The sequence below is a fragment of the Streptomyces sp. EDA2-14 genome (genome assembly GCF_054963755.1).
In genome coordinates this window covers 173,015-228,540 of sequence record NZ_JBUEGE010000008.1, presented here as the reverse complement: position 1 = coordinate 228,540, position 55,526 = coordinate 173,015, and the positions used below count along the sequence as shown (strand labels likewise).

At 70.7% G+C, this 55,526-nt stretch carries 56 protein-coding genes and 7 tRNA genes (1 of these 63 cut by a window edge); 46 read left to right on the top strand and 17 right to left on the bottom strand.

Annotated features, from left to right (window positions below; translation table 11 throughout):
- Positions 1-584: the 5' portion of a lysophospholipid acyltransferase family protein gene (locus tag ACY34M_RS21750; protein ID WP_462719528.1), read on the bottom strand. 106 nt of this gene lie to the left of the window's left edge; only the first 584 of its 690 coding nucleotides appear in the window; its start codon is at positions 582-584; its stop codon lies off the left edge, out of view.
- 320 nt (positions 585-904) lie between these two features.
- Here ACY34M_RS21750 and ACY34M_RS21745 point away from each other — a divergent pair, with 320 nt between their 5' ends.
- From ACY34M_RS21745 to ACY34M_RS21735, 3 genes are all read left to right on the top strand, one after another.
- Positions 905-2,056 carry a glycerophosphodiester phosphodiesterase gene (locus ACY34M_RS21745; RefSeq protein WP_462719712.1) on the top strand — a complete coding sequence of 384 codons (1,152 nt, stop codon included), beginning with the start codon at positions 905-907 and terminating at the stop codon, positions 2,054-2,056.
- A 74-nt stretch (positions 2,057-2,130) separates the two neighbouring features.
- Positions 2,131-2,667, top strand: a complete 537-nt coding sequence (locus ACY34M_RS21740; protein ID WP_462719713.1) for an RNA polymerase sigma factor — start codon at positions 2,131-2,133, stop codon at positions 2,665-2,667.
- Between the two features lie 39 nt (positions 2,668-2,706).
- Complete coding sequence (locus tag ACY34M_RS21735) at positions 2,707-3,225, top strand: GNAT family N-acetyltransferase (RefSeq protein WP_462719529.1); 519 nt, start codon at positions 2,707-2,709, stop codon at positions 3,223-3,225.
- 3 nt (positions 3,226-3,228) lie between these two features.
- Here the strand turns inward: ACY34M_RS21735 and ACY34M_RS21730 are convergent, their stop codons facing one another.
- Both ACY34M_RS21730 and ACY34M_RS21725 read right to left on the bottom strand, forming a co-directional pair.
- Positions 3,229-3,690, bottom strand: a complete 462-nt coding sequence (locus ACY34M_RS21730; protein WP_462719714.1) for a hypothetical protein — start codon at positions 3,688-3,690, stop codon at positions 3,229-3,231.
- Between the two features lie 7 nt (positions 3,691-3,697).
- Positions 3,698-4,057 (bottom strand): hypothetical protein, encoded by a 360-nt coding sequence (locus ACY34M_RS21725; protein ID WP_462719530.1) that lies wholly within the window; start codon positions 4,055-4,057, stop codon positions 3,698-3,700.
- A gap of 71 nt (positions 4,058-4,128) precedes the next feature.
- Here ACY34M_RS21725 and ACY34M_RS21720 point away from each other — a divergent pair, with 71 nt between their 5' ends.
- The 10 genes from ACY34M_RS21720 to ACY34M_RS21675 all read left to right on the top strand — a co-directional run bounded on the left by ACY34M_RS21720 (position 4,129) and on the right by ACY34M_RS21675 (position 17,317).
- On the top strand, positions 4,129-4,779 hold the full coding sequence (locus ACY34M_RS21720; RefSeq protein ID WP_462719531.1) for an HAD-IA family hydrolase: 651 nt from the start codon (positions 4,129-4,131) through the stop codon (positions 4,777-4,779).
- A 424-nt stretch (positions 4,780-5,203) separates the two neighbouring features.
- A complete protein-coding gene (locus tag ACY34M_RS21715; protein WP_462719532.1) occupies positions 5,204-6,244 on the top strand; it encodes a methionine ABC transporter ATP-binding protein in 1,041 nt (346 codons plus the stop codon).
- On the top strand, positions 6,241-6,993 hold the full coding sequence (locus ACY34M_RS21710; protein WP_462719533.1) for a methionine ABC transporter permease: 753 nt from the start codon (positions 6,241-6,243) through the stop codon (positions 6,991-6,993). The genes ACY34M_RS21715 and ACY34M_RS21710 overlap by 4 nt, the downstream gene beginning before the upstream one ends.
- Positions 6,994-7,049: 56 nt before the next feature.
- Complete coding sequence (locus ACY34M_RS21705) at positions 7,050-7,880, top strand: MetQ/NlpA family ABC transporter substrate-binding protein (RefSeq protein WP_462719534.1); 831 nt, start codon at positions 7,050-7,052, stop codon at positions 7,878-7,880.
- Positions 7,880-8,698 carry a MetQ/NlpA family ABC transporter substrate-binding protein gene (locus ACY34M_RS21700; RefSeq protein WP_462719535.1) on the top strand — a complete coding sequence of 273 codons (819 nt, stop codon included), beginning with the start codon at positions 7,880-7,882 and terminating at the stop codon, positions 8,696-8,698. Before ACY34M_RS21705 ends, ACY34M_RS21700 begins: the two co-directional genes overlap by 1 nt.
- A gap of 148 nt (positions 8,699-8,846) precedes the next feature.
- Positions 8,847-9,485 carry a GNAT family N-acetyltransferase gene (locus ACY34M_RS21695; RefSeq protein ID WP_462719536.1) on the top strand — a complete coding sequence of 213 codons (639 nt, stop codon included), beginning with the start codon at positions 8,847-8,849 and terminating at the stop codon, positions 9,483-9,485.
- A gap of 121 nt (positions 9,486-9,606) precedes the next feature.
- Entirely contained in the window at positions 9,607-10,821 is a 1,215-nt protein-coding gene (gene cbiE, locus ACY34M_RS21690) for a precorrin-6y C5,15-methyltransferase (decarboxylating) subunit CbiE (RefSeq protein ID WP_462719537.1), read from the top strand.
- A gap of 363 nt (positions 10,822-11,184) precedes the next feature.
- Entirely contained in the window at positions 11,185-15,042 is a 3,858-nt protein-coding gene (gene cobT / locus ACY34M_RS21685; protein ID WP_462719538.1) for a nicotinate-nucleotide--dimethylbenzimidazole phosphoribosyltransferase, read from the top strand.
- Positions 15,043-15,198: 156 nt separating this feature from the next.
- The gene (gene cobA / locus ACY34M_RS21680) at positions 15,199-16,425 is read left to right on the top strand and encodes a uroporphyrinogen-III C-methyltransferase (RefSeq protein ID WP_462719539.1); all 1,227 of its coding nucleotides are present in this window, start codon (positions 15,199-15,201) and stop codon (positions 16,423-16,425) included.
- A gap of 64 nt (positions 16,426-16,489) precedes the next feature.
- On the top strand, positions 16,490-17,317 hold the full coding sequence (locus tag ACY34M_RS21675; RefSeq protein WP_462719540.1) for a TrmH family RNA methyltransferase: 828 nt from the start codon (positions 16,490-16,492) through the stop codon (positions 17,315-17,317).
- Between the two features lie 3 nt (positions 17,318-17,320).
- On the opposite strand, the gene ACY34M_RS21670 is transcribed toward ACY34M_RS21675, so the two are convergent.
- Entirely contained in the window at positions 17,321-18,622 is a 1,302-nt protein-coding gene (locus tag ACY34M_RS21670) for a serine/threonine-protein kinase (RefSeq protein ID WP_462719715.1), read from the bottom strand.
- A gap of 199 nt (positions 18,623-18,821) precedes the next feature.
- Here ACY34M_RS21670 and ACY34M_RS21665 point away from each other — a divergent pair, with 199 nt between their 5' ends.
- The 4 genes from ACY34M_RS21665 to ACY34M_RS21650 all read left to right on the top strand — a co-directional run bounded on the left by ACY34M_RS21665 (position 18,822) and on the right by ACY34M_RS21650 (position 21,031).
- Entirely contained in the window at positions 18,822-19,100 is a 279-nt protein-coding gene (locus tag ACY34M_RS21665) for a hypothetical protein (RefSeq protein ID WP_462719541.1), read from the top strand.
- A 232-nt stretch (positions 19,101-19,332) separates the two neighbouring features.
- Positions 19,333-19,539: a hypothetical protein gene (locus ACY34M_RS21660; RefSeq protein ID WP_462719542.1), complete on the top strand. Its 207-nt coding sequence runs from the start codon at positions 19,333-19,335 to the stop codon at positions 19,537-19,539.
- Between the two features lie 187 nt (positions 19,540-19,726).
- Entirely contained in the window at positions 19,727-20,677 is a 951-nt protein-coding gene (locus ACY34M_RS21655) for a phosphotransferase family protein (protein ID WP_462719543.1), read from the top strand.
- Positions 20,678-20,746: 69 nt separating this feature from the next.
- Positions 20,747-21,031, top strand: coding sequence for a TFIIB-type zinc ribbon-containing protein (locus tag ACY34M_RS21650; RefSeq protein ID WP_399231110.1), 285 nt, complete (start codon positions 20,747-20,749; stop codon positions 21,029-21,031).
- A gap of 39 nt (positions 21,032-21,070) precedes the next feature.
- On the opposite strand, the gene ACY34M_RS21645 is transcribed toward ACY34M_RS21650, so the two are convergent.
- The 5 genes from ACY34M_RS21645 to ACY34M_RS21625 all read right to left on the bottom strand — a co-directional run bounded on the left by ACY34M_RS21645 (position 21,071) and on the right by ACY34M_RS21625 (position 21,516).
- A tRNA-Val gene (locus ACY34M_RS21645) sits at positions 21,071-21,145 on the bottom strand.
- Positions 21,146-21,163: 18 nt separating this feature from the next.
- A tRNA-Val gene (locus tag ACY34M_RS21640) sits at positions 21,164-21,235 on the bottom strand.
- Between the two features lie 24 nt (positions 21,236-21,259).
- Positions 21,260-21,331: transfer RNA gene (locus ACY34M_RS21635), tRNA-Val, on the bottom strand.
- A gap of 1 nt (position 21,332) precedes the next feature.
- Positions 21,333-21,406: transfer RNA gene (locus ACY34M_RS21630), tRNA-Cys, on the bottom strand.
- A gap of 37 nt (positions 21,407-21,443) precedes the next feature.
- Positions 21,444-21,516: transfer RNA gene (locus ACY34M_RS21625), tRNA-Gly, on the bottom strand.
- 155 nt (positions 21,517-21,671) lie between these two features.
- Between ACY34M_RS21625 and ACY34M_RS21620 the strand changes: the two genes are divergently transcribed.
- From ACY34M_RS21620 to ACY34M_RS21610, 3 genes are read left to right on the top strand one after another with little or no spacing between them, the layout of a single operon-like run.
- Positions 21,672-22,706, top strand: coding sequence for a chorismate-binding protein (locus ACY34M_RS21620; RefSeq protein ID WP_462719544.1), 1,035 nt, complete (start codon positions 21,672-21,674; stop codon positions 22,704-22,706).
- Between the two features lie 34 nt (positions 22,707-22,740).
- On the top strand, positions 22,741-23,562 hold the full coding sequence (locus tag ACY34M_RS21615; RefSeq protein ID WP_462719545.1) for an aminotransferase class IV: 822 nt from the start codon (positions 22,741-22,743) through the stop codon (positions 23,560-23,562).
- 43 nt (positions 23,563-23,605) lie between these two features.
- Entirely contained in the window at positions 23,606-24,430 is an 825-nt protein-coding gene (locus ACY34M_RS21610) for a GNAT family N-acetyltransferase (RefSeq protein ID WP_462719546.1), read from the top strand.
- Between the two features lie 3 nt (positions 24,431-24,433).
- On the opposite strand, the gene ACY34M_RS21605 is transcribed toward ACY34M_RS21610, so the two are convergent.
- Positions 24,434-24,943 (bottom strand): DsbA family protein, encoded by a 510-nt coding sequence (locus tag ACY34M_RS21605; protein ID WP_462719547.1) that lies wholly within the window; start codon positions 24,941-24,943, stop codon positions 24,434-24,436.
- 179 nt (positions 24,944-25,122) lie between these two features.
- Between ACY34M_RS21605 and ACY34M_RS21600 the strand changes: the two genes are divergently transcribed.
- Together ACY34M_RS21600 and ACY34M_RS21595 are read left to right on the top strand one after the other, a co-directional pair.
- A complete protein-coding gene (locus ACY34M_RS21600; protein WP_462719548.1) occupies positions 25,123-25,554 on the top strand; it encodes a hypothetical protein in 432 nt (143 codons plus the stop codon).
- A gap of 107 nt (positions 25,555-25,661) precedes the next feature.
- Positions 25,662-25,880: a hypothetical protein gene (locus ACY34M_RS21595; RefSeq protein ID WP_462719549.1), complete on the top strand. Its 219-nt coding sequence runs from the start codon at positions 25,662-25,664 to the stop codon at positions 25,878-25,880.
- Positions 25,881-25,910: 30 nt separating this feature from the next.
- Here the strand turns inward: ACY34M_RS21595 and ACY34M_RS21590 are convergent, their stop codons facing one another.
- Positions 25,911-26,468: a CGNR zinc finger domain-containing protein gene (locus ACY34M_RS21590; RefSeq protein ID WP_462719550.1), complete on the bottom strand. Its 558-nt coding sequence runs from the start codon at positions 26,466-26,468 to the stop codon at positions 25,911-25,913.
- A 245-nt stretch (positions 26,469-26,713) separates the two neighbouring features.
- Entirely contained in the window at positions 26,714-27,127 is a 414-nt protein-coding gene (locus ACY34M_RS21585) for an SsgA family sporulation/cell division regulator (RefSeq protein WP_004002642.1), read from the bottom strand.
- 190 nt (positions 27,128-27,317) lie between these two features.
- Between ACY34M_RS21585 and ACY34M_RS21580 the strand changes: the two genes are divergently transcribed.
- From ACY34M_RS21580 to ACY34M_RS21540, 9 genes are all read left to right on the top strand, one after another.
- Positions 27,318-27,836, top strand: a complete 519-nt coding sequence (locus ACY34M_RS21580) for a TIGR02611 family protein (protein ID WP_462719551.1) — start codon at positions 27,318-27,320, stop codon at positions 27,834-27,836.
- Positions 27,837-27,911: 75 nt separating this feature from the next.
- Positions 27,912-27,983, top strand: a tRNA-Val gene (locus ACY34M_RS21575).
- A gap of 195 nt (positions 27,984-28,178) precedes the next feature.
- Complete coding sequence (locus ACY34M_RS21570; protein ID WP_462719552.1) at positions 28,179-29,495, top strand: ABC transporter substrate-binding protein; 1,317 nt, start codon at positions 28,179-28,181, stop codon at positions 29,493-29,495.
- A gap of 31 nt (positions 29,496-29,526) precedes the next feature.
- Complete coding sequence (locus ACY34M_RS21565) at positions 29,527-30,483, top strand: carbohydrate ABC transporter permease (protein WP_462719553.1); 957 nt, start codon at positions 29,527-29,529, stop codon at positions 30,481-30,483.
- Positions 30,484-30,500: 17 nt separating this feature from the next.
- Positions 30,501-31,352: a carbohydrate ABC transporter permease gene (locus ACY34M_RS21560; RefSeq protein ID WP_462719716.1), complete on the top strand. Its 852-nt coding sequence runs from the start codon at positions 30,501-30,503 to the stop codon at positions 31,350-31,352.
- Positions 31,349-31,918, top strand: coding sequence for a hypothetical protein (locus tag ACY34M_RS21555; protein WP_462719554.1), 570 nt, complete (start codon positions 31,349-31,351; stop codon positions 31,916-31,918). The genes ACY34M_RS21560 and ACY34M_RS21555 overlap by 4 nt, the downstream gene beginning before the upstream one ends.
- Before the next feature lie 82 nt (positions 31,919-32,000).
- On the top strand, positions 32,001-34,745 hold the full coding sequence (locus ACY34M_RS21550; protein WP_462719555.1) for an exo-rhamnogalacturonan lyase family protein: 2,745 nt from the start codon (positions 32,001-32,003) through the stop codon (positions 34,743-34,745).
- A gap of 18 nt (positions 34,746-34,763) precedes the next feature.
- A complete protein-coding gene (locus ACY34M_RS21545; protein ID WP_462719556.1) occupies positions 34,764-35,219 on the top strand; it encodes an SRPBCC family protein in 456 nt (151 codons plus the stop codon).
- A 39-nt stretch (positions 35,220-35,258) separates the two neighbouring features.
- Positions 35,259-35,330, top strand: a tRNA-Val gene (locus ACY34M_RS21540).
- Positions 35,331-35,396: 66 nt separating this feature from the next.
- On the opposite strand, the gene ACY34M_RS21535 is transcribed toward ACY34M_RS21540, so the two are convergent.
- Positions 35,397-36,122: an exonuclease domain-containing protein gene (locus tag ACY34M_RS21535; protein WP_462719557.1), complete on the bottom strand. Its 726-nt coding sequence runs from the start codon at positions 36,120-36,122 to the stop codon at positions 35,397-35,399.
- A 260-nt stretch (positions 36,123-36,382) separates the two neighbouring features.
- Between ACY34M_RS21535 and ACY34M_RS21530 the strand changes: the two genes are divergently transcribed.
- On the top strand, positions 36,383-36,949 hold the full coding sequence (locus tag ACY34M_RS21530) for a DUF4365 domain-containing protein (protein ID WP_462719558.1): 567 nt from the start codon (positions 36,383-36,385) through the stop codon (positions 36,947-36,949).
- A gap of 36 nt (positions 36,950-36,985) precedes the next feature.
- Complete coding sequence (locus ACY34M_RS21525; protein WP_462719559.1) at positions 36,986-38,203, top strand: hypothetical protein; 1,218 nt, start codon at positions 36,986-36,988, stop codon at positions 38,201-38,203.
- 9 nt (positions 38,204-38,212) lie between these two features.
- Here the strand turns inward: ACY34M_RS21525 and ACY34M_RS21520 are convergent, their stop codons facing one another.
- Complete coding sequence (locus ACY34M_RS21520; RefSeq protein ID WP_462719560.1) at positions 38,213-38,776, bottom strand: DinB family protein; 564 nt, start codon at positions 38,774-38,776, stop codon at positions 38,213-38,215.
- A 156-nt stretch (positions 38,777-38,932) separates the two neighbouring features.
- Between ACY34M_RS21520 and thrS the strand changes: the two genes are divergently transcribed.
- Positions 38,933-40,912, top strand: a complete 1,980-nt coding sequence (gene thrS, locus ACY34M_RS21515; RefSeq protein ID WP_462719561.1) for a threonine--tRNA ligase — start codon at positions 38,933-38,935, stop codon at positions 40,910-40,912.
- 17 nt (positions 40,913-40,929) lie between these two features.
- Here the strand turns inward: thrS and ACY34M_RS21510 are convergent, their stop codons facing one another.
- Entirely contained in the window at positions 40,930-41,613 is a 684-nt protein-coding gene (locus tag ACY34M_RS21510) for a potassium channel family protein (RefSeq protein WP_462719562.1), read from the bottom strand.
- Between the two features lie 67 nt (positions 41,614-41,680).
- Between ACY34M_RS21510 and ACY34M_RS21505 the strand changes: the two genes are divergently transcribed.
- Positions 41,681-42,244 (top strand): HIT family protein, encoded by a 564-nt coding sequence (locus ACY34M_RS21505; protein WP_462719563.1) that lies wholly within the window; start codon positions 41,681-41,683, stop codon positions 42,242-42,244.
- A gap of 3 nt (positions 42,245-42,247) precedes the next feature.
- Here ACY34M_RS21505 and ACY34M_RS21500 read toward each other — a convergent pair whose 3' ends face one another.
- The gene (locus ACY34M_RS21500) at positions 42,248-43,996 is read right to left on the bottom strand and encodes a hypothetical protein (RefSeq protein ID WP_462719717.1); all 1,749 of its coding nucleotides are present in this window, start codon (positions 43,994-43,996) and stop codon (positions 42,248-42,250) included.
- A 186-nt stretch (positions 43,997-44,182) separates the two neighbouring features.
- On the bottom strand, positions 44,183-46,399 hold the full coding sequence (locus ACY34M_RS21495; RefSeq protein WP_462719564.1) for an elongation factor G-like protein EF-G2: 2,217 nt from the start codon (positions 46,397-46,399) through the stop codon (positions 44,183-44,185).
- A 194-nt stretch (positions 46,400-46,593) separates the two neighbouring features.
- Between ACY34M_RS21495 and pgsA the strand changes: the two genes are divergently transcribed.
- From pgsA to yajC, 11 genes are all read left to right on the top strand, one after another.
- Positions 46,594-47,310: a phosphatidylinositol phosphate synthase gene (gene pgsA, locus ACY34M_RS21490; RefSeq protein WP_462719718.1), complete on the top strand. Its 717-nt coding sequence runs from the start codon at positions 46,594-46,596 to the stop codon at positions 47,308-47,310.
- On the top strand, positions 47,307-48,221 hold the full coding sequence (locus ACY34M_RS21485; RefSeq protein ID WP_462719565.1) for a phosphatidylinositol mannoside acyltransferase: 915 nt from the start codon (positions 47,307-47,309) through the stop codon (positions 48,219-48,221). The genes pgsA and ACY34M_RS21485 overlap by 4 nt, the downstream gene beginning before the upstream one ends.
- Positions 48,218-49,378, top strand: coding sequence for a glycosyltransferase family 4 protein (locus tag ACY34M_RS21480; protein WP_462719566.1), 1,161 nt, complete (start codon positions 48,218-48,220; stop codon positions 49,376-49,378). Before ACY34M_RS21485 ends, ACY34M_RS21480 begins: the two co-directional genes overlap by 4 nt.
- A gap of 32 nt (positions 49,379-49,410) precedes the next feature.
- Positions 49,411-49,956 (top strand): LemA family protein, encoded by a 546-nt coding sequence (locus ACY34M_RS21475; protein WP_462719567.1) that lies wholly within the window; start codon positions 49,411-49,413, stop codon positions 49,954-49,956.
- Between the two features lie 136 nt (positions 49,957-50,092).
- Positions 50,093-50,998, top strand: a complete 906-nt coding sequence (pdxS, locus tag ACY34M_RS21470; RefSeq protein WP_462719568.1) for a pyridoxal 5'-phosphate synthase lyase subunit PdxS — start codon at positions 50,093-50,095, stop codon at positions 50,996-50,998.
- Entirely contained in the window at positions 50,998-51,603 is a 606-nt protein-coding gene (gene pdxT, locus ACY34M_RS21465) for a pyridoxal 5'-phosphate synthase glutaminase subunit PdxT (protein WP_462719569.1), read from the top strand. Before pdxS ends, pdxT begins: the two co-directional genes overlap by 1 nt.
- A gap of 76 nt (positions 51,604-51,679) precedes the next feature.
- Entirely contained in the window at positions 51,680-52,432 is a 753-nt protein-coding gene (locus ACY34M_RS21460) for a YebC/PmpR family DNA-binding transcriptional regulator (RefSeq protein WP_462719570.1), read from the top strand.
- A 105-nt stretch (positions 52,433-52,537) separates the two neighbouring features.
- Entirely contained in the window at positions 52,538-53,068 is a 531-nt protein-coding gene (gene ruvC, locus ACY34M_RS21455) for a crossover junction endodeoxyribonuclease RuvC (RefSeq protein WP_462719571.1), read from the top strand.
- Positions 53,065-53,676, top strand: a complete 612-nt coding sequence (gene ruvA / locus ACY34M_RS21450; RefSeq protein ID WP_462719572.1) for a Holliday junction branch migration protein RuvA — start codon at positions 53,065-53,067, stop codon at positions 53,674-53,676. Before ruvC ends, ruvA begins: the two co-directional genes overlap by 4 nt.
- 69 nt (positions 53,677-53,745) lie before the next feature.
- Positions 53,746-54,825, top strand: a complete 1,080-nt coding sequence (ruvB, locus tag ACY34M_RS21445) for a Holliday junction branch migration DNA helicase RuvB (protein ID WP_462719573.1) — start codon at positions 53,746-53,748, stop codon at positions 54,823-54,825.
- Positions 54,826-54,989: 164 nt separating this feature from the next.
- Positions 54,990-55,490: a preprotein translocase subunit YajC gene (yajC, locus tag ACY34M_RS21440; RefSeq protein ID WP_462719574.1), complete on the top strand. Its 501-nt coding sequence runs from the start codon at positions 54,990-54,992 to the stop codon at positions 55,488-55,490.
- The last annotated feature ends 36 nt before the right edge of the window (positions 55,491-55,526 follow it).

Sequence of the window (55,526 nt, the reverse complement as noted above, 5' to 3'; positions counted from 1 at the left end):
TCGCGCCCCATGCCGTCATAGCGCGAGAACTCCATCGGCTCGCCGAAGCGGACGGTCACCTTCCCGGGCCGCGGCATCCCCGCACCGCCGGGCTGCAGCTTGTCCGTGCCGATCATGGCGAAGGGGACGACGGGCGCACCCGTCATCAGGGTCAGTCGCGCGATACCGGTCCGGCCGCGGTACAGCCGGCCGTCGGGGGAACGCGTACCCTCCGGGTAGATCCCGAAGATGTTGCCCTCCTCCAGGATGCGCCGCCCGGTCATCAGCGCGGCCACACCGCCGTTCGCCCCGTCGCGGTCGACCGGGACCATGCCGACCCCGGTGAAGAACCACGCCATGAGGCGGCCCTTGAGGGACTTGCCGGTGACGTACTCGTCCTTGCCGATGAAGTAGACCTGCCGGTCACAGACGAGCGGCAGGATCATCGAGTCGATGAACGTCAGGTGGTTGCCCGCCAGAATGACGGGGCCGTTCCCCGGAATGTTCTCTGCGCCTTCCACACGTGGGCGGAACATCAGGCGCATGATCGGACCGAGCACTGCCTTGATGAGCGCGAAGCGGGACAACGAGCCCTCCGATGTCAAGGAATGGGTAAGGAACGTAACGACGATCTGTGCAGGTGAGGACGATACTCGCGGCCGGGTACCCGTTGCACATCGGGTTCACCGACTGGATACGAGGAGTTGACCGAAGTTTGCGCCTCGTTGATGTGCGGGCAACGCCCGGGCGCCACGCCGCATCACCTCGACGTTCCGCCCAGGGTCTCCCACTCGTCACTTTCTCACCCCTACGATCGACCTCGCTTTGACAGGTGCAAGGCAGTACTTGGTGGGAGGAGTGCTTCATGGGGAACAAGGGGAACGAGAAGTCACAGGCCACGCAGGGTGCACAGCAGCCCCGGGCCATGGGGGCGGTCGGCCGCCGTTCGCTGATAGGCGCCGCGGTTCTCGGTGCGAGCGCCACGGCACTGGGCGGAGCCGGCACCGCAAGAGCCGCCGACCGGGAAAGTGGCGCGATTAACACCGGCCGTGGCCTCGCGGGCCTCCCCGTGCCCACGGTCATCGCGCACCGCGGCACCAGCGGCTACCGGCCCGAGCACACCCTCGGCTCGTACCAACTGGCGCTCGACATGGGTGCGCACATCGTCGAGGCCGGCGACCTCTGCCCGACGAAGGACGGGCATCTCGTATGCCGTCACGAGCCGGAAATCGGGGGCACGACCAATGTGTCGGACCACCCCGAGTTCGCCGACCGCAAGAAGACCAAGAGCCTCGACGGCGTGGCCACCACCGGATGGTTCACGGAGGACTTCACGCTCGCCGAGCTGAAGACGCTGCGCGCCAAGGAGCGCATCCCCGGCACCCGCCAGCACAACACGATCTACGACGGCCGCTGGGAGATCCCCACCTTCGAGGAAGTGCTGCGCTGGCGCGCCCAGCAGAGCAAGAAGCTCGGCCGCGAGGTCTGGATCTACCCCGAGCTCAAGCACCCCACCTACTTCCGCAAGCAGAACCTCGCCCTGGAGGAGCGCCTCGCCAAGGTGCTGCGCGCCCACGGGCTGCACCGGAAGAACTCGCCCGTCATCATCCAGTCCTTCGAGCCGACGAGCATCCAGCGCATGAGCAAGCTGGTCGCCAACCCGCTGGCCGTGCTGCTGTCCACGGCGAAGTCGCGTCCGTACGACTTCGTGGACAGCGGCGACCCGCGCACCGTCGCCGACCTGATCACGCCCAAGGGGCTCGCGGAGATCGCGACGTACGCGGACGGCATCGGTCCGACCCTCGACCTGATCATCCCGAAGGACTCGTCGGGCAAGCTGCTGGCGCCCACGACCCTGGTCAAGGACGCGCACAAGGCGGGCCTCGTCCTGCACCCGTACACGATGCGCAACGAGAACACCTTCCTGCCGGCCGACTTCAAGAAGGGCACCGACCCGAACGCGTACGGCGACGCGTTCGGCGCCTTCAAGGCGTACTACGACACCGGTATCGACGGCATCTTCTCGGACAACTGCGACACGGCGCTGCTCGCCCGCGAGGACTTCGTCAACGGGTGACCCCGGCCCGCCGTTTGGAGTGAGACGTGGCCGCCCCGGCAACCGACCGCCGGGGCGGCCACGTCGCGCATGGCGTGACCCCAACGACGTACGACACCGTCATCGTGTCCCTGCGGCCCCTCCTCGCTGCCGAGGTCCGCGCCGAACTCGGGGGAGAGGAGGACGCACCCGTCGAGACCGGCGACCTCGAACAGGCCGTATGGGTGCGTCTCCTGGAACACCTCGACACCCAGGACCCGCCGGCCGACCCCGCCGGCTGGCTCCGCACGGCGGTCCGCGCCGAGGCCGGCCTCCAGCGGCGGACGGCGCTGCGCGAGCTGCCGTACGGCCTCGAACCCGCCGCCGATCCGGCGGCCGTCGACCCCGAACACCGCGCCATCGCCCGCGAACGGGACCGGGCGCTGCACGGCGCCGTACGCCGTTTGCCCGGTCGCTGTCCGCGTCTCATCGGCGCGCTGCTGTCACCGCAGGACCTCACGTACCGGGAAATCGCGGGCGAGTTGGGTATCTCACAGGGCAGCCTTGGGCCGGAACGTTCCAGATGTCTGGGATGCCTGCGCAGAATCCTGCCCGCCGAGGTTGCGCCGACGGCCCGCCGGGGAAAAGGGTGAAGGACAACCGGCGAACAGGTGAGCGGGAGGCATGCGCACATGGGCATGAGCGTGACCATCTCTGCGGCGACCGAAGCGGATGCCGAGCAGATTCTGAAGCTGCAGTACCTCTGCTACCAGAGCGAGGCGCAGCTCTACGGCGACTACTCGATCGAGCCGCTCACACAGTCCCTGGACTCCGTGAGGGCCGAACTCACCAGCGGCACCGTGCTCGTGGCACGCCTCGGCGACGAGGTGGTCGCGTCCGTGCGCGGCACCGTCGACGCCGACGGCACGGCGCACATCAACAAGCTGATCGTCCACCCGCGCATGCAGCGCCACGGCCTCGGCGGCCGACTGCTCACCGCCGTGGAGGCCGAGCTGGGTGCGGCGGGCAGCGCCAAGCGCTTCCAGCTGTTCACCGGTCACCGCAGCGACCACAACCTGCGCCTGTACCGCCAGCACGGCTACGAGCCCGTGTCCACGCAGCAGGTCGACGAGCGCCTCACGCTGGTGACGCTCGCGAAGGCCGCCGAGGTCACGGACGCTGCGGCGAACGCCTTCGCGGCGAGCGCCTGACGGTCAGCTCTCCGGCTGCTGCCGCTGCAGCACACCCTTGCGCAGCCAGTACATCGCGCTCAGCGGCAGCAGGATGGGGATGAACAGGTAGCCGACGCCGAAGTCCGACCACACGGTCGCGTCCGGGAACGCGGACGGCTCCACCAGCGTCCACGTACCGACGATCAGCACGCCCGCCAACTCCAGGCCGCAGCAGAGAAACGCGGCCCGCCGCGCCCTGTCCCCGCCGCGCACCAGCGAGTACGTGATGAAGGCGTACACGAGACCCGCCACCGCCGACAGCGAGTACGCCAGCGGCGCCTTGTCGAACTCGGTGGAGATCTGCACGGCCGACCGCGACACGGCGCCGACCACCATCACGCCGTACAGCCACACGAGCAGCAGGCCCGGACCGCCGATGAGACGGCGCCGCTTCTTCTCGGCCTTCGCGGCGGCCTTCGACGTGTCCTTCTGTTCAGCGGCCACAGCCACCTCAGCCTCCCCAGATGTCGAAGAGCCGTACTTCCAGCACGGCCAGCACCACGCCGCCCGCGGCGACCGTCACCGAACCCCAGCGGGTGCGCTCGGCGAGCGACATGAAGCCCGCCGCCGGCACGCAGGCGAACGCCCCGATCAGATACGCGACGAAGATCGTCGTGCCCTGCTCAGGCTTCTCGCCCCGCGCCAGCTGCACGATCCCGACCACCAGCTGCACCAGCGCCAGCACCGACACCACGGCCATCCCGATGAAGTGCCAGTCCTTCGTCGGCTGGTCGCGATACGCGGCGTAACCGCACCAGGCCGCGAGCGCGAGCGCGGCGAGACCCGTCACCAGGGTCAGGACATCAAGCATGGCCGTGAGCCTATTACGGGCCAAAAGACCCGATGCGCTCGACCCCGGGGTCACGTTTAGCCTTGGGAAACATGAAGATCACCGCTGACGCCCTGCTGTTCGACAACGACGGAACCCTGCTCTCGTCCATGGAGTCGGTGTACCGCTGCTGGACCCGCTGGGCCGAGGAGTACGGGATCACCGCCGAGGACTTCGCCGCGGTCGAGCTGCACGGCCGCCCCGCCGCCGAGATCGCCGCCGACCTGCTGCCCGCCGAGAAGGTGCCGGGCGCCGTCGCCCGGATCGAGGAGCTGGAGGTCGAGGACGTGCCCAACGGGGGCACGAAGGTGCTGCCGGGCACGCTCGACCTGATCACCTCGCTGCCCGACGGCGCCTGGGCCGTCGTCACCTCCGCCACCCGCCGCCTCGCCGAGGCCCGGCTCGCCGCCGTCGGGATCAGGACGCCGCTACTCATCGCCGCCGACGACATCACGCACGGCAAGCCGAACCCCGAGCCGTTCCTCCTCGCCGCCGGGAAGCTGGGCGTGGACCCGGCCCGCTGCGTCGTCTTCGAGGACGCCCCCGCCGGTCTCACCGCGGGCCGCGCGGGAGGCATGAAGACCGTGGCGTTGACCACAACGCACGAGGCGGACGAGCTCTCCGCGGACATCGTGGTGAAGGACCTCTCGGCGGTGTCCGCGCAGGTCACGGACGCCGGTGTGGAGATCTCCGCCGAGGCGTGACCGCGCATGGACGACCGGCCTCCGCTGTCCGCTATTCGGACGGCGGAGGCCGCTCGCGTCCTCACGTCTGCTTTACTTGCCGCATGACCACGACGAGCAGCCGCACCCTTGCGACCGAGGCGACCATGACGCCCGGTGCTGCTTGTATGTGTCGAATGTGCGCCTTCTGAGGGTCCCCGCCCGTCCTCGCGCCCCGAAGCGAGACCCGCGCACCCTGTTCCGTAGGGAGTGACTCCGCAGGGAGAAACAGTCCGCCTACGTGACCGGGTCTGCCCCCGCGCACAGCTTCTCCGTACCGGCTCGCCCCTCTCGGCGAGAGCTGTCGCGCCCGGAAACTTCGCACGTCCCCGGCAAGCAAGTTCCGAACGAATGCCCCGTGCCCGGCGCCACCCGTGCCGCGCACTCGACAGCTACGGAAACCCACGTGATCACCACCCAGGGCCTCACCAAGGTCTACCGCTCGCGCGGCCGCGAGGTCACCGCCCTCGACGGCGTCGATCTCCATGTGCGCGAAGGCGAGGTGTACGGCGTCATCGGCCAGTCCGGCGCCGGCAAGTCCTCGCTGATCCGCTGCGTGAACCTGCTGGAGCGTCCGACCTCCGGCACCGTGACCGTCGTAGGACAGGACCTCACCGCCCTCGTCGGCCGCGGCTCCCGCGCAGGCAAGGAACTGCGCGAGGCGCGCAGCCGCATCGGCATGGTCTTCCAGCACTTCAACCTGCTGTCCTCGCGCACCGTGCAGGACAACATCGAGCTGCCTCTCGAAATCCTCGGCAAGTCGGGGAAGGAACGTTCCACCAAGGCGCTGGAGCTCCTCGACCTCGTCGGCCTCGCCGACAAGGCCAAGTCCTACCCCGCCCAGCTCTCCGGCGGCCAGAAGCAGCGCGTCGGCATCGCCCGCGCGCTCGCCGGCGACCCGAAGGTGCTGCTCTCCGACGAGGCGACCAGCGCCCTCGACCCGGAGACCACCCGCTCGATCCTCCAGCTGCTGCGCGACCTCAACCGGCAGCTCGGTCTGACCGTGCTGCTCATCACGCACGAGATGGACGTCGTCAAGACCGTCTGCGACTCCGCCGCCCTCATGGAGCACGGGCAGATCGTCGAGTCCGGCACCGTCAGCGAGCTCCTCGCGACGCCCGGCTCCGAGCTGGCCTCCGCGCTCTTCCCGGTCGGCGGCGAGGCCTCCGGCGACGACCGCACCGTCATCGACGTCACCTTCCACGGCGAGTCGACGACCCAGCCGGTCATCTCGCAGCTCTCCCGCACCTACAACGTCGACATCTCGATCCTCGGCGCCGCGATGGACACCGTCGCGGGCAAGCAGGTCGGCCGCATGCGCATCGAACTGCCCGGCCGCTACGACGACAACGTCGTGCCGATCGGCTTCCTGCGCGAGCAGGGCCTCCAGGTCGACGTCCAGGGCGCCGAGCCCGCCGCTCTGCTGAAGGAAGGTGTCACCAAGTGACCTGGTCGGAGATGCAGCCGCTGCTGTCCCAGGCATGTTGGGACACCCTCTACATGGTCGGCTGGTCCACGCTGATCGCGATCGTCTTCGGACTGCCGCTCGGCGTCCTGCTCGTCCTCACGGACCGCGGCGGACTGCTGCAGAACACATTCGTGAACAAGGTCATCGGGCAGATCGTGAACATCGTCCGCTCGATGCCCTTCATCATCCTGATGGTCGCCCTCATGGGCTTCACGCGCGCGATCGTCGGCACCACCATCGGCCGCGAGGCCGCCATCGTGCCGCTCGCCATCGGCGCCATCCCGTTCTTCGCGCGGCTCGTCGAGACGTCCGTGCGCGAGGTCGACGGCGGCCTGGTCGAGGCCGTGCAGTCGATGGGCGGCAACACCTGGACCGTCGTGCGCAAGGTCCTCGTGCCGGAGTCGCTGCCCTCGCTGATCTCGGCGACCACCACCACGATCGTCGCGCTCATCGGCTACTCCGCCATGGCCGGCACGGTCGGCGCGGGCGGCCTCGGCGACATCGCGATCCGCTACGGCTACCAGCGCTTCGAGGCCAACCTGATGTGGATCACGGTGGCGATCCTCGCCGTCGTCATCTCGCTCATCCAGTTCGCGGGCGACAGCGGCGCCCGGGTCCTGCACCGCCGCGCGGGCAAGGGCGGCGACCCGGTCCGCTTCCGCGCGCTCCTCGGCTTCCTGCCCGGCGGCCCCGCCGCCACCGAAGCCGCCCCGGCCAAGACCCGCTGAATCCAGATTTCCCGTCCTGTCCGACGGGTTGCACCACCGATGGAAAGGCACTTTTCGTGCGTAACACCACCAAGATCACCGCAGCTGTCCTCGCCACCGGCGCCCTCACCCTGGGCCTGACGGCCTGTGGCTCCGACAAGGCCGACACCAAGGCCAAGGCCTCCGACCCGTTGGTCGTCGCCGCGACTCCCGTCCCGCACGCCGAGATCCTCAACTTCATCAAGAAGGACCTGGCGAAGAAGGAAGGCCTCAAGCTCGAGGTCAAGGAGTTCACCGACTACGTCACGCCGAACAACGCCACCGAGGACGGTTCGGTCGACGCCAACTACTTCCAGACGACGCCCTACCTGGAAGACTTCAACAAGAAGAACGGCACGCACCTCAAGTCGGTCGCCACCGTCCACCTGGAGCCGCTCGGCCTGTACTCGCAGAAGGCCAAGAAGCTCGACGGCCTCAAGAAGGGCGGCACCGTCGCCCTTCCGAACGACGCCGACAACGAGAGCCGCGCCCTGCGCTTCCTCGCCGCCAATGACCTGATCACCCTCAAGAAGGGCTCGGAGTCCGCCGCGACCCCGCAGGACATCGCGAAGAACCCGAAGGACCTCCAGTTCAAGGAGGTCGAGGCGGCGCAGACCCCGCGCTCCCTCAAAGACGTCGACGCCGCAGTGATCAACGGCAACTACGCCATCGGTGCCAACCTGAACCCCGCCAAGGACGCCCTCGCCCTGGAGTCCACGAAGAACAACGAGTACAACAACGTGCTCGCCATCAAGGACGGCAACCAGGACGACCCGCGCGTGAAGAAGCTCGCCAAGCTCCTGACCTCGCCCGAGGTGAAGAAGTTCATCGAGGACAAGTACAAGGGCTCGGTGCTCCCCTCCTTCTGATGCCGATTCCTTCGAAGTCCACGATTCCCGCCGCCGTGATCGCCGGGGCACTCGTCCTCGGCCTCACGGCCTGCGGCTCCGACAAGGCGGACGCGAGCGAGAAGCTGGTCGTCGGGGCCACCCCGACCCCGGCCGGCGAAGTCCTCACGTACGTACAGAAGAACCTCGCCAAGAAGGCCGGACTCGATCTGGAGATCAAGGAGTTCACGGACTACGTCCTGCCGAACACCGCGCTCCAGCAGGGCGAGCTCGACGCCAACCTGTTCCAGCACACGCCGTACCTGAAGGACTTCAACAAGTCCAAGGGCACGACACTCGCGCCGGTCACGCAGGTCTATCTGCCGCCGCTCGGCTTCTACTCCAAGAAGACGAAGGACGTCACCAAGCTGCGCCACGGGGCGACCGTCGCGCTGCCGAACGACATCACGAACGAGGGCAGGGCGCTCGAACTCCTCGCCTCGCAGGGCGTGATCGGGCTCAAGAAGGGCGCCGGCCTGAACGCGACGCCCAAGGATGTCGCGAAGAACCCCAAGGGCCTCACGTTCAAGGAGCTCGAAGCGGCTCAGCTGCCGCGCTCCCTGGACGACGTCGACGTGGCCGCCGTCAACAACAACTTCGCGATGGACGCGGGCCTCAACCCCAAGAAGGACGCCATCCTTCTGGAGTCCGTCAAGGACAACCCGTACAACAACATCCTCGCCGCCAAGAAGGGCAACGAGGACGACCCGCGGGTCAAGAAGCTGGCCGAGCTGCTGACTTCGCCCGAGGTGAAGAAGTTCATCGAGGACAAGTACAAGGGTTCGGTGCTCCCCGCCTGAGGGAACCGCTCGACGTCCCGGCACGGGGGCCGCTCCTGGCAACAGGGGCGGCCCCCGTGTGCAGTTACGTGCCTTCATGCTGCATGCTGGGCACTTCATAAGGCCGACGTGAAGGTAGAAGGCCAACGAAGGTTACGGAGAGCGGCGTATGACGAACACCTTCCCGGAGATCTCCATCAGCACGGAACGCCTGGTGCTGCGTCCGCTCGACGAGGACGACGTACCGGCGCTCGCGGAGATGATGAACGACGAGCTGGTCGCCGCCTGGACGTCGGTGCCGCAGCCGTTCACCGAGGAGGGCGCCCGCACCTGGATCTTCGAGGACGCGCCGAAGGAGCGGGAGTCCGGCGCCGGACTCACCCTCGCCGTCACCGAGTTCCTCACCCAGCGCCTCGTCGGCGTCATCCAGCTGAGCAAGACCAACTGGCACGTGCGGTCCACCGAGCTCTCGTACATCGTCGCCCCGTGGGCCCGCGGCGAGGGCTACGCGTCCGAGGCCGCGCTCGCCACGGCCCAGTGGCTCTTCCGCGACCAGCGCCTGGAGCGCATCGAGCTGCGCACCGCAGCGGACAACACCGCGTCCCAGCAGGTCGCCCAGAAGATCGGCTGCATCAGCGAGGGCGTCCTGCGGGGCGCCTGCATAGCGCGTACGCGCACCGAGGACGGCAGCCTCGTCGAGGCCCGTACGGACTTCATCGTGTGGAGTCTGCTGCCCGAGGACCTGGAGGGGGTCACCGAGCAACTGGCGGAGGCCGGGGGTTTCACCGCCTTCTCCGACTGGAACTGACCTCTCGGGCGACCGAAAGGCCGGGCAGGTACGCTCACGGTGCCCCGCTCCCGGCGGCGCCCCCGACCTCCGTGCCGCATGGGCACGTACGTACCCGAGCACACCCAGGAGACTGACGACGATGGCCGACCGGGTCACGGTGATCGGCTGGGACGGTTCGCCGCTGACGGCCGCGGCCCGCTCAGCACTCGGCGCGGCCACCCTCGTGGCGGGCGCCGCCCACCACCTGGCGCTGCCCGAGGTGCCCGAGCGCGCCGAGCGCGTCCGGCTCGGCAGTGTGGCCCTCGCCGCCCGCCGCATCGCGGGCCACCGCGGCACCGCCGTTGTCCTCGCGGACGGCGACCCCGGCTTCTTCGGCGTCGTACGCACCCTGCGCGCGCCCCAGTACGGCCTGGAGGTCGAGGTCGTGCCCGCCGTCTCCTCGGTCGCCCAGGCGTTCGCCCGTGCGGGCATGCCATGGGACGACGCGCAGGTGGTCGTCGCACACCGCCGCACCCTGCGACGCGCGGTGAACGTGTGCCGCGCCCACACCAAGGTCGCCGTCCTCACCTCACCGGGCGCGGGCCCCGCCGAACTGGGACTGCTCCTGGAGGGCGTCCACCGCACCTTCGTCATCTGCGAGGAACTCGGCACCGACCGCGAACAGGTCACCGTCGTCACCTCCGACAAGGCCGCCGACCACGCGTGGCGCGACCCCAATGTCGTGATCGTCATCGGCGGACCGGTCACCGGCGCCCCCGAGAACGGCAACTGGCTGGCCGGCGGCGACCCCGACGCGGGTCCGCGCGGCTGGGCGCTGCCCGCCGAGGAGTACGCGGGCCCGTTCGGCGAGGGCGAGACCGAACAGTTGCGCGCCGCCCAACTGGCCCGGCTCGGGCCGCGGGCCGGCGACCTCGTGTGGGACATCGGCTGCGGCAGCGGCGCGTTCACGACGGAGGCCGGACGGTTCGGCGCCGCCGTCATCGCCGTCGACCGCGACCCCGACGCCTGCGCCCGCACCGTCGCCGTCGCCCGTCGCTTCGGCGTCCAGGCCCAGATCGTGCACGGCACCGCCCCGCACGCCCTCGAAGACCTCCCCGAGCCCGATGTCGTACGCGTCGGGGGCGGGGGAGCGGCCGTCGTCTCGGCCGTCGCCGACCGGCGCCCCGCCCGCATCGTCACGCACGCCGCGACACGCGACGACGCCGAACTCATCGGCAGGGACCTGACGGAGCACGGATACGACGTCGAGTGCGCCCTCCTGCAATCCGTCGAGCTGGACACGCGTGCCTGGACGGAGAAGGAACGGACCGTGGGGTTCCTCCTCTCGGGGCGTCTCTCCGTACGCCACCCGTGACTCTGGCGGCGCGCCGCGCGCGGTAGGCTGACCGATCGTTGTACCGCACCGGGACGTTCGGCCCTTCGTACGCCAATGTCCCGAAAACGCACCACTTTTGAGGTGCGTGTGGTACGGCAGCGACCGGAGGATGCGCAACGTGGCGCAGTCCACAGAAGGCCATGGTCGAACTACGTTCCGTGGCCGGGGTCCGACCGGGACAATGCCTGTTGTCCGGCGGTTCGTGCCGCGCGGCGCGCGCGCTCGTTGTTGTTGACGGGCGGTCGACGCGCCGCTCCGGACAGCGAAGCAAAAGGGGCTCGCAGTTCCGGCGCACGGCCGGGCGCGGCCAGGAAGTTCTCATTCGATGGGCGAGGGGTAGGCATGACCGACACCGGTCAGGTTCCGGGCGAAGGGCTGCCGGAGAACGCAGGCACGGTGGAGCAGCCGGGCGTTCCCGCACCCGGCGCGTACACCTACCTCGATCCCGCCGACGCCATGGTCGAGGAGGACGAAGTCCTCCTGATGCCCGGCGCGCAGGGCGCCTGGGGCCAGCCGCAGGCGCAGCCCACGGACCCGAACCAGAGCCAGGGGCAGGGCCAGCAGTACGCCCAGGCCCAGGCCCAGCCGCGGCGACCGCTGCACATGGGCCCGGCCGTCCCGGACACCAACGGCAGCCCCGTCCGCTCGCTCGCCGACCGCGGCCCCGCGCAGCAGACGCCGACGCGCCAGTCGGGCCCGCCCACCACCGGCCCCGAGTACCTGGACATTCCGCCGCAGGGCGCCGCGCCGTGGCAGCCCGCACAGGCGCAGCAGCAGCCGTCGGCTCCCGCAGAAACGGTCGCTCCGCAGCACTCGCAGCCCGAAACGCCCGCGCACGCGCAGGAGTTCGCCCACGTCGGCGCGTACGCGGGCCAGGCCCCGTACAACTCGCACGATCAGGGCGGCCACGAGTACGCGCAGGGTTACGCCGCGCACGGCTACGCGGAGGCTCCCTCCGACCAGACGCTCGGCCAGTTCGTCCCGGTGGACGGCATCGTCCCCACGACCCCGCACCTGGCCCCGACCCCGCCTGAGGCGATGACGGTCCCGCCACTCCCGGAGGAGCAGACGGCGGCTCCGGCCGAGCCCGAGGCCCGGGGAGTTCCGGGCCAGCAGGGTGCGGTCGCGCAGGAGCCCGGCACCGGCCGGCAGCCTGTCGCCGCGCAGCAGGGCGAGGGCGACCCGCACGCTGCCGCCCCGCAGGAGCCTGGCGCCGATCAGCAGTACGTGGCCGAGCAGCAGACCGCTGACGGTCAGCAGGGTGTTGCCGCGCAGGCGGCCGGTACCGGTCACCAGGACGTGCCCGGCCACCAGGCCGCCCCCGGCCAGCAGCCCGCTCCCGACCAGTCGGGCGCCGCCGACCAGCAGCTTGTGGCCGACCAGCAGACCGCGAGCGACCCGCACGGTGTCGGCGTCCAGCAGGCCGCTGCTCAGCAGGGCACGACCGACCAGCACGCTGCCGCCGCGCAGCAGGCTGCGGGCGACCCGCACGGTGTCGGCGTTCAGCAGGCCGCTGCTCAGCAGGGCACGACCGACCAGCATGCTGCCGCCGCGCAGCAGGGCACGACCGACCAGCACGCTGCCGCCGCGCAGCAGGCCGCGGGCGATCCGCAAGGCGATGCCGTCCAGGAAGCCGCTGCCGACCCGCACGCTGCTGCCGGTCAGCACCCTGTCGCCGACCAGGCTGTCGCCGCGGACCAGCACGCCGTTGGTAACCCGCAGGCCACCGGTGACCAGCTGGTCGCCGCCGACCAGCAGCCCGTTGGTAACCAGCCCGCCCCTGACCAGGAGGGCGCGGCCGACCAGGCTGCCGCCGCCGATCAACACGCCGCAGGCGTCCAGCAGGCCACCGCTGGTCAGCAGCCCGCCGCCGACCAGCAGGCCGCCGCTGGTCAGCAGCCCGCTGCCGACCAGCCCGCTGCCGACCGGCCCGCTGTTGAACAGCAGGGCGCGGCCGACCAGGCTGCCGCCGCCGACAACCAGCAGCCCACCGGTGACCAGCAGGTCGTCGCAGGCCGGCAGCCCCTCGGCAGCCAGGAAGGCGCGGCCGACCAAGCCGCGCCCGACCAGCCCGCCGCCGGTCAGCAGGGCACGGTCGAGCAGCCCGCCGCCGCGCAGGTCCCCGTCGACGGTGCCGCCGCGGAGCAGGCCCTCACCGGCGACGCCGCGGAGCAGGCCGCCCAGCCGCTCCCCGGCGCCACGCAGCCCGCGGCCGCCGCCGCGGACCCGGCCGACACGGAGCTCTCCCCGCAGGGGACCCCCGCCGTCGACCCGGCGGATGCCGCCGCGAGCGTCCCCGCCCCGCGTGAGGGCGACTCCGGCGCGGTCCCGCTGCCCGAGGCCGCCGAGAAGCAGCCGGAGGCGGACACCGAGGAGCCCGCGGAGCAGACCGTCGCGCCCGCCGAGGTGACCGGCGAGCCCGAGCACCTGACGCCGGAGCCGGAGCCCGAGGCCGCCGCCGAGGTGCAGCCCGCCGCCCCCGCCTACGACGACACCGAGCGCGAGGCCGTGCTGCGCGTGATGCGCGAGCGCCGCGACATCCGCAACGGCTTCCGCTCCGACCCGATCCCGCACGAGGTGCTGCTGCGCGTCCTGGAGGCCGCCCACACGGCGCCGTCCGTGGGCCACTCGCAGCCCTGGGACTTCGTGGTCATCCGGTCCGCGGACACCCGCCGCGCGATGCACGAGCTGGCCATGCGGCAGAAGGACGCGTACGCGAAGTCCCTGCCCAAGGGCCGCGCGAAGCAGTTCAAGGAACTGAAGATCGAGGCCATCCTCGACACCCCGGTGAACATCGTCGTCACCGCCGACCCGACCCGCGGCGGCCGCCATACGCTGGGCCGTCACACGCAGCCGCAGATGGCCCCGTACTCCTCCGCGCTCGCGGTCGAGAACCTGTGGCTCGCGGCCCGCGCCGAGGGCCTCGGCGTCGGCTGGGTCAGCTTCTTCGACGAGCGCGAGATGGTCCGCTCCCTCGGCCTGCCCGAGCACCTCGAAGTCGTGGCCTACCTCTGCGTCGGCTACGTCGACGAGTTCCCGGAGGAGCCGGAGCTGATGCAGGCCGGCTGGTCCAAGCGCCGCCCGCTGTCGTGGGTCGTGCACGAGGAGACGTACGGCCGCCGCGCCCTGCCCGGCGAGGACCCGCACGACCTGCTCGCGGAGACCGTCTCCAACATCCGCCCGCTGGACGCCAAGGCGCTCGGCGAGGCGTGGGAGCGGCAGAAGCGGATGACGAAGCCGCCGGGCGCGCTCGGCATGCTGGAGATCATCTCCGCCCAGCTGTCCGGCCTGTCCCGCGTGTGCCCGCCGCCGATCCCGGAGCCCGCGGCCGTCGCGATCTTCGCTGGTGACCACGGTGTGCACGCCCAGGGCGTCACCCCGTGGCCGCAGGAGGTCACCGGCCAGATGGTCGCCAACTTCCTGGGCGGCGGCGCGGTCTGCAACGCGTTCGCGAGCCAGGTCGGCGCCGAGGTCTGCGTCGTCGACGTCGGCGTGGCGAGCGAGCTGCCCGCGACGCCCGGACTGTTGCCCCGCAAGGTCCGCGCCGGCACCGCCGACATGACGACCGGCCCCGCCCTGACCCGCGAAGAGGTCAAGGAGGCCATCGAGGTCGGCATCGAGACCGCCCGCGACCTCGTGGCGGCCGGCAACAAGGCGCTGCTCACCGGCGAGATGGGCATCGCGAACACCACCGCGTCCGCCGCCCTGATCTCCGTCTACACCGAGGCGGACCCCTCCGAGGTCACCGGCCGCGGCACCGGCATCAACGACGAGACGCACTCCCGCAAGGTCGAGGTCGTACGCCGCGCCCTCGACGTGCACCAGCCCGACCCGGCGGACCCGATCGGCGTCCTCGCGGCGGTCGGCGGTCTGGAGCACGCGGCCATGGTGGGCCTGCTCCTCGGCGGCGCCTCGCTGCGCACGCCGGTGATCCTCGACGGCGTCAGCGCCGGAGCCGCCGCCCTGGTGGCCCGCGCCATCGCCCCCGAGGTCCTCGCCGCCTGCATCGCAGGGCACCGCAGCGCCGAGCCCGGCCACGTCGCCGCGCTGAACAAGCTGGGCCTGCGCCCGCTCGTCGACCTGGACCTGCGCCTCGGCGAGGGCACGGGTGCCCTCCTGGCGCTCCCGATCGTGCAGAGCGCGGCGCGCGCGATGCACGAGGTGGCGACGTTCGACTCGGCGGGCGTGACCGAGAAGTAGCCCCACCCTGTCCCGTATCGCCGGAGGTGCTCTCCTTTGAGCTCCTCCGGCGATTGAGGAGTGGGGTCCGGGGGTGGAGCCCCCGGGTTCGGAAACCTCACCGTCATGCCCACGACGTACGCTCACAAAAAACACCCGCACGCCAGAGGACACCGCATGCCCGCCGCCGACCACCCCGCCTACCCCGTGGGCCTCCGCCTGACCGGCCGCCGAGTCGTCGTCCTGGGCGGCGGCCAGGTAGCCCAGCGCAGGCTCCCCGCCCTGATCGCCGCGGGCGCGGACATCACGCTGATCTCGCCCTCCGCGACCCCCTCGGTGGAGGCGATGGCGACCGCGGGCGAGCTGACCTGGAACAAGCGCCGCTACGAGCCGGGCGACCTCGCCGACACCTGGTACGCCCTGGTGGCCACCAGCGATCGTCAGACGAACGACGCGGCCTCGGCCGAAGCGGAGCGCACCCGCACCTGGTGCGTGCGCGCCGACGACGCCGACGAGGCGACCGCCTGGACCCCGGCGACGGGCCGCGCCGACGGTGTGACCGTCGCCGTCCTGACGACGGAGGCCGCGGACCGCGACCCGCGCCGCACCGCCGCCGTCCGCGACGCGATCGTCGAGGCCCTGCACGACGGAACCGTCACCGTCCAGCGCACCCACAAGGCCGGCGTCGCCCTCGTCGGCGGCGGCCCCGGCGACCCGGACCTGATCACCGTGCGCGGCCGCCGCCTCCTCGCCGAGGCCGACGTCGTGATCGCCGACCGCCTCGGCCCGCGCGACCTCCTCGACGAGCTTCCGCCGCACGTCGAGGTGATCGACGCCGCGAAGATCCCGTACGGCCGCCAGATGGTCCAGGAGGCCATCAACGACGCCCTGATCGAGCACGCCAAGCAGGGCAAGGCCGTGGTCCGCCTCAAGGGCGGCGACCCGTTCGTCTTCGGCCGCGGCATGGAGGAGGCCCAGGCGCTCGCCGCCGAGGGCATCCCGGTCACCGTCGTCCCCGGCATCTCCAGCTCGATCAGCGTCCCCGGCGCGGCCGGCATCCCGGTCACGCACCGCGGCGTCGCCCACGAGTTCACCGTCGTCAGCGGCCATGTCGCACCGGACGACGAGCGCTCCCTGGTCGACTGGGCGGCGATGGCGAAGCTGACCGGCACCCTCGTGATCCTCATGGGAGTCGACAAGATCGCAAAGATCGCCGAGGCCCTCGTCGCCCACGGCAAGTCTCCGGAGACCCCCGTCGCGCTCGTCCAGGAAGGCACCACGGCGGCCCAGCGCCGCGTCGACGCGACGCTCGCGACGGTCGGCGAGCGGGCCGTCTCCGAAGGGGTCAAGCCGCCGGCCGTGATCGTGATCGGCGACGTGGTGCGCGAAGGCCCGGAAAAGTAACCAGCGGTAACACAACTCGTGCGGGGCCGTTGGCACCACACCCGGAACAAGGCAGTATCGACCCGTGGCTGAACCCCAAGGTCTCATCACCATCGACGACCCCGACGACCCGCGCCTGTCCGACTACACGGGCCTGACCGACGTAGAACTGCGTCGCAAACGCGAACCGGCAGAGGGCTTGTTCATCGCCGAGGGCGAGAAGGTCATCCGGCGGGCCAAGCTCGCCGGGTACGAGATGCGCTCGATGCTGCTCTCCGCGAAGTGGGTCGACGTCATGCGCGACGTCATCGACGAGGTCCCGGCCCCGGTCTACGCGGTCGCCCCCGACCTGGCCGAACAGGTCACCGGCTACCACGTGCACCGCGGCGCCCTCGCGTCCATGCAGCGCAAGCCCCTGCCGACGGCCGACGAACTCCTCACCACCGCCCGCCGCGTGGTGATCATGGAGTCGGTCAACGACCACACCAACATCGGCGCGATCTTCCGCTCGGCGGCCGCGCTCGGCATCGACGCGGTCCTGCTCTCCCCGGACTGTGCCGACCCGCTCTACCGCCGCTCCGTAAAGGTCTCCATGGGCGCGGTCTTCTCCGTGCCGTACGCGCGCCTGGACGCCTGGCCGAAGTCCCTGGAGACGGTCCGCGACGCCGGTTTCGAACTCCTCGCGCTGACCCCGGCCGAGCAGGCCAAGTCCCTCGACGAGGTGGCCCCGCACCGGATGGACCGGGTGGCGCTGATGCTCGGCGCGGAGGGGGACGGCCTGTCGACCAAGGCCCTGATGGCGGCGGACGAATGGGTCCGCATCCCGATGGCCCACGGCGTCGACTCGCTCAACGTGGGCGCGGCCGCCGCCGTCGCGTTCTACGCGGTGGCCACGGGTCGCCCCGAACTCTGACGGTCAGCCTTCGGGCCGGGGCTCCGCAGGCGGCAGCGCCCGCGCGGACGACGTGGTCGTCCTCTGCACGTCGCTGTCGCCGAGGCCGCGCGTCGGCCCCTGGCAGCCCTGCGCCGCCGCGATGGCGAGCGCCACGAGCAGCGTCACGACGACGAACACGAACAGCCGCTGCCGCAGCAGCCGCGGATTCGCGGGCCGCAGCTTCTTGCCGCCGCCCGTGCCGTTCGTCCGCGGCGCGCCCCGCCCCGCGCCGCTGCGCGGACCCGACCTGCCGCCGGTCCCGGACCGGCTGTTCGTGTTCCGGGCGGGCGTCGACCCGTTGCTCCTGCCGTTGCTGGGGCGCGGCGCGGGCGTCCCCGGCTGCGTCCGCCGCTGGGTGCGCTGCCCCTCGTACGTGCCCTGGGTGTCGGCGAGGCGCCCCGTCGGCCGGTCCTGGTCGGCGCGCTGCGCGGGCGGGCGCGCCTCCGTGACGATGCCCTGCGCCTCACGGGCCGCGATCTCCTTGAGCCGCAGCGACAGTTGCAGCGTGCTGGGCCGCTCCTCCGGGTCCTTCGCGAGACACGCCCGCAGCAGCGGCGCCAGCGCGTCCGGCACCCCGGCCAGCTGCGCTTCCTCGTGCACGACCCGGTAGAGCATGACCTCGGAACTGCCGTGGCCGAACGGCGAGTCGCCCATGGCGGTGTACGCGAGCGTGGCCCCCAGGGCGAACACGTCGGTCGCGGGGGTCACGGCGGCGCCGCGCACCTGTTCGGGCGCGAGGAAACCGGGGGAGCCGACGGCGGTGCCCACATGGGTCAGCGTCGAGGCGCCGGTCGCCCACGCGATGCCGAAGTCGATGATCCGCGGCCCCTTCGGGGACAGCAGAATGTTGGACGGCTTGAGGTCGCGGTGCACGACCCCGGCCTCGTGGACGGCGACGAGCCCCTCGGACAGCGCGGCGCCCACCGCGGCCACGTCCGAAGCGGCCAGCGGGCCCTCCTCGGCCACCTTGTCGTGCAGCGAGGGACCCGGCACGTACTGCGTCGCGAACCACGGCCGCTCCGCCTCCAGGTCGGCGGCGACCAGCCGTGCGGTGCAGCCGCCACGGATCCGCCGGGCGGCGGACACCTCGCGCGCGAACCGCGACCTGAACTCCTGGTCCTCGGCCAGATCAGGCCTGATCACCTTGAGCGCGACCCGCTGGCCACGCCGGTCGGACCCGAGGTAGACCACGCCCATCCCGCCGGCCCCGAGGCGTCTGTGAAGCCTGAACGAGCCGACGACGCGCGGGTCCTCGCGCCTCAGGCGCATCATCGCCATGTCCATCCCCGCTGCTGCCCGGTCCGTCTGACGAGCCACAGCTTACGTTTTCGCGCACGGCGGCGCGCAAAGGCCGCGCCCTCGCGGCCGATTCGATTGTCAGTGCCCGGTGGGAAACTTGAAGGACGGTCAGGGAGCGCGGGGGCTGGGCGGCTTGCCGCGGGCCCGCGGGCCAACACGGCGGCGGTAGAGGGGGATTGGACCCATGAAGGGTGACCGGGTCGAGATAGTCGTGGATGCCGGGGACACGACGCGTACGTACGAGGTGGTGGCGAGCCGGGCGGGCCGGAGGGTGGAGACGGCGGTGCGCAGAGGGGTGGTGGAAGTGAGCGAAGTCACCCGATCCGGATCCGTCGTGCGCACCGCGCGCTTCATGGCCACCAGGGTCCTTGCCCTGGTAGAACACCCTGTCCCGCGCGAGGAGCCCGCCGAGCGGGAGGCCCGCGTCGGCCGTCCCCTCGGGGATGTCCCCGAGGCCGGATAGCCCTCAGGGCCCCCGTCTCCACCCAGGGGAGTACACCGGACGCAGGCGGTCATCCTCGGGGAGGCCCGGCAATCGGTACGAGGGCATGACGTCCTGAGCGCCCGCCACTCATAGATTTGAGGTCAAGCGGCGGGTACAGCACTCGTCCCCCGAGGTCAGGTGCCCGCCGCTTGCCAGGGACCCAAGAGATCCAGAGGACAGAAGAACTCAAGAATTCGACCGGGAGAGGACCATGGCGGACACGGCACCGCGGACGACAGCGTTCCGCACAGTGGCCCGCAGGGCGGGCCTTATCGGTGGCCCCGCGACCGGACGCCGGCACCCGCTGGTGGCCACGGCGATGGTCCTCCCGCTCGCAGCCCTGCTCGTCGTCGTGTTCGGCGGCTGGGACGCGATGGTCACACAGGCGTCGTCCGTGGGCGTGATGCTGGGGCGCTGAGCGGCGCTCCCAGGCCCGGAAGAGCGGTCCGGGCGGGGACATCCGGCCATGAAACCCCGTGGGGACGGGGGTGCGGCGGACGGCACAAATGCTGCGCGCAGCTGGGGAGCTGCGCGCAGCATTATTTTTGCCCACCCCATTCCTGCCCGCCGCCCGGCGGGGCAGGGGCCGGCCGTAGGCTGCGCCAGTGACCGCGCACATCCTTCCCGCGCTCCGGGCCGAGGCCAGGGGCGCGGCCCATCCATCGGGGATCGCCTGCGTCTGCGGTGCCACGACCCTCGCCGACCGCCCCGACGCCACGGTGGTCCGGCACGGCGACACCGTCGCCAAGGCGCACGCCGCCGACACCGACCCGGCCGAGCTGACCCTGCGCCTGGCCGCGGCCGCCCACCCGGCCCTCGCCGACGTACTGCTGCGCCCCCTGCGCCCGACGGCGGCGGCCCTGCACGACCGCCTGGTCACGCTCTGGCCGCACGGCACCCCCGTCGACCCCGATCATCCGGAGCACGCCCCCTGGGAAGCCGCGGGCGCCCTCCTTGCCCGGCTGCACAGCACCCCCGCGCACCTGCTGCCGCCCGGGCTCCCACCGATGCGCGGCCCGCTCAAGGCGGCCCGCGCCGTCGACCGCCTCCGGGCCTCCGCCCCCGGCCACCCGGCGGTCCGCCCGATCCTCGACGCCTGGCACGCCCTCCCGCCGTGGGCCCGCGCCGAGACCCCGTACACGCACGCGAGCGCCCTGTGCCACGGAGATCTGCACCTCGGCCAGCTGGTCCGGCACCCCGCCGACTCGGGCACGTGGACCCTGATCGACGTCGACGACCTCGGAATCGGCGACCCCGCCTGGGACTTGGCCCGCCCCGCCGCCTGGTTCGCCTGCGGGCTGCTGTCCGCCGAGGACTGGACCCGCTTCCTCACCGCGTACCAACGCACAGGTGGCGCAAAGGAGCTGGGCGTCCCCGACCCCTGGCCGGCCCTCGACGTCCCGGCACGCGCCCTGACGGTGCAGACCGCCGCGCTCGCCGTCGCGAAGGCCACCGAAGCGGGCCGCGGGATCGACGAGGTGGAGGAGGCCGTCGTCGCCGCCTGCGCCCGAATGGCTTCGACGCCGCCACAGTTGGCGGAGGGTTCGGCCAAGTAGGGTGCGGGGGACGAAAGCCGGGGAGTGTTCCGGCGAAAAAGCACCGAACGGCTAGGAGTTGAGTCGAGCATGCAGTGTCCGAAGTGTCATGCACCGATGCATACGTACAACCGCAATGGCGTCCAGATCGAGCAGTGCAGCGGTTGCCGCGGGATATTCCTCGACTACGGCGAGCTGGAGTCCCTGACCCGCCTCGAGTCGCAGTGGCAGCAGCAGGCCCCGCCGCCCCCGCCCGCCCCGCAGGGCTACCCGGCGCCCGCGGCCCCGGCGTGGGGAGCCCCGCACCACGGCGGTCACCACGGCCACCACGGTCACCACAACCGTGGCTTCGGCCGGATGCTGTTCTCCTCCTAATGAAGAAGCCCCCGGTCACGAGGACCGGGGGCTTCTTGCTGGTGCGCGATACTGGGATTGAACCAGTGACCTCTTCCGTGTCAGGGAAGCGCTCTCCCGCTGAGCTAATCGCGCGGGACCCACAGGGGGCAGTGGACGATACTGGGATTGAACCAGTGACCTCTTCCGTGTCAGGGAAGCGCTCTCCCGCTGAGCTAATCGTCCGGGATGGAAGCCTTGCGGCTTCAGTGCGCGATACTGGGATTGAACCAGTGACCTCTTCCGTGTCAGGGAAGCGCTCTCCCGCTGAGCTAATCGCGCTTGGAGGTGGAGACGGGATTTGAACCCGTGTAGACGGCTTTGCAGGCCGTTGCCTCGCCTCTCGGCCACTCCACCAGGAGCGTAGGGGTTCGGGAAGATCCCCCACATCCTGAGCGAACGACCGGGTTCGAACCGGCGACCTCAACCTTGGCAAGGTTGCGCTCTACCAACTGAGCTACGTTCGCGTGTCTTTCCGGTCGGCTTGCGCGTCCCGGCGACGTGTTGAACTCTAGCGGATTCCTGGGCCAGTACAAAAACGCGTTTGCGCAGCGTGCTGCGGTGCCACCGGCGAAGGTCCTGCTCAGGTGGGTCCATCGGCACCAGCCATAGACTCGAAGGTGTGCACGACCTCCCAGCTCTGGCCCGCTTCGGCGGGCTCGTCGCGACCGATCTGCGCGACGTCACCAGTGATCCCGCGGCCCTCGACTCCACCGGCTTCTGGGCCGTCTGTGCCGATTTCGAGGGCCGTCTCGTCTGCGCGCGCTTCGGTGACATCCGCGAGGAGCCGGTCCCGGCCCCGCGGCCCGGCGCCTGGCACGGGCCCGCGCCCGCGGACTGGACGTCGTCGCTCGACCACGCCGCGTACACGGAGGGCGTGCGACGCATCCGCGCGCACATCGCGACCGGCGAGGTCTACCAGGCCAACCTCTGCCGCGTGCTCTCCGCGCCCATCTCCCCCGACGCCGACGTGGACGCCCTCACCGCCCTCCTCGCGCGCGGGAACCCGGCGCCGTACGCCGGAACGATCCGGCTCCCCGGACACGGGGTGGAGGTCGCCACGGCGTCGCCCGAGCTGTTCCTGCGCAGGGACGGCCAGGTCGTCGAATCCGGGCCGATCAAGGGGACCGGGCGCACCGAGGCGGATCTCCTCGACAAGGACCACGCCGAGAACGTGATGATCGTGGACCTGGTCCGCAACGACCTGGGCGTCGTCTGCGCCACCGGCAGCGTGACCGTCCCCGAACTGTGCGTGGTCGAGAAGCATCCCGGCCTCGTCCATCTCGTCTCCACCGTGCGCGGCGAGCTGCCCGGGGCGGCCGGCTGGCCCGAGCTGCTCGATGCCGCGTTCCCGCCCGGCTCCGTCACCGGCGCCCCGAAGTCCAGCGCCCTGCGGATCATCGGCGAGCTGGAGACCGCGCCGCGCGGCCCGTACTGCGGCGGCATCGGCTGGGTGGATGCGGACCGGGGGAGCGGGGAACTCGCCGTGGGGATCCGCACCTTCTGGATCGACCGCGAGCCGCGGGGGGCGGTGCTGCGCTTCGGCACCGGCGCCGGGATCACCTGGGGCTCCGAGCCGGAGCGGGAGTGGCGGGAGACCGAGCTGAAGGCGGCGCGACTGTTGGCGGTAGCGTCGGGAACGTACACGGACTCCTAGGAAACGGGGTCCGGGCAAGTTGGAGGGAACGCACGTGAAGATCTGGCTCGACGGCCGGCTGCAGGACACCAAGGCGGCGCGCGTCTCCGTCTTCGACCACGGGCTCACCGTGGGCGACGGAATCTTCGAGACGGTGAAGGCCGTCGAGGGGAAGCCGTTCGCGCTCACCCGCCACCTCGACCGGCTCGCCCGCTCGGCCCGCGGACTCGGACTGCCCGAGCCCGACCTCGACGAGGTGCGCCGCGCCTGCGCCGCCGTCCTCGAAGCGAACCCGATGGCCCTCGGCCGCCTGCGCATCACCTACACCGGCGGCCTCTCGCCGCTCGGCTCCGACCGCGGCGACCACGGCGCCACCCTCGTCGTCGCCCTCGGCGAGACCAAGCGGCGCCCCGACACCACCGCCGTGATCACCGTCCCGTGGACCCGCAACGAGCGCGGCGCCCTCGCGGGCCTGAAGACCACCTCGTACGCGGAGAACGTCGTCGCCCTGGCCCGCGCCCACGAACACGGCGCGTCCGAAGCCCTGTTCGCGAACACGGTGGGACAGCTGTGCGAGGGCACGGGTTCCAACGTCTTCGTCGTCCTGGACGGCGAGATCCACACCCCGCCGCTCACGGCGGGCCCGCTCGCCGGCATCACGCGCGCCCTCGCCGTCGAATGGACCGGTGCCAAGGAGACCGACCTGCCGCTGTCCGTCCTGACGGAGGCCGACGAGGTGTTCCTGACGTCGACACTGCGCGACATCCAGGCCGTGCACCGCGTCGACGACCGGGACCTGACCGACGCGCCGGGCCCCGTCACCGCGAAGGCGATGCGCGTGTGGGACGAGCGGGCAGCAGACCGGCTGGACCCGTAAATCCGTTGTCACGTCGGGGGCGCGCGCGGGTACAACACCCGTGATGACCACCACCCTGCGGCCGACCGAGCCGCTCCAGCGCACCCCCGACGGCTCGCGCTCGCGTCACTTCGCGGTGTGCGTGAACAGCCGCCCCGTAGGCACCCTGCACCTCGCCACGCACCCCGTCTTCGGCCCGTCCGTCGCCCAGATACTGGAGCTGCGCGTCGACGAGAAGGACCGGGGGCGCGGCCGCGGCACCGTCGCCGCGCTCGCCGCGGAGGAGGTCGCCCGCTCCTGGAACTGCCGCCGCGTCGAGGTGGGCGTCCCCGCGGACGAGCAGGGCCTGCGCCGCCTCGCGAGCGCCCTCGGCTACGTGGAGCGCAACAGGAACATGGCGAAGACCCTGCCCGACCGGCCGCCCGCCCTCCCCGACGGCGCCACGGGCCGGCGCATGACGGAGGCCGAGTACGGGCCGTGGCTCGCGCACACCAAGGCGACGTACGCGCGCACCTGGGTCGAGCGCGGCGCCACGGAGGAGGAGGCGCGCCAGAAGGCGGAGCACGACCACACCGCGCTGCTCCCGGAGGGCGTCGCCACCCCGGACGTCCTGCTCAGCGTGTTGGAGCACGAAGGCGAGCGGGTCGGAACGCTCTGGGTGGCGCAGCGCCCCGAGGGCGCGTTCGTCTTCGACGTCGAGGTGTCGTCCGACCACCGGGGGCGCGGACACGGGCGCTCGCTGATGCTGCTCGCCGAGGCCGACTCGATCGCCGCGGGCGCCACCCGGATCGGCCTCAACGTCTTCGCGCGCAACGCGACCGCGCTGTGCCTGTACGACTCACTCGGCTACGAGCCGACCACGTACTACCTCTACAAGCAGCTGCTCTGAGCGTTACGCCTGTTCCTGCTCGGCGAGCAGCCGGTCCGCGATCTCCTCGATCCGCTCGCGCAGCCCTTCCTGGCTCTTGCCGCCGTGCAGCAGCTCCCCGCCGATCTCGTACGTGGGCGTGCCGGTCACGCCGATGACCTTGCCCTCGGCCTGGTCGGCGTCGACGATCAGGATGTGCCGGCCGTCGACGAGCGCGGTGTCGAACTCCTCGGCGTCCAGGCCGAGTTCCCCCGCCACCTCGACGAGGAACGTCTCGCCCTTGCGGTCGAACTCCTCGACGCGCCCGAGCGCGGCCTCCACGTACGGCCACCCCTTGCCCTGCGCGAACGCCTCCTCGGCGGCCTGCGCACCGGCGAAGGAGTGCTTGTGCTTCTCGAGCGGGAAGTGCCGCAGGCGCAGCTCGACGCGGTCGCCGTAGCGCTCCCGCAGCGCGCGGAGATCGTCCAGGGCCGAGCGGCAGTCGGGGCACTGCAGCTCGCACCACACGTCAAGGATGGGGTTCGGGGCGTTCATGGGAGCCAGTCTCCCAGGACCGGCCGCCGGGCCCCAACCTGGACCTGCGGAGGAGCGGCGACCCCGAGATGTCCCCCAGATGTGGCCGAGGCGGGCCCGGGGCGTGGCCCCCGGACCCCCGGCCGGTGCAGGATGGGAGGGGGGAAGCGCCCCACTCTGTCCGAGCTCGGGAGGACCGGATGATCGCCGAGACCGTGTGTTCCGCCGTTGCCGTGGCGGGCCTGGGCATCGCCGGGGTTCTCGCCTTCCGCAAGCGGTTCCTCAAGGCCGCCCGCACCGCCGCCTACGCCCTCGTACCGCTGGGCCTGGTGATGACGGGCGCGGTCCAGTGGATCGTGGACACGGCGTTCAGCCCGACCGCCTGGGCCGGCTTCGGCGTGCTCGGCCTCGCCTGGCTGATGTTCATGGGGACGCGGGCCGTGGAGCGGCGCCGCTCCGGCGGCTCCGCCAAGGAGCCGGGCGCCGTGGCCCCCGCCGCGTCGGCGCCCTCGCTCGGAGAGGGCCGGCGTGCCGTCCCCGCGGCGCAGCCGAAGCAGGCGAAGCAGCCGAAGGGCGAGCCCGCCGAGGACTTCAGCGACATCGAGGCGATCCTCAAGAAGCACGGCATCTGACGTCAACAGACGATTGCGGCACGCCGTCACGGATTCGCGCCAACTACCCCTCGAAAGTGGTGGGTTGAATGCCCGCCGGCGGCTGAGTGCGACATCATCACGACGAGATGCTGGACACACCGCAGCTGCCCGACCAGCTGGACGCCGATCAGGGGCAGGCGCCTCGCAGTGAGCCCGCGCCGCCCGTGCCCGTACCGACCGAGAGGCGGAGCGAGAGTCAGCGCGGTTGCCTCTTCGCGCTCTCCCAACCCCCGCTGATGATCTTCCTGGGAGTGATCGGCAGCCTGCTCCTGATGGCCGCGCTGCACGATCTCCTGCTGTTGTGACGACTGCTGCGACCGGTGTTGTGAACGGTTTCAGCCGGTGGCTTCCTTGCGGCGCGCCCGGTAGGCCGCGACGTGCAGCCGGTTCCCGCAGGTACGGCTGTCGCAGTAGCGGCGCGAGCGGTTGCGGGACAGGTCGACGAACGCGTGCCGGCAGTCGGGCGCCTCGCAGCGCCGCAGCCGCTCCTGCTCACCGGCGACGACGAAGAACGCCAGCGCCATCCCGCAATCGGCCGCCAGGTGGTCGGCGACGGAGGCACCGGGCGCGAAGTAGTGCATGTGCCAGTCGTAGCCGTCGTGGTCCGTGAGGCGGGGAGTGGTGCCCGCCTCGGCGACCAGTTCGTTGATCACCGTCGCCGCCGCGCGCTGATCACGGGCCGCGAACACCGCCGAGAACCGCTCACGCACCGTGTGCACCGATTGAAGATCGTCTTCCGTCAGCTCGCCGACATCGCTGACATCGTTCCTTCGTACGAAATCCGTCAGCGCGGCCAGGCCGGCGAGCCCGTCCGCCGTGTCGCCGTCCGGTGTCGTGTTCACCAGATCGACCACGGTGTCGAGCGCACACCGGGTGTCGTGGGTGATCAGCACGATTCGCTCCCTGGCCTGGGGTAGGGCTCCCGCCCGCCGATGCCGCCCGAGCCTAGTGCCTGCCGACCCCCTGACACGCACCTGCGCCGCCACCGTGGAAACTCCCACGGCGACGGCGCCGGTGTATGCCGTATGCGGTTGTCCCGACCATGACGCAGTGCCGTCTCCCCGAGTGGACGGCACGGCGCGCTCTCGCGCTGCTCACGCCGACTGGGTGCCGGCGCGGGCCTCCTCGTTCCGCGGCGCTAGCTTTCCGCGAGGATGTGGGAGAGCTCCTGATCGAGGTCGAAATGGCGGTGTTCCGTACCGGGTGGCACGGCGGCGTCCGTCCGCTTGAGGAACGACTCCAGGGCCCGCGCCGGGGCCTCGAGCAGAGCCTCGCCCTCGGGGGAGCTCAGGGCGATGCAGACAACGCCCTGACCGTGGCTGCGGGACGGCCAGACTCGGACGTCTCCGGTGCCGGTCGGCCGGTGAAGGCCTTCGGCGAGGAGGTCGCGGGCAAACACCCATTCGACTGTCTCCTCGGCTCCGGTGTGGAAGGTGGCGTGCACGGCATACGGATCGGCCGTGTCATACCGCAGTCCTGCGGGAACGGGCAGTGAGGACTCGCTCGACACAACGAGGCGCAGGTGCAGCTCGCAGCTGACCGTGGTGTTCATAAGCGCCAGGGCCTTTCGCTCAGTGTGCGCTCGGGGATTCGCACGTCGGCGAAATCGACATGCCACCTACGGTGCCGTTGTAAACCCCTCTGAGTGTTTTGGGCGTGCTTAGGTAGCTCGTACGGCCGAGTCTTTCTTGGTCGGAAACACCCATTTCAGTGACCCGAATCCGTCCGGTAGGTTTGAGTGCATGAATACGGGGAGTGACAAGGGGGCCAGGGAGCCCGGGGCGCCCGAGAAGGTCGACGCGACCGTCGGGGCCGGTTCGCGCGGTGCGGCGGACGGTGCGACGGGCGGCTCGACACAGGGCTCGACGGAGGACTCGGCGGCAGGGGGCAAGCCGCTGGGTTCGCGGGCGCCGGAGTTCATCCAGGCCAGGCGGACCCTGCACCTGAGCTGGCAGGTCGGCGTCTTCATCGTGGGGCTCGCCGTCGTCGTGGGCGGCGTGATCATGCTGCCGCTGCCGGGTCCCGGCTGGTTGGTGATCTTCGGTGGCATGGCGATCTGGGCGACCGAGTTCGTCTGGGCGCAGCTGGTCCTGCGCTGGACGAAGCGGAAGGTCACGGAGGCGACGCAGCGCGCGCTCGACCCGAAGGTGCGGCGGCGGAACATCATCCTGACCACGATCGGACTGGTGATCATCGCCGTGCTCGGCGGGGTCTACGTATGGAAGTTCGGCCTCGAGATGCCGTGGAACATCAAGCAGTGACGGTGTGGTGCGGGCCATGGGGTGCAGGGTGGTCCCAGGAACCCCCTGACATGGGGTAATGTTCTTCCTGCGCCCGGGCGATTAGCTCAGTGGGAGAGCGCTTCGTTCACACCGAAGAGGTCACTGGTTCGAACCCAGTATCGCCCACCCGGACCGAGAGCCCCGGAGACATCGAGTCTCCGGGGCTCTCGGCGTTTTTCGGCTCCGACCTGGGCGTTCGAAGCGCCCCGCGGTCAATCTTCGTCCGAACTGTTGACGCACCGCCCACCCGTCTCTACTTTTGCTCGGCAAGCGCTTGCCTAAAACGATTCAACGCGCAGGGTGGAGGGGCTAGCTGTGCCTATGAACAGGGATCTTGGGAGACGTGGCCTGCTGAAGGCCACGGGGGCTTCGGCCGCGGTGCTGGGCCTGGCCGCGGCCGGCTGCGGTGGTGACGGTGGGTCAGGAGGCGGCGGGGACGCGGACGGTCCGGCGACCCTGCGGTTCGCCTGGTGGGGCGGTGAGCCGCGCGCCGTGAAAATCAAGAAGGCGATCGCGCTCTTCGAGAAGAAGAATCCGAAGATCAAAATCAAGCCGGAATTCACCGATTACCAGGCATTCTGGGAGAAGTTCCAGACGCAGGCCTCGGGCGGAAATCCTCCGGATGTATTCCTCAACTCTGTTGCCTTCCTTGCGAAGTACGACAAGCGGGGAGTTCTGCTCGACCTCAAGTCCCAGGTCGACGCAGGGAATCTGAGCCTCGAACAGTTCCGCGGCGGCGTCGAGACGGCCGGTCAGGTCTCCGGCGGCAAGCAGGTCGCGGTTCCGGTCGGCGCCAACACCATGTCGCTCGTCATCGACAAGAAGGTGTGGGACAAGGCGGGCGTGAAGCCCACGTTCGGCTGGACCTGGGACGAGTACTTCAGATCCCTGCAGACCATCCAGGACAAGCTGAAGATCGCGGGAGACACCGGCTACGGCGGCGTCATGTACCTCTACGACCCGTACCTGCGGCAGAACGGCAAGGCGTTCTTCAAGGACGGCAAACTCGGCTTCACCGAGGACGATCTGACGCAGTGGTGGTCCGACTACTACAAGCGCGTGAAGTCCGGCATCGTCGCCGACCCCAAGAAGATCGAGCAGGTCAAGCCGAAGTCCGGGCTCTCCGCCGGGCTCGCGGGCGCCGAGTTCACCTGGGACAACTTCTCGGTGCGCTACGAGGGCGAGGGCGACTCCGACTACGCGCTCGCGCCGATCCCCACCACCGACGGCAAGGCCACCGGCCAGTACCTCGGCTCGCTGATGCTCTCCATCTCCACCAAGTGCAAGGCCCAGGCGCAGGCCGCCAAGTTCATCGACTTCATGGTCCACGACCCCGAGGTCGGCAAGGTCATGGGCTACGACATGGGTGTGCTCGCCACCGAGGAACAGTTCGACGCGTACAAGCCGGGCGCCGAGACCGACAAGGCCGTCGCCGAGGCCAACAAGGGCATCGCCGCGTACGAGACCGAGGTCGGCGAGGCCGATGTGCTCGGCAAGATCACGCCGCACCCGTCGGGGGCGGACGTCGTCGAGGCCGCCTTCCTGCGCATCGCCGGAGACGTCGCCAACGGCAAGCAGAAGGTCCCGGCCGCCGTGAAGCAGTTCTTCAGTGAGGCCGAGGCGGCCTTCCAGGCCTGACCCCCCTACGTTTCCGAGGGGAAACAGCACCATGTCGCTCGTCAAGGACGCCACAGTCCTGGCCGAAGAGGTGAACGTCGTTCGACCCGTCGCACAAAAGCGGCGGGGTCGGCGCGACAACCTCGCCGGCTATCTGTTCATGTCGCCGTGGCTCGCGGGGTTCCTGCTGCTCACGGCCGGGCCGATGATCGCCTCGCTCTACTACGCGTTCACGGACTACAACCTGTTCGCCGCCCCGAAGTGGATCGGCCTGGACAACTTCACGGCCATGTTCGACGACCCGCGCTGGCAGAAGTCGGTGCAGGTGACGCTCAAGTACGTGGTCATCGGCACTCCGCTCAAGCTGCTGCTCGCACTCGGTGTCGCGCTGCTGCTCAACCAGAGCCGCCGCGGGCAGGGCCTGTACCGGGCCGCGTTCTACGCCCCGTCGCTGATCGGCGCCAGCGTCTCGGTCGGCTTCGTCTGGCGGGCGATCTTCAGTGACAAGGCCGTCGTCGACAAGGGACTCGGCTCCCTCGGCCTGAACCTCGGCGGCTGGATCGGCGACCCCGACCTGATCCTCTACTCCCTGGTCGCGCTCACCGTCTGGCAGTTCGGCGCACCCATGGTCATCTTCCTCGCCGGACTCAAACAGGTGCCGCGCGAGCTGTACGAGGCAGCAGCCGTGGACGGGGCGGGACCGCTGCGCCGGTTCTGGAACATCACCCTGCCGATGATTTCCCCGGTGCTCTTCTTCAACGTCCTGCTGGAGTCGATCCACTCGTTCCAGATCTTCGGCTCCGCCTACGTCGTCTCCAACACGTTCTGCGGACCGGCCGACGCCACCCTCGTCTACACCTGCTACCTGTACCAAAAGGGCTTCCAGCAGTCCCAGATGGGCTTCGCGTCCGCGATGGCCTGGATGCTGCTGCTCGCCGTCGCGCTCGTCACCGCCGTCCTGTTCTGGTCCCAGAAGAAGTGGGTGCACTACGAGGAGGACGTCAAGTGACCACCGTCGCACCGCAGATGAGCCAGGGCGCGAGCCCTCGCAGGCGCACCGGATCCGTCGTCTGGCACCTCTTCTCGCTCGCCGTGCTCTGCGTCGTCCTCTACCCCGTCGTCTGGGTGATCGGCGCCGCCTTCAAGCCCGGAAAGAAGATCGTCGGCTCGCTCGACCTCTTCCCCGCCGACCCCGTTCTGGACAACGTCAAGGGCCTCGCCGACGGCATCGCCGGTATCTCCATCAGCACCTTCTTCACCAACTCGCTGTTCTACGCGGTGCTGGCGGTCGTCGGCGTCGTCGTCTCCAGCTCGCTCACCGCGTACGCCTTCGCGAAGATCCCCTTCCGGGGCCGGAACCTGCTGTTCACGATGATGATCGGCACGCTGCTGCTGCCGTACCACGTGCTCCTCATCCCGCAGTACGTGATGTTCCAGAAGCTGGAGCTCATCAACACGTACGTGCCGCTGCTCGCGGGCAAGTTCCTCGCCACGGAGGCCTTCTTCGTCTTCCTCATGGTGCAGTTCATGCGCGGGCTCCCGCGCGAACTGGACGAGGCGGCGCGCCTCGACGGCTGCGGCCATCTGCGGATCTACTGGTCGATCGTGCTGCCGCTGTGCCGGCCCGCCCTGATCACCAGCGCGATCTTCACGTTCATCAACGCGTGGAACGACTTCATGGGCCCGCTGATCTACCTCAACGAGCCCTCGAAGTACACCGTCTCGCTCGGCCTGATGATGTTCCGCGACCAGCAGGGCATCTCCGACTACGGAGGTCAGATCGCCATGGCGATGATGGCGCTCATCCCGGTCATCGCCTTCTTCATGGCCTTCCAGCGGTATCTGATCGACGGCATGGCCACGTCGGGGCTCAAGTGAGGACCGAGTCGCGGCGGCGGACCGGATTCGCCGTCTTCGCCGAGTGCCTGCTGACCGGGGTGTGGATCGCGCTCGCGGCCCTGCCCGTCGTCACCGCTCCGGCCGCCTTCGCGGCCGGGGCCCGGCACCTGCGCCGCCACATCGGTCAACAGGCCGGTGGCTGGCGGGAGTTCGTCGCCGACTTCCGCCTCGCCGTGCGTCACGGCTGGCTCGTCGGTCTCGCGGGGGCGGCCGGGTTCTTCGCGGTATGGGTCGACCTGCGCATGGCGCGGGCCGGGCTGCCGGGCGGGCAGCTCGCCGCCGCCGTCGGCATCGTCGCGCTCATCGGCGGCGCCGTCGCCGTGCTGCGGGCCGCCGCCGTGTGGGAGCCGGGCCCGACCTGGCGGGCACTGCTCGGCGCCGCCGCCCGGCGCACCGTACGGGCCCCCGGCGGATCGCTGCTCCTGGTGTGCGGCATCGCGCTCGTCGTCCTCGGTGCGGAGTTCCTCACGCCGCTCGCGGTGCCGGTGCTCGGCATCCTCGCCGCGGCGGCCGTCGCGGTGGAGGAACGCGACCGCACCCACTGACCCGCACCTCCCTGCTCGTAAGCCTCCTCCCCGTACACCCCCTTCTCGTACGCACCTTTGGCATGCACGGAAAGGAACGACGATGTCCCCCATTCCCCGCAGGTCCCTCCTCAAGGCCGCCGCGGTCGCCGGCGCGGCCGCGCAGTTCAGCTGGGCGCTCGGCGGCAAGGAGGCCAAGGCCGCGCAGGCCGCCGCACCCGCCGCGGACCAGCCGGTCGTGCTCGGCTGGCTGGAGGACGGCGGGCTCGGCGCCGCCCCCGGCTCCACCGTCGGCGTGCCCTGGCCCAAGGGCGCGTACGAGAAGGGGCAGGAGTTCGCCCTCACCACTGAGGACGGCAAGCAGGTCCCCGTCCAGACCTGGCCGCTCGCCCAGTGGCCCGACGGCTCCCTGAAGTGGACCGCGCACGCGGTGGGGCCCGGCGTCGGGGACGGAAAGCTCTCCCTGAAGGCGGGGACCGCCGCCGCGCCCGACAAGAAGGTGCGCGTCTCGACGAGCGGCGGGACCGTCACCGTCGACACCGGCGTCGTCGTGGCGAAGCTCGGCAAGAGCGGATCGAGCCTGGTCAAGTCCGTCACCCGCGGCTCCACGGAGATCGCCAAGGACGGCCGGCTCGTCCTCCTGCGGCAGGGCGAGATCGAGGACGGCGACCAGGGGGCCGCGACGTACGAGCGGTTCGAGTCCGTCATTGAGGAGACGAAGGTCGAACAGGACGGACCCGTCCGCGCCGTCGTCCGCATCGACGGCAAGCACCGCAAGGGCAAGCGCAGCTGGCTGCCCTTCTCGATCCGGTTCTACTTCTACGCGGGCGCCGAATCGTTCCGCATGGTGCACACCATCACGTACGACGGCACCCAGGAACCCGGCAAGGCCTCCGGGGACTTCATCCGCGGGCTCGGCGTCCGCTTCACCGTGCCGATGCGCGACAAGGCGTACGACCGGCACATCCGGATCGGCGGCGAGGGCACGGGCATGCTCCGGGAAGCCGTCCAGGGCATCACGGGACTGCGCCGCGACCCGGGCGCCGCCGTGCAGGCCGCCCAGTTCGCGGGCGAGAAACTGCCCGACCCCTCGACCTGGGACCAGCGCGTCACGACGCGGCTCCAGTACATCCCCGAGTGGGGCGACTACACGCTCTCCCAGCTGTCGGCCGACGGCTTCACGCTCAAGAAGCGCACCAAGAAGGGCCACGGCTGGATCGGCGCGGGCGGCGGCCGCCGCGCCAGCGGATTCGGCTACGTCGGCGGACCGAGCGGCGGACTCTCCTTCGGCCTGCGCGACTTCTGGGAGAAGCACCCGGCGGGCCTCGACATCCGCGGCGCGCACACCGACGAGGCCGAGGTCACCCTCTGGCTCTGGTCGCCCGAGGCCCAGCCCATGGACCTGCGCTTCTACCACGACGGCATGGGCCAGGACACGTACGCCGAGCAGCTCGAAGGCCTCAACATCACGTACGAGGACTACGAGCCCGAGTTCGGCACCCCGTACGGCATCGCCCGCACCAGCGAGCTGATGTTCTGGGCCAACGACGCGACACCGAAGCCCGCGACGTTCGCCCGGCAGGTCGCGGCCGTGCGCGTGCTGCCGCAGCTGGCCGCGCCGCCGAAGCAGCTCATCGGGGCGCGGGTCCTCGGCCCCGGCCTCTACTCCGAACCCGACCGCTCCACCCCCGCCAAGGCGAAGATCGAGGACCACCTCGACTTCCTCTTCACCTACTACAAGGACCAGGTGGAGATGCGCCGTTGGTACGGCTTCTGGGACTACGGCGATGTGATGCACTCCTACGACCCTGCGCGTCACCAGTGGCGCTATGACGTCGGCGGCTACGCGTGGGACAACTCCGAGCTGTCGCCGGACATCTGGCTCTGGCTCGCGTATCTGCGCTCCGGCCGCGCCGACATCTTCCGCTTCGCCGAGGCCATGACCCGGCACACCGGCGAGGTCGACGTCTACCACCTGGGCAAGTGGGCAGGGCTCGGCACCCGGCACGGCGTCCAGCACTACGCCGACTCTGCCAAGCAACAGCGCATCGCGAACACCACGTACCGCCGCTACTACTACTTCCTCACGGGCGACGAGCGCGTCGGCGATCTCATGCACGCCAACGTCGACTCCGACGAGACGTTCCTCGTGCTCGACCCGAACCGCAAGGTCCGCACCGACACCGACTACAAGCCCGACCCGCACGCCCTGTCCATCGGCTTCGGCACCGACTGGAGCGGCCTCGTCTCCGCCTGGCTCACCGAGTGGGAGCGGCGCGGACCCAAGTGGGAGAAGGCCAGGGCGCGCGTCCTGTCGACCATGGAGACCATCGCCGCGCAGCCCAACGGCTTCGTACAGGGCAGCGGGCTCTACGACCTCGACACCGGAAAGTTCGCCGTCGCCGACAAACCCGTCGTCGGCGTCTCCCACCTGTCGGCGGTCTTCGGCCTCAACGAACTGTGCGCGGAGCTGATCGACCAGGTCGACATGCCCAAGTTCGAAGAGGCGTACTACGACTACTGCCGCTACTTCAACGCCACCAAGGCGGAGCAGAAGGCGCGGTACGGCTCGGACTTCGGCTCCCTCATCCTCTTCCAGGGCCACTCCCGGCTCGACGCCTACGCCGCCGTACGCACCGGCGACGACAAGCTGGCCGCGCGCGCCTGGGAGAAGTTCTTCAAGAGCGACGGCTACACCGAGTCCTCGCCGTGGAAGACGGAGAAGGTGGACGGACCCGTGACGCTCGTCGCGGGCACGGAGGCGAACTGGGTCTACACGAACGACACCGCCCTGTACGGGCTCGCCGCGATCGAGAACCTCGCGCTGGTCGGCGACAGGATGCCCTAGTCACGGCATCCTCGGGGCATGGACTGGAACCGTTACCGCTTTCGCAGTGTCTGGGAACTGCCCGCGCGGCCCGCCGCGGTCTTCGCGGTTCTCGAACGGGCCGAGGAGTACCCGCGGTGGTGGCCCCAGGTCCGCTCGGTGACGTCGCTGGACGGGAGCGGCACCAGCGGCGTCGCCGTCTTCCGGTCCTTCCTCCCGTACGAGCTGCATGTCACCGCGCGCGAGCGGCGCCGCGACCCGGCCGCCGGGGTGCTGGAGATCGCGATGACGGGGGACCTGGAGGGGTGGGCGCGGTGGACGCTGCTCGCGGGCGGGGGCGGTGGCACACGCGCCGTCTACGACCAGGAGGTCGAGGTGACCAAGCCCCTGCTGCGCCGGTTCGCCGTGCCCGGCCGCCCGGTGTTCCTGGCCAACCACGCCTGGATGATGCGCGGTGGGCGGCGGGGGCTGGCCGCCCACATGCAACCGGTTTGAACACTGGCCGCCGCGACCTGTATTGTTCAACCCGTTCCCGGGCGATTAGCTCAGTGGGAGAGCGCTTCGTTCACACCGAAGAGGTCACTGGTTCGAACCCAGTATCGCCCACCCGAGAATGACCGGTCCGCCGTACAGGCGGGCCGGTTTTTCGTTGTGGCCCCGGCGGGGGAACGGTCAGGCTGCCGCGGGGAGTTCCGGGCGCAGCGGCCACGCCGGGTCCACCGTCTCCGGATTGCCGCTGCGGGCGAACCAGGCCTGCAGGCCGCGGGCCTGCGCCGCGTGCCAGACCGCCTGCAAGGTGTGCAGCTCGGCGGGGGAGAGGCGTTCGAGGCGGGACGCGAAGCGGCGGCCCACCGCCCGCACCACGTCCAGCGCCGCCTGCGCGTCCGCCGCTGCGTCGTGCGCGTCCGCCAGCTCGACCTCGTAGTGCTCGCAGAGATCGGTCAGCGTGCGGCGGCCCTTGCGGTAGCGGTCCAGGTGCTTGTCCAAAACCCGCGGATCGACCACGCACAGCGACGCCGTCTCCAGATAGCGGGTCAGCGACGAGGCCCGGTGCCGCTTCAACTCGCGGTCGAGCAGCGTCAGATCGAACGGCGCGTTCATCACGACGAGCGGACGGCCCGCCGCGGCCTGCTCGGCGAGCGCCCGGCCGACCTCCTCCATCACCGGAGCCGGCCAGCGCCCGGTGCGCTGCAGATGCTCGTCGGTCAGTCCGTGCACCTCGGTCGCGCCGGGCGGCACCGGAACTCCGGGGTTCACCAGCCAGCGCGACACCCGTGGCCGGGTGCCTGCCGCGTCCTGCACCACCACGGCGGCGGACACGATGCGATCGCTCTCCACGTCCACACCCGTGGTCTCCGTGTCGAAGGCGGCAAGGGGGCCTTCGTACCAGCACGTCATGTTTACTCAACTCCCGGTTCACCTACGGCAGATGACGTCCCGTCGACATGTCGCCCCTGCCCAAGCGGTGATACCCGCACTGTTTGCGTCGTACGCCGAGCGGTGACAACACAGGTATGAGTCATGGCAGTTCAGCGGGGTGCCATTGACCCGGAGCCGAGCAATTCCTTGATCTCGGACCACTGTTTTGATCTTGGCCCGTTCTTCGAACCGGCGGCCCCTCTCGCGGGATCCGCTCTTTCCGGAAGGCCAGTTGGACCATGGCGCTCGCGCGGCCCGAACGAGGCGGGCTGCTGCCCGAGCGGATCGCACCGCCGCGCGGCACGCTCGCCACCACCGCCTGCATGGAGACGCTGCAGGTGGGCTATCTGCACGCCGTGGCGGCCGCCGCGGGATGCTCCCTCTCGCAGCCCTTTCCGGACAACGGCATCGACTGGCACGTCAGCCACAGCTCGCCGGGGCACACGGTCGACGACGAGGTCACCATCAAGGTGCAGCTCAAGGCGACGTACCAGGTCGCGCCCGATCCGCCGGGACCGTCCTTCGCGTTCACGCTCGACAACGCGCACCTGGAGAAGCTCGCCCGCACCCCGGTCTCCGTGCACAAGATCCTCGTCGTGATGCTCGTGCCGCGTTCGCAGGACGACTGGCTGCGGGCGAGCCACGACCGGCTCGATCTGCGGCACTGCTGCTACTGGAGCAACCTCGCCGGACAGCCGGTCACCGGCCGGCGCAGGACCACCGTGCGCGTCCAGACGGCGCGGATCTTCGACGACCGCGCGCTCTGCGACATCATGGCCAGGGTGGGCGCGGGTGGACGGCCCTGACGGTTCAACCCGGCCCGGCCCGAAGGGAGTTGTGTGATGCAGCACCGCCCGATCGACGAACCCCTGCGTCCGCTCGGCGCGGGCCGCGGCCACCCCGTCGACCTCGTCGGACCCGAGCCCGCGCAGGTCGACCCCGCGGTGCTCGGCGCACTGCTCCACCGGCACGGCTGGCAGCGGCGCGGCGGGGCCGCCGGGCGGTACGCGCGCTGGACGCTGCCGGGGGCCGGGGACCGCACCAGCCTGCTCGTACCGGAGAGCCGCTCCTTCCCCGACAGCGAGGAACTCCTCGGGGAGGCGCTCGTCGCCCTGGAGCGCAGCGGGATGCCGTCCGCGCGCGAGGTGCTCGTCTCACTGGCCGTGCCGAGCGACGAGATCCGCTGGACGCGCGACGTCCCGGCCGGGCCCGCGGGCGTCTCGTCGTGGACCGCCGAGGAACAACTGCGGGGCGCGGCACGGCAGATGCTGCTCGCGGGCGCCCTCGCCGCGCGCGGCCGGGCCGGCTACTACGGGGCCCGGCACCGGCGGCCGGCCGCCGTGGTCCTGGAGAACGTGCTGGTGCAGACGGCGTCCGGCGGGCGCCGGCTCGCCGCGTTCGTGCCCGTCGCCACGGGGCGCTCGCTCGCCGTCCGGCTGCACCAGGCGCTGTACGCGGTGCGCGAGGCCATCGACTACCGGCGGGCCACCGGCGGCATGGACGCGTTCGACGGGGCGATCGAGGCGGGCGTCAGCCATGAACTGACCGAGGCGCTCGTCGCGTTGGTCCGCGGCACCGAGGGCGCGCGCGTGGGCGTCGAGTGGGCGCCGGCCGCCGGGGTGCCGCGCGAGTGCACGGACGGCGACGCCCCCGTCGAGTTCTCACCCGGCGACCTCGACGTGCTGCGTGCGGCCGGGGCCCGCTACCTGTCCGCCGAACCGGCCGTCGCCGTCCGGGTCACCGGCACCGTCGTCCGGATGCGCCGGGCCGGGCCGCGCGGCGCGGGCACGGTGCGGCTGCGGGTGCTCGCGGGCGCCGAGGTGCCGCACGTACGGATGACGCTCGACGAGGAGGCGTACCGGATCGCGGGGCACGCGCATCTGGTGGGCCTGCCGATCCGCGTGCAGGGGCGACTGGAGAGCCGGGGCGGGTTCCGCCGCCTGACCGGCGCGAACGAGGTCGTACCCGTACAGGTGGAGGAGGCCGAGCGGGACCGGCTGATGAAGTCGCTCCAGGAGAACCTGGACTTCTTCGAGGAGGCCTGCGCGGGGGAGGAGTAGCGCGGCGGACTAGTCGGTGGGCCGGTGTGCGTAGAGGTCTCTGAGCAGGGCGATCTCCGCCGTGTGGTGCAGCATCTCGCGGTTGATGTGCAGCACGAGCGTCGCCATCGGCTCCTTCTCGAACGGGCCCTCGGCCGGTCCGCACGGGCGGGCGAGCGCCGCCTCGTCCAGTCCGCGCACGCCCGCGATCCACTGCGCGTACGCGGCGTCGAGACGGTCCAGGGCGTCGGCGGCCGTGGCGGGATAGTCGTAACTCATGTAGTCCACCGGGTCCGCCCCGAAGTGCGAGGCGTTGCGGAGGCCGAGGACGCCCACCAGGATGTGGCCGAGGCGCCAGGCGATCGTCGTGACCGGCGCGGGCACCGGCTCCGGGTGGGCGAACTCGATCACGAGGTCGCCGGAGCCGCCCACGATCGGGGCGGTCGCGGAGCCGCGCGGGCGCACGCTCCAGCAGTCCGCCACGGGCTCCCAGAAGTACTCCTCGTCGGAGATCCCCGCGAGGCGGTCGCGCAGCTGGTGCCGCCAGTGCCAGTCGAGCTGGTCGGCGAGGAGCGTGTTCCAGTCGAGTGTCATACGTCTCACGCTAGGGCCCCGCACCGACAGTCGCCCGGCCGCCGGGCCTCCGTGCGATTAACCGTTTCGCGAGCGGTCCTGGTGACTCGGTACGATCGCACTTGCGCGCGTCACAGGTAATGGCGCGGCGTTCCATCTTCAGGTAGGAGAAGTCCGGTGTCTGATGTCCGTGTGACCATCCAACGCGATTCCGAGCGGGAAGAGCGCGTGGTGACGACGGGCACTACGGCCGCCGAGCTCTTCCCCGGCGAGCGCAGCATCGTCGCCGCCCGCGTGGCCGGCGAGCTGAAGGACCTGGCGTACGAGGTCGCCGACGGCGAGACCGTCGAGCCCGTCGAGATCTCCTCCGAGGACGGTCTCAACATCCTGCGCCACTCGACCGCGCACGTCATGGCGCAGGCCGTGCAGGAGCTGTTCCCCGAGGCCAAGCTCGGCATCGGCCCGCCCATCAAGGACGGCTTCTACTACGACTTCGACGTCAAGGAGCCGTTCACCCCCGAGGACATCAAGCGCATCGAGAAGAAGATGCAGGAGATCCAGAAGCGGGGGCAGCGCTTCTCGCGCCGCGTCACCACCGACGCGGACGCGGCCGTCGAGCTCGCCGACGAGCCGTACAAGCTGGAGCTCATCGGCCTCAAGGGCAACGCGGCGCAGGCTGCCGACGGCGCGGACGCCGAGGTGGGCAGCGGCGAGCTGACCATCTACGACAACATCGACGCCAAGACCGGCGAGTTGTGCTGGAAGGACCTCTGCCGCGGCCCGCACCTGCCGACCACCCGCGTCATCCCCGCGTTCAAGCTGATGCGCTCGGCCGCCGCCTACTGGCGCGGCAGCGAGAAGAACCCGCAGCTCCAGCGCATCTACGGCACCGCGTGGCCGTCGAAGGACGAGCTCAAGGGCTACCTGGAGTTCCTCGCAGAGGCCGAGAAGCGTGACCACCGCAAGCTCGGCGCCGAGCTGGACCTGTTCTCCTTCCCGGACGAGCTGGGCCCCGGCCTCGCGGTCTTCCACCCCAAGGGCGGCGTGATCCGCAAGGTCATGGAGGACTACTCGCGGCGCCGCCACGAGGCATCCGGCTACGAGTTCGTGAACACCCCGCACATCTCGAAGGAGCACCTCTTCGAGACCTCGGGCCACCTCCCGCACTACGCGGAGGGCATGTTCCCGCCCATCCAGTTCGACGAGCAGAACTACCGCCTCAAGGCGATGAACTGCCCGATGCACAACCTGATCTTCAAGTCCCGCGGGCGCTCCTACCGTGAGCTGCCGCTGCGGCTCTTCGAGTTCGGCACCGTGTACCGGTACGAGAAGTCGGGCGTCGTGCACGGGCTGACCCGCTCGCGCGGCTTCACCCAGGACGACTCGCACATCTACTGCACCAAGGAGCAGATGGCGGAGGAGCTCGACACGCTCCTCACCTTCGTCCTCGACCTGCTGCGCGACTACGGCCTGAACGAGTTCGAGCTGGAGCTGTCCACCCGCGACGACTCCGACAAGTTCATCGGCACGGACGAGGACTGGGCGGAGGCCACCGAGGCGCTGCGCTCCGCCGCGGAGAAGCAGGGCCTCCCGCTGGTCCCGGACCCGGGCGGCGCCGCCTACTACGGCCCGAAGATCTCGGTGCAGGCCAAGGACGCCATCGGCCGCTCCTGGCAGATGTCGACCCTCCAGGTCGACTTCAACCAGCCCAAGCGGTTCGGCCTGGAGTACACCGCGGCCGACGGCTCGCGCCAGCAGCCCGTCATGCTGCACCGCGCCCTGTTCGGCTCGATCGAGCGGTTCTTCGGCGTGCTCCTGGAGCACTACGCGGGCGCGTTCCCGGCGTGGCTCGCCCCGGTCCAGGCCGTCGGCATCCCGATCGGCGACGGGCACGTGGGCTACCTGGAGGAGTTCGCCGAGAAGGCGCGCGCCCGGGGGCTGCGCGTCGAGGTCGACAAGTCCTCGGACCGCATGCAGAAGAAGATCCGCAACCAGCAGAAGGCCAAGGTGCCCTTCATGGTCATCGCGGGCGACGAGGACATGAACGCCGGTTCGGTGTCCTTCCGCTACCGCGACGGCTCGCAGGAGAACGGCATCCCGGTCGACGAGGCCATCGCGAAGATCGTGAAGGTCGTCGAGGAGCGGGCGCAGGTCTGACGTCGTCCGTCAGGACGTCATTCGGTGTCACGGCGAGAGGCCTCCGGGGAGTCCCCCGGGGGCCTCTCGCCCTCCTGCGCGAAGACCTGCAGCAGCCACGACGAGAACGAGCCGGTGACCGCGCCGAGCAGCGCAAGGCCGCAGGCCATCACGCCCACCGTCACCAGCCGGCCGAGCGGGGTCACCGGGGCCAGATCGCCGTAGCCCACGGTCGACAGCGTGGTGCAGGTGAACCACACCGCGTCGCCGTACGTGCGGATGTCCGCGCCGGGCGCCGCGTGCTCCTGCTGGTACAGGGCCAGCGACCCCGCGAAGCCGAGCAGCGTCACCGAGAGGCCCGCGTACGCGATCACGCGCGCGTGCAGTGCGAGCCGCGGCTCGTTCCGCCTGCGCTGCACCGCCTCGTAGGTCCGCACGATCTGCAGGGGACGCAGCAGGGGCAGCAGCAGGACCAGCGTGTCCAGCCAGTGGGTGCGCACGAAGCGCGGCCAGCGCTGCCCGCTCAGGTGCCGGCGCACCAGGTAGTCGACGAGGAACACCGCCCACGCGACGAGTGCGAGCGTCAGGGACGTGGCCCGCAGGGCGTCGGGCAGGTCGTGGCCGAGTACCCGGACCGCGTACGCGGCCAGGAAGACGAGCGAGGCGATCGCGAGAACGGCGCCGTTGCGCCGCTCCCAGCGGGCCAGTGCGGTGTCGGTCATCCCGACAGCATCACCCGCGCCGACCTGGGGCGGTACCCGGCGACACGCCTCCCTGAGGCGACGCCATATGCTGCATTGCATGACGAGTGAGCCGGAGCAGCAGGTCGGTCCAGTGGGTGAGCCGGACGGATTCGGGCGTCTGTGGACCCCGCACCGCATCGCGTACATCCAGGGCGAGGGCAAACCGAGCGGCCCCGGGGCCGACGACGGCTGTCCCTTCTGCGCGGCTCCCGGCAAGTCCGACGAGGACGCCCTGATCGTGGCGCGCGGCGAACACGTCTTCGCGATCCTGAACCTGTACCCGTACAACGGCGGGCACATGATGGTGCTGCCCTACCGGCACGTCGCCGACTACACGGACCTCGACGCGAACGAGACCGCGGAACTCGCCGACTTCACCAAGCGCGCCATGACCGCGCTGCGCTCGGCCTCGGGCGCGCACGGCTTCAACATCGGCATGAACCAGGGCGCGGTCGCGGGCGCCGGCATCGCGGCCCACCTGCACCAGCACATCGTTCCGCGGTGGGGCGGCGACACCAACTTCATGCCGGTCGTCGGCCACACCAAGGTGCTGCCGCAGATGCTCGCCGACACGCGCACGGCCCTGGCGAAGGCCTGGCCGAGCGACTGAGTCCTACGCGTTGTACGTGTCCGCCTTCCCCGGCGACGGGTCCTGTACCGCGCCGCTGAGGAAGCCGGAGCGGGCGCCGAACTTCTCGGTGTTCACACCGTTCTCGTCGAGCACCTTGATGGCCGCCGCGTGCACCACGCGCAGCACCGGCGTCGCCGTGCGCAGCGCGTCGTCCGCCATGAAGCGGTGGCGCCACGGCTGGTCCGCCCAGGCGTGGCGCAGGCCGAACGGCTCGGGCAGTACCAGCTTGCCCCCGAGGTGGTCCAGGAGCGGCGGATACCAGGTGAAGGGGGCGCGGACCGCGATCCGGACCGCCTCGTCCGAGGTGACCAGCGGGAGCGTCTTCGAGGTGGTCTCCCAGAACCGTATGGACTTGGAGATCTCCTTCGTCTTCGGCTCCGGCTTCGTCGTGAACAGCGAGTGCACGGGACCGAGCGCGTGCCCGGTCACCTCTATCCGCAGCGTCTGGTGCAGCACCGTCACCGTGATCAGCATCGTGATCACCAACTGACCGTCCCAGAGCGTGAACTGGACGCCCAGGTAGTGGCGGCTGCCGCTGCCGAACTGCTGCTCGTTGCAGATCCTCTCTATCGCGTGCTGCCGGGTCTCGAACGCTTCGACGTCCACGCCCGAGGGGCGGGTCACGCTCTTCGCGTTCTCACCGATCGGCGAGACGATCCAGTGCTTGACCGACGGCGTGGGGAAGCCGCCCGTGTGGATGGGCTTGCGCTCCAGGAGACGGAGCTGGTCGTAGATCGCGCGCACCACGTCCCAGCTGCGGAACGGGTGGATGTCCTTGCCGGGCTCCTTCGACACCAGGTCCTCGGCCAGCTGCCAGCCGCCCCAGCGCGTGCCCATGCCCAGGATGCCCTTGGGGCCCGCGTAGAACACGGAGTTCGACGCCTGCTCGGCGGTCAGCTTGGCCAGGTTCTGCCGCAGCTGCTCCGCCGCGGTCTCGCCGGGGCTGCCGGGGACGGCCTCCGGGATCTTCGCGCCGATCCCGCCGCCGGACAGCAGCCCGCCCCAGCGCTCCCGCAGGTCCTGCGCGGTGCGCTCGCAGATCCGCCGCGCCCAGAGGCCGCCGATCACCGGTGCCACGAAGCAGGCCCGTAGGTACCAGGTCCAGCCGTTGTCGGACGGCAGCTTGACGAGGCCGATCACGACGACCACGAACACGATGGCCAACAGCGCCGTGGAGAGGGCGGCCCGGCTGCGCGCCTGGCGCTCGCGCTTCTTGGCCTCGCGCTTCTCCTTGGTCCCCTTGCCGTCGGCCTCCTTGACCTCCTTCTCGGCCAGCGCCACCCGCGTGTTGTTCGACCGGCGGATCTGGAACGCGGTCAGCCAGAGCAGGAAACCCGGCAGGAACAGGAAGCCGAACACCACCGTCACCAGCGTCAGCAGGCTGTCGCGCTGACGCCGGATCCGATTGGCGGCGAGGCAGTGCTCCACGACGACGTGCGGTTCCGTGCCGAACGACTGGATCAGCGGCTTGCGGGCGCCGCCCAGCATCCGCACCTGCACCGCCCGGGAGAATGCCTCACCGAGATTCGGCGCGAACATCGACCATATCCCCGGCTTCACCTGGGACTTGTGCCACTCGTTGTTGGCGTCCTCGATCTTTGCCGCCGGGTCGTCGCGGTACGCGGCCGAGGCGATGGCGAACGTCGCGGCGGTCTGGCCCGCCGACCCCTTGAGCGGGACCTGCGCGCCCGGTTGGAAGTCGAAAACCCCGTCGGCCGAAGCCGGCTTCATCGTGTCCGCCACTGCCACCCCCATCACCGCACGCTGTCGCTGCGGCTTTTCCCGACTTGACCGCCCCGCACACCTGTTGGGCGCGCCGTCGGCCGGATCCGGCTGATCTTCGACCAGCGTAGCGGCCACCACCGACACCGACCCCGAGGAACGGGAAGCCGGGGCCGGTGGACGGCCGAGGATCGACTACGGGACGTCCTGGGCCTGTTCACGGATCCGCTCGCTGAGCTGGGCCGGCATCGGCTCGTGCCGGGCGTACTCGCGGCTGAAACGCGCCGTGCCGTGCGACAGCGAGCGCAGGTCCACCGCGTACCGGCCGATCTCGATCTCCGGCACCTCGGCCCGCACCAACGTCCGTCCGCCCGGCGCCTGTTCGGTGCCGACGACGCGGCCGCGCCGCCCGGACAGATCGCTCATGACGGTGCCCACGTAGTCGTCGCCGACGAGGACCTCGACCTCGGCCACCGGTTCCAGGAGATGGATCCGGACATCGGCCGCGGCCTCCCGCAGCGCGAGCGCGCCCGCCGTCTGGAACGCCGCGTCGGACGAGTCCACCGAGTGCGCCTTGCCGTCGAGCAGCGTCACCCGCACGTCGATGAGCGGATATCCGGCCGCGACGCCCTTCGCCGCCTGCGCCCGCACCCCCTTCTCCACGGACGGGATGAACTGCCGGGGGACCGCGCCGCCGACGACCTTGTCCACGAACTCGATGCCCGAGCCGCCGGGCAGCGGCTCCACCTCGATCTCGCAGATCGCGAACTGGCCGTGGCCACCCGACTGCTTCACGTGCCGGCCGCGCCCCGCGGACTTGCCCGCGAACGTCTCCCGGAGGGAGACCTTGTGCGCGACGACGTCGACCTGCACCCCGTACCGGCTGCGCAGCCGCTCCAGGGCGACGTCCGCGTGCGCCTCGCCGAGACACCACAGCACGACCTGGTGGGTGTCCTGGTTCTGCTCCAGGCGCATCGTCGGGTCCTCGGCGACGAGCCGCGACAGGCCCTGGGAGAGCTTGTCCTCGTCGGCCTTGCTGTGCGCCTGGATGGCCAGCGGCAGCAGCGGATCCGGCATCTCCCACGGCGACATGAGCAGTGGGTCGTCCTTCGCCGAGAGCGTGTCCCCGGTCTCCGCCCGGCTGAGCTTCGCGACGCACGCCAGATCGCCCGCGATGCAGTGCGTCAGCGTGCGCTGCTGCTTGCCGAAGGGAGCCGACAGGGCCCCGATCCGTTCGTCCGCCTCGTGCAGGGCGCGGGTCTCGTGCCCGTGGTCGGACAGACCGTGACCCGACACGTGCACCGTCTCGTCGGGGCGCAGGGTGCCGGAGAAGACGCGGACGAGCGAGACCCGCCCCACGTACGGGTCGGACGCCGTCTTCACGACCTCCGCCACCAGCGGTCCCTCGGGATCGCAGGCGTGGATGTCGAGCTCCTTGCCGTCGCGTTTGCGGACGCCGGGCGCGGCGCGCTCCAGCGGTGTGGGAAAGCCGCCGGTGATCAGGTCGAGGAGTTCGACGGTGCCGATGCCCTGCCGCGCGTCCTCGGCCGCCGGGGCCGCCGCGAGGACCGGGTGGAAGACGCCGCGCGCGACGGCCCGCTCCAGGTCGTCGATGAGCGTCTTGACGTCGATGTCCTCGCCGCCCAGGTAGCGGTCCATGAGGGACTCGTCCTCGCTCTCGGCGATGATCCCCTCGATGAGCCGGTTACGGGCCTCCTCGATCAGCGACGCCTGTTCGGCGCCCGGTTCCGACTCCTTGCGTTCGCCCGACGCGTAGTCGAAGAGGCGCTGCGAGAGCAGCCCGATCAGGCCCGTCACGGGCGCGTGCCCGTCCGGCGCCTGTTCGCCGCGCAGCGGGAGGTACAGCGGGAGCACCGCGTCCGGGTCGTCGCCCCCGAAGACCTGTGCGCAGGTCCGCGTCATGTCCTCGAAGTCGGCCCGCGCCGCCTCCAGGTGTGTGATCACGATGGCCCGCGGCATGCCCACGGCCGCGCACTCCTCCCACACCATGCGTGTCGCGCCGGCCATCGTCTCGGGCCCGTCGGCGGCGGACACAACGAAAAGGGCCGCGTCCGCAGCCCGCAGACCGGCCCTCAACTCCCCGACGAAATCCGCGTAGCCGGGGGTGTCCAGGAGATTGATCTTGAATCCGTCCCATTCCAGCGGGACGAGCGAGAGCTGGACCGAGCGCTGCTGGCGGTGCTCGATCTCGTCGTAGTCGGAGACGCTGGTGCCGTCCTCGACGCGACCCGCCCGGTTCACCGCCCCCGCGGTCAGCGCGAGGGCCTCCACCAGGGTCGTCTTGCCCGATCCGCTGTGGCCGACCAGCACCACATTCCGTACGGACGCGGGATGGTCGGCCGTCGCTGCCCTGCCGGCGGCCCCGGGGTGTCCGTTGTTCTTGTCGCCCATGCCTTGCCTCCCGGTTTACTGCTCGGTGAGGTCCTGAAGGGCGCGGACACGCGAATCCGCGTGCGGAGGCGGCTTCGGCGACGCCCGCGGTGTCTTCGAGCTTTCCACTCGGGTCACTGTGCGTCCATACGTCGTACGGGATCGCACGCCGACGCGTGCGGCCCGTCCGCGGTTCGCACGTGTGCGTGGCTACGATGGGCCAGCCGGTGGCCAGAGGGGCCGCGCGGCCACCGACCGTCGGGAAGGCCATGCTGAACAAGTACGCGCGTGCATTCTTTACGCGTGTCCTCACACCGTTCGCCGCGTTTCTCATCCGCCGCGGAGTCAGCCCCGACGCGGTCACGCTCCTGGGCACCGCCGGAGTCGTGGCCGGTGCGCTGGTCTTCTATCCGCGCGGTGAGTTCTTCTGGGGAACCGTCGTCATCACGCTGTTCGTCTTCTCGGACCTCGTGGACGGAAACATGGCGCGCCAGCTGGGCCGGTCCAGCCGCTGGGGTGCCTTCCTCGACTCCACGCTCGACCGTGTCGCCGACAGCGCCATCTTCGGCGGCCTCGCGCTCTGGTACGCGGGCGGCGGGAACGACAGCGTTCTGTGCGCCGTGTCGATCTTCTGCCTCGCCAGCGGCCAGGTCGTGTCGTACACGAAGGCGCGCGGTGAGGCGATCGGCCTGCCCGTCGCCGTGAACGGGCTGGTGGAGCGCGCCGAGCGGCTCGTCATCTCGCTCGTCGCCGCGGGCTTCGCCGGTCTGCACAAGTTCGGTGTGCCCGGCATCCAGTACCTGCTCCCGGTCGCCCTGTGGATCGTCGCCGTGGGCAGCCTCGTCACGCTGATCCAGCGCGTGGTCACCGTGCGCCGCGAGTCCGCGGAGGCCGACGCGGCGGCCGCCGCCCAGGAGGGGGCCACCTCGTGAGCGGGACGCAGGAGCGGATCACCGACGCCCTCTACGGGCTCGGCTGGGCGACCGTCAAGAAGCTTCCCGAGCCGGTCGCGCAGCGCCTCGGCCGCACGATCGCCGACGCCGTCTGGAAGAAGCGCGGCAAGGGCGTGCAGCGCCTGGAGGCCAACCTCGCGCGCGTGGTGCCCGACGCCACGCCCCAGCGTCTGCAACAGCTCTCCAAGAAGGGCATGCGCTCGTACCTGCGCTACTGGATGGAGTCCTTCCGGCTCCCCGCGTGGAGCAAGGAGCGCATCCAGGAGGGCTTCTCGGTCAAGGACGTCCACTACCTCACCGAGGGCCTGGCCGCCGGCAAGGGCGTCGTCCTCGCCCTGCCCCACATGGGCAATTACGATCTGGCGGGCGCCTGGGTCACCACCCAGCTCGACACGCCGTTCACGACCGTCGCCGAGCGGCTCAAGCCGGAGACCCTGTACGACCGCTTCGTCGCCTACAGGGAGGGCCTCGGCATGGAGGTCCTGCCGCACACGGGCGGCTCCGCCTTCGGCACGCTCGCCCGGCGGCTGCGCTCCGGCGGCCTGGTCTGCCTGGTCGCCGACCGCGACCTGTCGTCCTCCGGTGTGGAGGTCAAGTTCTTCGGCGAGACGACGCGGATGCCCGCGGGCCCCGCGATGCTCGCCCAGCAGACCGGCGCGCTGCTGCTTCCCGTGACCCTCTGGTACGACGACTCGGCCATAATGCGGGGTCGCGTCCATCCGCCCATCGATGTGCCGGAGACAGGTACTCGGGCGGAGAAGACGTCTGTCATGACGCAGGCGCTGGCCGATGCCTTCGCCACGGGGATCGCGGACCATCCGGAGGACTGGCACATGCTGCAGCGCTTGTGGCTTGCCGACCTGGACAACTTTGAGGAGCGGCCGGCGTGAGGATCGGAATCGTCTGCCCGTACTCCTGGGACGTGCCGGGCGGCGTCCAGTTCCACATCCGCGATCTGGCGGAGCACCTCATCGCCCTGGGGCACGAGGTGTCCGTCCTCGCGCCTGCGGACGACGAGACCCCCCTGCCGCCGTACGTCGTGTCGGCGGGGCGCGCGGTTCCGGTGCCGTACAACGGCTCGGTGGCGCGCCTCAATTTCGGCTTCCTGAGCGCAGCGCGCGTCCGCAGGTGGCTGAACGACGGCACGTTCGACGTCGTCCACATCCACGAGCCGGCGTCGCCCTCCCTGGGGCTGCTGACCTGCTGGGCGGCGCAGGGGCCGATCGTCGCGACCTTCCACACGTCCAACCCGCGCTCGCGCGCCATGATCGCCGCGTATCCGATCCTGCAGCCCGCCCTGGAGAAGATCAGCGCGCGCATCGCGGTGAGCGAGTACGCGCGCCGCACGCTGGTCGAGCACCTGGGCGGCGACGCGGTCGTCATCCCGAACGGCGTCGACGTCGACTTCTTCGCCCGCGCCGAGCCGAAGTCCGAGTGGCAGGGCGACACCATCGGCTTCATCGGCCGCATCGACGAGCCCCGCAAGGGCCTGCCCGTGCTCATGAAGGCGCTCCCGAAGATCCTCGCCGAACGCCCGCGGACCCGGCTGCTCGTCGCCGGGCGGGGCGACGAGGACGAGGCGGTGGCCTCGCTGCCCAAGGAGATGCGCGACCGCGTCGAGTTCCTCGGCATGGTCAGCGACGAGGACAAGGCGCGCCTCCTGGCGAGCGTCGACGTCTACGTCGCGCCCAACACCGGAGGCGAGAGCTTCGGCATCATCCTGGTGGAGGCCATGTCGGCGGGGGCCCCGGTCCTCGCCTCCGACCTGGACGCCTTCGCGCAGGTCCTCGACCAGGGCGCGGCCGGCGAACTCTTCACCAACGAGGACGCGGACACGCTCGCCGTCGCGGCCCTGCGTCTCCTCGGCGACCCGGAGCGCCGCGCGGAACTGCGCGCGCGTGGCAGCAAGCACGTCCGCCGCTTCGACTGGTCCACGGTCGGCGCGGACATCCTCTCGGTCTACGAGACGGTGACCCAGGGCGCGGCGGCGGTCGCGGCGGACGAGCGGACGGGCCTGCGGGCGCGCTTCGGCCTGGCGCGGGACTGACCCCCGCCGGCGTCCCGGTAGCCTTGCCGCCCGTGACCGTCACCCTCATCTGGATCGCCGTAGGCCTCTTCGCGATCGGGCTCTACCTGAGCTGGACCGCAGGACGCCTCGACCGACTGCACGCCCGAATCGACGCGGCCCGCGCCGCCCTCGACGCCCAACTCCTGCGCCGCGCCTCGGTCGCCCAGGAACTGGCCACGTCCGGCGTGCTCGACCCGGCCGCGTCGATCGTGCTGTACGAGGCGGCGCACGCCGCGCGCCAGTCCGAGGAGGAGCAGCGCGAGGTCGCCGAGAGCGAGCTCAGCCAGGCGCTCAGGGCGATCTTCAGCGAGCCCGACCAGGTCGAGGTGGTCCGCGAGGCCCCCGGCGGCGACGAGGCCGCGGAGGAGCTCGCCCAGGCGGTCCGCCGCGTCCCCATGGCCCGCCGCTTCCACAACGACGCCGTACGCGCCGCCCGGGCGCTGCGCCGGCACCGCAAGGTCCGCTGGTTCCGGCTCGCGGGGCACGCCCCGTTCCCGCTGGCCTTCGAGATGGACGACGAGCCTCCGGTGGCGCTCGCGGACCGCGCCACCGCATAGATCCGAGGCCAAAAGGAGCCACTGCCTGCACATTGGCCCTTGTAGTGGCCTGCTCCCCAGAGGTTTCCTCGGTGGTGCACGAAGCGCTCCCCGCAGCGCTCACAGCGTTTACCGCGTTCACCGAGTGAGGTCACCCGTGTCCATTTCCGAGAACCAGGCTCCCGCCACCGGCACCGCCCGCGTCAAGCGCGGCATGGCCGAGCAGCTCAAGGGCGGCGTGATCATGGACGTCGTCACGCCCGAGCAGGCGAAGATCGCCGAGGACGCGGGCGCCGTCGCCGTGATGGCTCTGGAGCGGGTCCCGGCCGACATCCGCAAGGACGGCGGCGTGGCCCGCATGTCCGACCCGGACATGATCGAGGGCATCATCGGCGCCGTCTCGATCCCGGTGATGGCCAAGTCCCGCATCGGTCACTTCGTCGAGGCCCAGGTGCTCCAGTCCCTCGGTGTCGACTACATCGACGAGTCCGAGGTGCTCACCCCGGCCGACGAGGTCAACCACTCCGACAAGTTCGCCTTCACGACCCCGTTCGTCTGTGGCGCCACCAACCTGGGCGAGGCCCTGCGCCGTATCGCCGAGGGCGCCGCGATGGTCCGCTCCAAGGGCGAGGCCGGCACCGGCAACGTCGTGGAGGCCGTCCGCCACCTGCGCCAGATCAAGGGCGAGATCGCCAAGCTGCGCGGCTGCGACAACAACGAGCTGTACGCCGCCGCCAAGGAGCTGCGCGCCCCGTACGAGCTGGTCAAGGAGGTCTCCGAGCTCGGCAAGCTGCCGGTCGTGCTGTTCTCCGCCGGTGGCGTCGCCACCCCCGCGGACGCCGCGCTCATGCGCCAGCTCGGCGCCGAGGGCGTCTTCGTCGGCTCCGGCATCTTCAAGTCCGGCGACCCGGCCAAGCGCGCCGCCGCCATCGTGAAGGCCACCACCTTCTTCGACGACCCGAAGATCGTCGCGGACGCGTCCCGCAACCTCGGCGAGGCCATGGTCGGCATCAACTGCGACACGCTGCCCGAGGGCGAGCGCTACGCGAACCGGGGCTGGTGATGACCGACCCCGTGGTCGGAGTGCTCGCGCTCCAGGGCGACGTGCGCGAGCACCTGGTCGCCCTGGCCACTGCCGACGCCGTGGCCAGGCCCGTGCGGCGCGCCGAGGAACTGGCGGAGGTCGACGGCCTCGTCATCCCCGGCGGCGAGTCGACCACCATCTTCAAGCTGGCCCACCTCTTCGGCGTGCTGGAGCCGCTCCGCGCGCGCGTGCGTGACGGTCTGCCCGTCTACGGGACGTGCGCGGGCCTGATCATGCTCGCCGACAAGATCCTCGACCCGCGCTCGGGCCAGGAGACCATCGGCGGCATCGACATGATCGTGCGGCGCAACGCCTTCGGACGGCAGAACGAGTCCTTCGAAGCGGCGGTCGACGTGCGGGGCGTCGAGGGCGATCCTGTAGAGGGCGTCTTCATCAGGGCTCCGTGGGTGGAGTCCGTGGGCGCCGAGGTGGAGGTGCTCGCCGAGCACGCGGGACACATCGTCGCCGTGCGTCAGGGCAGCGCCCTCGCGACGTCCTTCCACCCCGAGCTCACGGGTGACCACAGGATCCACGCCATGTTCGTGGACATGGTGCGGGCAAAGGGCGCCGAGGGATCCTTGTAGGATCTGCGGGGGTCTCCCGGCCGCACACGCCGGGAAGGCGCCGTTACTGGGTTGGTTACGCGAAGGAGACAGGCAGATGTCCGGCCACTCTAAATGGGCTACGACGAAGCACAAGAAGGCCGTGATCGATGCCAAGCGCGGCAAGCTCTTCGCGAAGCTGATCAAGAACATCGAAGTCGCGGCGCGCATGGGCGGGACCGACATCGAGGGCAACCCGACGCTGTACGACGCCATCCAGAAGGCGAAGAAGCAGTCGGTCCCGAACAAGAACATCGACTCCGCGGTCAAGCGCGGCGGCGGCCTCGAGGCCGGCGGCGCCGACTACGAGACGATCATGTACGAGGGCTACGGGCCGAACGGTGTCGCGGTGCTCATCGAGTGCCTCACCGACAACCGCAACCGCGCCGCGTCCGACGTGCGCGTCGCCATGACGCGCAACGGCGGCTCGATGGCCGACCCGGGCTCGGTCTCGTACCTCTTCAACCGCAAGGGTGTCGTGGTCGTCCCCAAGGCCGAGCTGTCCGAGGACGACGTCCTGGGCGCCGTGCTCGACGCGGGCGCCGAGGAGGTCAACGACCTGGGCGAGTCCTTCGAGGTGCTCTCCGAGGCCACCGACCTGGTCGCCGTCCGCACCGCGCTCGTGGACGCCGGGATCGACTACGACTCGGCCGACGCCAACTTCGTCCCGACCATGCAGGTCGAGCTCGACGAGGACGGCGCGCGCAAGATCTTCAAGCTCATCGACGCGCTCGAGGACAGCGACGACGTGCAGAACGTCTTCGCGAACTTCGACGTCTCCGACGAGGTCATGGAGAAGGTCGACGCCTGACGTGACACCAGCGGCGGGCCGACGGGACACACCCCGTCGGCCCGCCGCTTTGTCGGTGCCACCCGATAGCCTGCACGAACAGGCAGTCGAAGTAGGGGGCGAGGCGTGCGCGTACTGGGCGTGGACCCGGGTCTGACCCGGTGCGGTGTCGGCGTGGTCGAAGGGGTCGCGGGGCGACCGCTGACGATGCGCGGCGTCGGTGTCGTACGGACGCCGCCGGACGCCGAGTTGGGGCACCGCCTCGTCGCCATCGAGCAGGGCATCGAGCAGTGGCTCGACGAGCACAGGCCCGAAGTCCTCGCCGTGGAGCGGGTGTTCAGCCAGCACAACGTCAGCACGGTGATGGGCACCGCCCAGGCCAGCGCCGTCGCCATGCTGTGCGCCTCGCGCCGCGGCATCCCCGTGGCGCTGCATACGCCCAGCGAGGTCAAGGCCGCCGTCACCGGCAGCGGCCGGGCCGACAAGGCGCAGGTGGGGGCCATGGTCACCCGGCTCCTCAGACTGGACGCGCCCCCCAAGCCGGCCGACGCCGCCGACGCCCTGGCCCTCGCCATCTGCCACATCTGGCGCGCCCCCGCGCAGAACCGACTGCAGCAAGCCGTAGCGCTGCACGCATCGAAAGGCCGTACCGCATGATCGCCTTCGTCAGCGGCCCCGTCGCCGCCCTCGCCCCCGACGCAGCGGTGGTCGAGGTGGGCGGTGTCGGCATGGCCCTCCAGTGCACGCCGAACACGCTGTCCACGCTCCGCATCGGCCAGCAGGCCAAGCTCGCCACGTCCCTCGTCGTACGGGAGGACTCGCTCACCCTGTACGGCTTCGCCGACGACGACGAGAAGCAGACCTTCGAACTGCTGCAGACCGCGAGCGGCGTCGGCCCGCGCCTGGCGCAGGCGATGCTCGCCGTGCACAGCCCGGACGCGCTGCGCAGAGCCGTCTCCACCGGCGACGAGAAGGCGCTCACCGCCGTCCCCGGCATCGGCAAGAAGGGCGCCCAGAAGCTGCTCCTGGAGCTGAAGGACCGCCTCGGTGAGCCCCTCGGCACCGGCGGCCAGGCCATCGGCACGGCCGTCACCAGCGGCTGGCGCGAGCAGCTGCACGCCGCCCTGATCGGCCTCGGCTACGCCACCCGCGAGGCCGACGAGGCGGTCGACGCGGTCGCCCCGCAGGCCGAGGCCACCGAGGGCACCCCGCAGGTGGGCCAGCTCCTCAAGGCGGCCCTGCAGACCCTCAACCGCACCCGCTGACCCGGCCGCCCCGACCGCGCACCGAAGCCGACCGCCCCTTTTTCGAATCCGTAACGCGAGGCACCACACATGAACTGGGACGAGACCACCGAAGACGCCGCGACGCCGCAGGCCGACCGGCTCGTCGGTGCGTCCGCCGACACCGAGGACCAGGCCGTCGAGGCGGCGCTGCGCCCCAAGGACCTGGGCGAGTTCATCGGTCAGGAGAAGGTCAGGGAACAGCTCGACCTGGTGCTGCGCGCCGCCCGCGCGCGCGGGGCCACCGCCGACCACGTCCTGCTCTCCGGCGCCCCCGGCCTCGGCAAGACCACCCTCTCCATGATCATCGCGGCCGAGATGGGCGCCCCGATCCGCATCACCAGCGGCCCCGCGATCCAGCACGCCGGAGATCTCGCCGCGATCCTCTCCTCCCTCCAGGAGGGCGAGGTCCTCTTCCTCGACGAGATCCACCGGATGTCGCGGCCCGCCGAGGAGATGCTCTACATGGCGATGGAGGACTTCCGGGTCGACGTCATCGTCGGCAAGGGCCCCGGCGCCACCGCCATCCCGCTGGAGCTGCCGCCGTTCACCCTCGTCGGCGCCACCACGCGCGCGGGGCTGCTGCCGCCGCCGCTGCGCGACCGCTTCGGCTTCACCGCCCACATGGAGTTCTACGGGCCGCCCGAGCTGGAGCGTGTGATCCACCGCTCGGCGGGCCTGCTCGACGTGGAGATCGACCCGGCGGGCGCCGCCGAGATCGCCGGCCGCTCCCGCGGCACCCCCCGCATCGCCAACCGGCTGCTGCGCCGCGTCCGCGACTATGCGCAGGTCAAGGCCGACGGCCAGATCACCAGGGACATCGCGTCCGCGGCGCTCGGCGTCTACGAGGTGGACGGCCGCGGCCTCGACCGTTTGGACCGCGCCGTGCTGGAGGCCCTGCTGAAGCTGTTCAGCGGCGGACCGGTGGGACTTTCGACACTCGCTGTGGCCGTGGGGGAGGAGCGTGAGACGGTGGAGGAGGTCGCCGAGCCCTTCCTCGTCCGGGAAGGACTCCTGGCGCGCACCCCCAGGGGACGCGTCGCGACTCCCGCCGCGTGGGCCCACCTGGGACTCACCGCACCCCAAGGGAGACCTGGGGCGGGCGGACAGCAAGACCTCTTCGGAGGGTGACGGCGCGGGTAGTCGCCGGGGCTGGAACCCCGGTGCCATGCTGAGCGTTGTTCCCACAGTGCGGACTCGCTTAGACTCCGCCGACGTCGCCTTTACGGTGGCGCGATACCCCATCATCGATACGGCTGCATCTCGACGCGGCCGAATGAAGGAAGTTCCTACCCGTGAGTCCTGTGACCCTCCTCCCGTTCATTGTGCTCATCGGGGCCATGTTCCTGATGACCCGGTCTGCCAAGAAGAAGCAGCAGCAGGCCGCCCAGATGCGCAATGAGATGCAGCCCGGTTCCGGCGTCCGCACGATCGGGGGCATGTACGCCACGGTCAAGGAAGTTCACGACGACGCCGTGCTCCTCGACGCCGGCCCCGGCGTCCACCTCATGTTCGCGAAGAACGCCATCGGCGCTGTTCTCACCGATGACGAGTACAACCGCATCGTCCACGGCGAGGAAGTCGTTGATGATGACGAACTGACCAACGACGCCGTCGTGCCGGACGACGCGTCCTCCCTCACCGAGACCGACGAGACCGCCGACGCATCGCGCATCGACCTCGGCAAGAAGGACGAGCCTGCCGAGGACGCGGAGAAGGCCGAGAAGGTTGAGAAGGCCGAGAAGGCCGACGACGCCGAGGTGAAGAAGACCGACGGCGAGTCCGACGCGAAGTAGTACGGCCGGAACCGTGGGGCGACCGCTCGACGGGCC

Bases quoted from the DNA above. Each gene is read 5' to 3' on its own strand.
- ACY34M_RS21745 (WP_462719712.1), top strand. From the start codon at position 905: ATGGGGGCGGTCGGCCGCCGTTCGCTGATAGGCGCCGCGGTTCTCGGT.
- ACY34M_RS21735 (WP_462719529.1), top strand. From the start codon at position 2,707: ATGGGCATGAGCGTGACCATCTCTGCGGCGACCGAAGCGGATGCCGAG.
- ACY34M_RS21725 (WP_462719530.1), bottom strand. From the start codon at position 4,057: ATGCTTGATGTCCTGACCCTGGTGACGGGTCTCGCCGCGCTCGCGCTC.
- ACY34M_RS21720 (WP_462719531.1), top strand. From the start codon at position 4,129: ATGAAGATCACCGCTGACGCCCTGCTGTTCGACAACGACGGAACCCTG.
- ACY34M_RS21700 (WP_462719535.1), top strand. From the start codon at position 7,880: ATGCCGATTCCTTCGAAGTCCACGATTCCCGCCGCCGTGATCGCCGGG.
- ACY34M_RS21695 (WP_462719536.1), top strand. From the start codon at position 8,847: ATGACGAACACCTTCCCGGAGATCTCCATCAGCACGGAACGCCTGGTG.
- cbiE (WP_462719537.1), top strand. From the start codon at position 9,607: ATGGCCGACCGGGTCACGGTGATCGGCTGGGACGGTTCGCCGCTGACG.
- cobT (WP_462719538.1), top strand. From the start codon at position 11,185: ATGACCGACACCGGTCAGGTTCCGGGCGAAGGGCTGCCGGAGAACGCA.
- cobA (WP_462719539.1), top strand. From the start codon at position 15,199: ATGCCCGCCGCCGACCACCCCGCCTACCCCGTGGGCCTCCGCCTGACC.
- ACY34M_RS21670 (WP_462719715.1), bottom strand. From the start codon at position 18,622: ATGGACATGGCGATGATGCGCCTGAGGCGCGAGGACCCGCGCGTCGTC.
- ACY34M_RS21665 (WP_462719541.1), top strand. From the start codon at position 18,822: ATGAAGGGTGACCGGGTCGAGATAGTCGTGGATGCCGGGGACACGACG.
- ACY34M_RS21660 (WP_462719542.1), top strand. From the start codon at position 19,333: ATGGCGGACACGGCACCGCGGACGACAGCGTTCCGCACAGTGGCCCGC.
- ACY34M_RS21650 (WP_399231110.1), top strand. From the start codon at position 20,747: ATGCAGTGTCCGAAGTGTCATGCACCGATGCATACGTACAACCGCAAT.
- ACY34M_RS21610 (WP_462719546.1), top strand. From the start codon at position 23,606: ATGACCACCACCCTGCGGCCGACCGAGCCGCTCCAGCGCACCCCCGAC.
- ACY34M_RS21605 (WP_462719547.1), bottom strand. From the start codon at position 24,943: ATGAACGCCCCGAACCCCATCCTTGACGTGTGGTGCGAGCTGCAGTGC.
- ACY34M_RS21600 (WP_462719548.1), top strand. From the start codon at position 25,123: ATGATCGCCGAGACCGTGTGTTCCGCCGTTGCCGTGGCGGGCCTGGGC.
- ACY34M_RS21595 (WP_462719549.1), top strand. From the start codon at position 25,662: ATGCTGGACACACCGCAGCTGCCCGACCAGCTGGACGCCGATCAGGGG.
- ACY34M_RS21585 (WP_004002642.1), bottom strand. From the start codon at position 27,127: ATGAACACCACGGTCAGCTGCGAGCTGCACCTGCGCCTCGTTGTGTCG.
- ACY34M_RS21580 (WP_462719551.1), top strand. From the start codon at position 27,318: ATGAATACGGGGAGTGACAAGGGGGCCAGGGAGCCCGGGGCGCCCGAG.
- ACY34M_RS21570 (WP_462719552.1), top strand. From the start codon at position 28,179: ATGAACAGGGATCTTGGGAGACGTGGCCTGCTGAAGGCCACGGGGGCT.
- ACY34M_RS21565 (WP_462719553.1), top strand. From the start codon at position 29,527: ATGTCGCTCGTCAAGGACGCCACAGTCCTGGCCGAAGAGGTGAACGTC.
- ACY34M_RS21560 (WP_462719716.1), top strand. From the start codon at position 30,501: ATGAGCCAGGGCGCGAGCCCTCGCAGGCGCACCGGATCCGTCGTCTGG.
- ACY34M_RS21550 (WP_462719555.1), top strand. From the start codon at position 32,001: ATGTCCCCCATTCCCCGCAGGTCCCTCCTCAAGGCCGCCGCGGTCGCC.
- ACY34M_RS21545 (WP_462719556.1), top strand. From the start codon at position 34,764: ATGGACTGGAACCGTTACCGCTTTCGCAGTGTCTGGGAACTGCCCGCG.
- ACY34M_RS21535 (WP_462719557.1), bottom strand. From the start codon at position 36,122: ATGACGTGCTGGTACGAAGGCCCCCTTGCCGCCTTCGACACGGAGACC.
- ACY34M_RS21530 (WP_462719558.1), top strand. From the start codon at position 36,383: ATGGCGCTCGCGCGGCCCGAACGAGGCGGGCTGCTGCCCGAGCGGATC.
- ACY34M_RS21525 (WP_462719559.1), top strand. From the start codon at position 36,986: ATGCAGCACCGCCCGATCGACGAACCCCTGCGTCCGCTCGGCGCGGGC.
- ACY34M_RS21520 (WP_462719560.1), bottom strand. From the start codon at position 38,776: ATGACACTCGACTGGAACACGCTCCTCGCCGACCAGCTCGACTGGCAC.
- ACY34M_RS21510 (WP_462719562.1), bottom strand. From the start codon at position 41,613: ATGACCGACACCGCACTGGCCCGCTGGGAGCGGCGCAACGGCGCCGTT.
- ACY34M_RS21505 (WP_462719563.1), top strand. From the start codon at position 41,681: ATGCTGCATTGCATGACGAGTGAGCCGGAGCAGCAGGTCGGTCCAGTG.
- ACY34M_RS21500 (WP_462719717.1), bottom strand. From the start codon at position 43,996: ATGAAGCCGGCTTCGGCCGACGGGGTTTTCGACTTCCAACCGGGCGCG.
- ACY34M_RS21495 (WP_462719564.1), bottom strand. From the start codon at position 46,399: ATGGGCGACAAGAACAACGGACACCCCGGGGCCGCCGGCAGGGCAGCG.
- pgsA (WP_462719718.1), top strand. From the start codon at position 46,594: ATGGGCCAGCCGGTGGCCAGAGGGGCCGCGCGGCCACCGACCGTCGGG.
- pdxT (WP_462719569.1), top strand. From the start codon at position 50,998: ATGACCGACCCCGTGGTCGGAGTGCTCGCGCTCCAGGGCGACGTGCGC.
- ACY34M_RS21460 (WP_462719570.1), top strand. From the start codon at position 51,680: ATGTCCGGCCACTCTAAATGGGCTACGACGAAGCACAAGAAGGCCGTG.
- ruvA (WP_462719572.1), top strand. From the start codon at position 53,065: ATGATCGCCTTCGTCAGCGGCCCCGTCGCCGCCCTCGCCCCCGACGCA.
- ruvB (WP_462719573.1), top strand. From the start codon at position 53,746: ATGAACTGGGACGAGACCACCGAAGACGCCGCGACGCCGCAGGCCGAC.